Below are 57,515 nucleotides of genomic sequence, written 5' to 3'. Positions count from 1 at the left end.
GAGATATTCTTGGACGATCTCGCCGAAGCCGGCGAAGTGGCGGCGCAAGCGATCGAGCCGGCCGGCCACCGGCTCGTGAGTCCGCGGCTCGGTGATGTTGCCAAAACCATAGGTGCGTCCGTTGCCTACCGGGCAGAGCCCGAAGAAGCGACCCTCGCCCAGGAGGAACTGTAGCTGGGTGAGGCCGCACGGGCGGATCGGCGCGACGCTGCGCCAAGCCATTGCGCCGCTGTAGGCAGGTGGCGTCGTGCTTAGCGTGAGTAGTCGCACGGTCGACGAGATCCCGTCCGCGCCCACGACCAAGTCATAGACACCGGACGAGCCGTCGGCGAAAGCGACCGAAACCGCGGTCGTCATGCTCAACCAGGGCCTGGATCGACACGCCCAACCGATAGGGCATCCCCCGGATACCGGCGACCAGAATCTGCTGCAGGCGTGTTCGCTCGATCCCGATGAAGGGGCCGACATCGCCCCAGAGTGCCTCGAGATCGTTCTCTGACAGGTTCTCGCCCGCCTGGTCGCAGAAGCGCCACAGGCGAACGCGCGTCCCTTCCCGCTCCACCGTGGCGTCGAGGCCAAGCGCGCGCAACATGCGCATGCCGTTCGGTTGCACCGCGATACCACCACCCTCGGCGCGCCATTCCGTGCTACGCTCGATGAGTTCCACCGTGAAGCCTTGCTGGTGGAGCGCGCGACCGAGCGTGAGCCCGGCGATCCCGCCTCCGACGATCAGTACTGTGTCAATTTCGGCCACTTCCGTTTCCGATCGCGGCGCTTTCGTGGGCGAAGGCCTTGCGCCGCTCGCGCAAGACTAGCCGGATCGGCAAGGGCTGGCTTGGACCGGAGAGAACGACGACTTGGACCGGGAAGAACATATGCGATAATGTCCGCTGAGGCTTCACAGGCGGCCTTCCCCCGCCTGCCCTTGAAGAGGAGGGATCGGCGATGATGCCCTTCGAAGACACCTGTACCAGCTTCCGGTTTTCGACCGATGGCTTGCCCGAAGCGGCCCGCGCCAAAGCGGTGCGTGAGCTTTACGAACACACAAGCCTGCCCGGCAAAATTGAGCCGCTCGAGCCGCTGCCGGATTGTAGTGTCCGAGCCGACATCACCAAGCGCAAACTGCCGGGCCTCGGTGTCATGTCCGGCACGCTCCGCGGACTGCGCCAGGCCGCCCGACCCAGAGGGTCCGTCTCCAGCGACGAGGACGATCTCTTGCTTGCCGTCAATGTGAGCGGGCACAGTACGGCGCAGCAATGCGACCGAGAGTTGACGCTGCGGGACGGCGATGCCGTGTTGGCAACTCGCGGCTCGAACGGCTTCACCATCACGCGCCCGACGCCTGTGCGCTTCATGGGATTCCGTGTGCCGCGCGATGCAATTGCGCCACTCGTCGGCAGGCTTGATGACGCTCCGATCAGGGCTGTTCCGCGCGGAACCGAAGCGCTGAATCTGCTGGTCACCTACACGGGTGCAATTGCCGATGACATGCCCCTTCGGGCGCTCGAGGTCCAGCGGCTCGTCGTCACCCACATCCACGATCTCATCGCGGTGACTTTGGGTGCCACGCGGGACGGTTGGGCGATCGCGGAGGGGCGCGGCATCCGTGCCGCCCGACTGCGCGCGATTGTCGCGGACATAACCGCTAATCTCGGCGACTCCGGTCTGACCGTCGCCGCGATAGCGCAGCGCCAACGCGTGACGCCGCGATACGTTCACAAGCTTTTCGAAGGAGAGGGCCTAGCCTTCTCCGCATTTGTTCTCAGGCGGCGACTTGCGTACGCTTACCGGATGTTGAGCGATCCGCGCCTTGGCCACCGCAGCATCAGCTCGGTGGCGTTCGAGGTCGGATTTGGCGATCTTTCCTATTTTAATCGTGCATTCCGGCGATGCTATGGCGCGACACCGTCGGAGATCAGACAATCGGCGGAAAGGAGCGGTTCGCCTCGCTGATCGCGACCCCGACTGCAGCTTTAACGCCTTGGTATTGCAGGCGCGGTCGGACTTCCGTTCTGGCGCACGGACGCCTCCCACTTTCGCAGAAGTTCATACCGAGACACGCCAACAGCCGCACGGCATCCTTGGCTCCTCAACAATGAGGAGCCAAGAACATGTCCTATCCGACAGAAAAGAACGTGCAGCGCGACGCGATCATTATTGCCCAATATCGCGCCGAGCTGGAGCGCTTGAACTACGTCAGAGGTTCGATCAACGTCTATCTGCACTCGATCTGGAGGCTCTTCCGGCTGATGGAAGAGCAAGGTATCGCACTCGGCGATCTGACGCCGGATGACGCGGCCGATCTGGTTCGTCGAGCATCACGGCGCTGCGACCGCCAGCAATATGTGGTCTTCATCGTCAAGCGCTTCGTCGAGTATCTGGCGGCGCAGGGGATAACAAAGCCGGCAGCGTCGCCGACGCCGGCGGAGATGACTCGCGCCGCCCTGCGGCGCGATTACGAGGATTATCTTCATCGCCAGCGGGGGCTCAGCAATAAGACGATCACGAGCTGTTGGTACGTCGCCAACCGGTTCCTGACCTTCCGCTTCGGCGGTAAGGATCTCGACCTCGGTCGGATGACACCCGGTGACATCGTCGCCTTCCTTCAGAGGCAGACGGGGCGCAAGACGCCTTATCGGGACAAGACCCAGCCGACACACCTGCGCAACTTCTTCCAGTATTTGTTCAAGGAGTGACGGACCGCCACCAATCTGGCGCTATGCATCCCGAAGGTGGCACAGCGATATGCGGCGCGGCTTCCCCGTCATCTGGCGCCGGAACAGGTGGAAGCTGTTCTTGCCGCGGTGCGAAGCGATCCCCGCTTCGGACGGCGCAATCATGCGATGATTCTCCTACTCGCGCGTCTTGGTCTGCGAGCTCCGGTAGTGATTGCTATCCAGCTCGACGATATCGAATGGCGCGCGGGCGAGCTGATCATACGAGGCAAGGGACAGCGACATGATCGGGTGCCGATCCCACCCGACGTTGGCGAAGCGCTGGCCGATTATATCCGCCATGACCGCGTGTCCACGTCTCGCGCACTATTCGTCAGTACCAGGGTGCCACACGGCCCCTTCAAGGATGGGCAGGTGCTCAACGCCATTCTCAAGGATGCATTTGCCCGCTGCGGGGTGAAGCCGCCATGTCCCTATGTAGGATCGCATGTCCTGCGCCATAGCCTTGCGACCAACCTCGTGCGCCAGGCGGCATCGCTGGATGAGGTGCGTGACGTGCTGCGCCATCGCTCCCGTGCCTCCACCCTCATCTACGCCAAGGTAGATATCGAGGGCCTCCGCTCGATCGCCCAGACCTGGCCGAGCATGGGAGGCGCGGAATGAATCTCCGCCAAGAACTCGATCGCTACCTGACGATTCGCCGCAGTCTGGGCTACGATCTCCGCACGAGCGAGCGGATACTGAGACGCTTCATCGCCTTCGCCGAAAGCTACGGCGCCAATCACGTCAGCACCGACCTGTTCGTGAAGTGGCAGGATGCGTTCGGCCACGCGAGCCGACAAACCTAGGCTGCTCGGCTCTGCATTGTGCGGCTGTTCGCGCAGTGGCTGCATAATCTCGATCCGTCCCATGAGATTCCGCCGCAGGGTCTGATTCCAAACCGGTCCCGACGCCCCCGGCCGTATATCTACAGCGAAGAGGAGATTGGGAAGATCGTCGCAGCTGCAGCCGCGTTACCTTCGGTCTATGGCATGCGCGGGCTGACCTTCTCGACCCTGTTCAGCCTCATCGCGATGACTGGACTGCGGATCAGCGAGGCGCTCGGTCTCGACGTTGTGGCGAACGCGACCCTCTATCTCGCGAGCGACGCCGCCAAATTCATCACGGGGATAGAGATGCCTGTCGACGGCGGCCGCACTATCTGACGAGCGTCGGTCACGGCACTGGATCGGCCAAATGCTGGAGTGCAGGATGTATGAAATCTATGCGATCAGATATGCCACGTTGGCCGAACGCAGGTCGCACGAGAATTTCATTCAAAGAGACATGCACGATGGTCCAATGCCGTTGGACTTTTACATATGGCTCATCAAGGACGGCAACCGGAACATCCTCGTCGATACCGGCTTCAACCGATCTGCCGGGGAGCGCCGCAACCGCAAGCTGACCATTCCGCCTGAAGTCGCGCTCGAAAAAAATGGGTGGCGATCCATCGTCGATCACGGACGTGATCATCACGCATCTGCACTTTGATCACGCAGGCAATCTCGATAACTTTCCGCACGCCAGGTTTCACATTCAAGAGCGCGAGATGGCCTATGCAACAGGCCGTTGTATGTGTCATGCGTTCTTCCGGCAACCATTTGACGTTGATCCCGTGGTTGACATGGTACGGCATGTCTATGCCGGCCGCGCCGTCTTCCATTGCGGGCATTCTTCCGTGGCACCGGGCCTCGACCTGCACTGGGTGGGCGGACATTCTGATGGCCTTCAGATCGTAAGGGTTCAGACTGCGAGAGGATCTATCGTCCTCGCCTCTGATGCCGCTCATTTCTATGATAACATGCGGAAAAAGAACCCCTTTCCCCTCGTCTATAACGTCGGTGACATGATTCAGGGATGGCAGACCATCGCTGCTTTGGCGGAAGACGAAACGTGCATTGTCCCTGGTCATGATCCCGCTGTCGCAGACCTTTTCTCCAAGATGCGACCAGGCGGAGTAGAGGCGTTCCTTCTGCACGAAAGGCCGAAAGAAGAAGCATGGAAGCGCTTCGCCGCGGCATGACTCTCCCGTCGCATTTCGGCCCTGTCGGGATTGGGTCAATGTGACAGGGCGTTGAGGGAGAACGAGCATGACAACGATCATCAAGGAAGATGATGTGATCTGCAGCGTTGCTGATGCCCTGCAATTCATCTCTTACTATCACCCCGCCGACTACATCAAACATCTCGCCAAGGCTTATGAAATCGAGGAGAGTCCGGCGGCCAAGGACGCTATCGCGCAAATCCTGGTGAACTCGCGCATGTCGGCGCTGGGAAAGCGCCCGATTTGCCAGGACACCGGTATGGTGAGCGCCTTTGTCAAGGTCGGCATGAATGTTTGTTTCGAGACTTCGCGTAGCCTGTCCGACCTCATCAACGACGGCGTAAGGCACGCCTATACAAACGACAGCAACCCGTTGCGCGCTTCCATCGTTTTCGATCCACTGTTCTCGCGACAAAATACTCGCGACAATACGCCCGCGGTCGTACATGCAGAGCTCGTGCCCGGGGATCATCTCCAGATAACGCTCTGCGCCAAGGGCGGCCGATCGGAGAACAAGGCTCGTTTTGTGACGCTCAACCCGAGTGATTCAGTGGTGGATTGGGTGTTGGATACGGTGCCGAAACTGGGCGCCGGCTGGTGTCCGCCCGGCATGATGGGAATCGGCATCGGTGGCAGCTGTGAGAAGGCCATGTTGCTCGCGAAGGAGGCGCTGCTCGAGCCGATCGACATGTCGAACCTTCTGTCCCGTGGTCCGAAAACACCTGAAGAAGAAATGCGGATCGAACTTTTCGAAGAGATCAACGCGCTCGGCATCGGCGCCCAAGGACTGGGCGGCCTTACCACCGTCGTCGACGTGAAGATCAAGACTTTTCCGACCCACGCGGCCTCCATGCCCGTTGGGCTCGTACCGCAATGCGCTGCCAATCGCCACGTGCATTTCGTGCTGGATGGCAACGGCCCGGCGCACTTCGATCCGCCTGACCTCCGCGATTGGCCGCAGGTTGCGCTCGACCGCACCGCGCACGCGGCGCGGCGCGGCGCGTGGACCTGAACACCCTCACGCGCGAGGCGGTTTCAACGTGGCAGCCCGGCGAAATACTTCTGCTCTCGGGATCCCTGCTCACGGGGCACGACGTGGCACACAAACGCTTGACCGACATGATCCGGCGAGGCGAGCCGTTGCCGGTCGATTTCCGCAACCGTGTGATTTACTATGTCGGCCCCGTCAATCCTGTTCGCGAGGAAATTGTCGGATCGGCTGGTCCGACCACCGCGACGCGCATGGACAAATTCACCGAGACAATGCTGGCCGAAACGGGTCTCGTTGCCATGATCGGCAAGGGCGAGCGTGGGCCACAAGCGATTGAGGCGATCAAGAGGCATCGCGCCGCTTATCTGGTGGCGGTCGGAGGTGCCGCTTACCTTGTCGCGAAGGCGATCAAGTCGTCGCGCCTTCTCGCCTTCGGCGATCTTGGCATGGAAGCGATCTACGAATTCGAAGTTGAGGACATGCCGACAACGGTCGCAGTGGACTGCGAAGGCAACTCAATCCATCAGCTTGGCCCTGCGAGATGGCGCAGACCTCTTGGCAGCAAGTCCATCCCGGCGTGACGCCGCCAAGGATGCTCCTATTCAATTGCGGCGGGATTTACCAGACCGCAACTCCCTGGCCGGGTCTCACTGCGGAACAAGCTAGTTCGCATATCAGACGTTATGGAAATGAGCCAGTGGCCGACTTTGGCCTGCTCCTTCACTTAGGCACTGAGCTAACCTGATCCATTACGCGGCGCTGGACGGGTCCTGCCGTCGCACCCTTTACGAAGAAGCTGTATAAGAGGTGCACCATGGATCAGCTTCCGATCGTGCTTGATCTAACGGGCACCTTCGTCTTTGCGCTTAGCGGCGCATTGGCTGGGGCCAAGCGAGAGCTCGATGTGTTCGGCGTTCTGGTCCTGTCTTTCGCGGCCGGAAATTCCGGAGGCATCAGCCGCGACCTCCTGATCGGGGTCGTTCCTCCCGGGGCCGTCGAGGATTGGCGCTATCTCGGGGTGTCATTCCTCGCCGGCGCCGTGACCTTCTACTTCTCGCCCCTGATCGTGCGGATGTCGAATTCGATCCTAATTTTCGACGCGGCAGGTCTTGCGCTGTTTGCCGTTACGGGCGCGTCGAAAGCATTGGCTCATGGGCTGAACCCGGTCATGGCGATATCGCTCGGCGTGGTGACCGGGATCGGGGGCGGCATGGTGCGGGACGTGCTGCTGGCCGAGATTCCTACGGTGCTGCGCGCCGAACTCTATGCCGTTGCCGCGTTGGTCGCGGCCGCCATCGTGGTGATCGGTCACATGCTGCAGCTGCCGGTTGCTCCGGTGACGGCGGTAGCGCTGGTTTCATGCTTCTTGCTCCGCATCATGGCGATCAGACGCGGTTGGCGGCTGCCGGTCGCGAAAATCAGGGAACGAGACGATCCGAATGTCGTGAAGAAGAATTCAAAGGATATCGGACGATCTTAGATCGGGAGCGTCGAAGGGCTGGTACTGGCGTTCGGCTCAGGCTGTCTAGAGATTTGACCACCTCCACTCCCTTGCTCGCCGTCGCGGCTGCCGGGTTGAATTCGTCGGCCACGTGGGGTCTTTGCTTATTCTTAGAACCGAACTTTTTGCGTATGAAGCAGGGGCACCGGTCCACGGCGACGAATCTCCAAACTTTTGACCACCCCCTATCTGCTCCGAGCTTAGAGGCGGCTACCGTAAGGCACCAAGACATTCGGGAATTTTGGTGGCGGCGCTGGCGAGACGCCGCCGTGAACGAGCGCTCAGTTTCTTGAAACTCCGATTCTCGATTAAAATTGCAAACGTTGGTGAACCGCACAGGCATCACCGATTTTCGGGCACGCGGCTTTGCGGCCGGGATCGCGGCGCATGGCATCGGCACCGCGTGCATTCCAAATCGACGAGGTCGCTGGCGTGTTTTCCGGGATTGCTATGAGCTTAAATGCGCTGGTCACATCATTTCTCGTACTGCTCGCGGTCACCGTGCTGATGCGATAATGCGTCTGTCACAGAAGGTCAGGCCTGGCATAGGTTAAGGAAGGCTGGGGTAAGTTGGGTCAGCCGCATCCAGCTCATCGGCTCGCGCAATTGCAGCAGCCTACGACCTCACCAGCACATACGAACCAGGGGCATCCTCAATAATCGGCAATTTGCCGCCGCCGGGCTCACGGGCAGGAACACGTTCTCCGTCAAGTTGCGTCACCCATTCGTCCCAAAGCGGCCACCATGATCCTTGATGAGCCGCAGCGTGGGCGAACCACTCGTCCGGATGGGGTGGCAAGTTGTCGTTTGTCCAGTGGCCATACTTGCTGCCCGGCGCACTGATCACGCCAGCCATATGTCCCGACGCCGACAAAACGAACTTAACCGGTCCGGAATACAACCGTGTTGCGGCATATGTCGATTTCCAGGGAGCGATATGATCTTCGCGCGTAGCGAGAATGAAACTCGGCGTTGTGACTTTCGACAGATCGATCGGCGTACCGGCGAGACTTATTCCTCCGGGCTTTGACAACAGATTCTGCTGGTACATCTTACGCAGATAGAATGAATGCATGGTCGCTGGCATGCGCGTTGAGTCCGAATTCCAGAACAAGAGATCGAACGGCAGCGGTTCTTTGCCGAGCAGGTAGTTGTTGACGACGAAAGACCAGATCAGGTCATTCGCTCTCAACATGTTGAACGAAGTTGCGATGTCCTGAGCATCGAGATAGCCACGTTCGGACATCCGCTTTTCGAGTGAGGCAAGCTGCTCGTCATCGATAAAGACCGCCATGTCGCCGACGTCGGTAAAATCGACAAGCGTCACAAAATAGGTTGCACTCGCGATCCGGTCGTCGCTCTTCGCCGCCGAATAAGCGGCAGTTGAGGCGAGCAACGTGCCACCGAGGCAATATCCAATCGCATTGATGCGCCGCTCTCCGCTCGCGATTTCGATCGCATCTAGCGCTGCCAGAGGTCCCTCGAGCATGTAGTCTTCAAAGGCCTTTTTCGCGAGCTTCTCATCGGGATTCACCCAAGAGATAACGAAAACGGTATGTCCTCGATCGACGGCCCACTTGATGAAGGAATTTCTTGGCTGCAAATCGAGGACATAGAATTTGTTGATCCACGGCGGAACGATAAGCAGCGGTCGTTTTCGAACTTCGCTCGTTGTGGGGCTGTACTGGATTAGTTGCATCAATTCGTTCTGGTAGACGACCTTTCCACGAGTGGTCGCGATATTCTCGCCCAGACGGAAAGCGTTCATATCCGCCATGGTGATCGCAAGCCGACCACCGCCACGCTCCAGATCGTCAAGGAGGTTCTCCAGACCGCGGAGTAGGTTCTGTCCGCCAGACTCAAGGGTTGCGGTGAGAACTTCGGGATTAGTCGCGATGAAGTTCGAGGGCGAGATGGCATCGACAAATTGGCGCGTGTAGAAATCGACCTTGCGCGCTGATGCCTTGTCCATACCCTTTACATCGCGGACAGTCGAAAGGATCGATTTCGCGGCGACGAGATAGCTCTCCTTTACAAAGCTGAAGATCGCATTCTCGCTCCAATCGGAATGCTTGAATCGCTTATCTTTCGGCCTATCGTTCTCGTCCGCGCGGCGCATTAACATGCGCTCCGCTGTTTTCTGCCAAATCGCCAAGCCGCTATTCATGAGGTCTATCTGAGCACTCGCCACGGCAGTTGGGTCCATCATGACCTTGCTCATGAGGTCGAGAAAATCGAGACCGAGCGTTGAGGTATCTCCCATGCCGAACCTCGTCGCGTCCGTCTGATTGGATACGAAGCGCTGCATCAGCGTCTGGCTCTGTTGCGCGATTTTCTGGAATTGCGCGGCGAGGACGAGAGGATCCCACGTTGCGTGGGCCGATTTGCCAACCATGTTTCTTCCCAATCGTTAGCGGCCTCTTGACTGGAGGCTCGCGTGGTTTCCGAGGAGACTAGCACCTCATCAGGGACGACTGAAAATTGACTATTTCGATTTCACCACCGGTTCGGCCCATGGCGAAACGTGAATTGGCAAGATCGCTAGCGCGAAATGGAACTCGTCCAAGATTTATTGCGGCGCGGCTGCACGTTGTGCGTCGCGAGACGCCCCACTTGCACGATTACGACAATTGCGTCCCAATGAAAGTAGAGGGCGAGTGGAGCTCAGTCTCCGCGTTGCTCCCAAGGAGGGGCCCGGCGCGCACCACGCTCGTCGGGCTTCTTCTTGGCGGCTGAGAGGAGCAATCCTCGCCGCTCGCGAATGGTCAACGAGGCGGTCGAGCGATCTCCGATTTTGTGACGCAGACCCTCTCGTGATGTCAGCCGCTTGGTATCGCTACCTGTGCACGGATTGCACCAGCCAACCCGATGTCGCCTATCAGCGGATACGTCGCGTGCGGCGCTGACGCATCTCTTGCTCTGAAGACTCCTGCTGCGCCTTCAGGCGTTGCACGAAGATCTTGGCCGCTCTGGAAATGTGCCCCCGGCTCAGTGTCTCTGCTCTTGCGCCGTCACCGGCGATCACAGCATCGAGTATGGCGACGTGCTCGCCAAGAATGGTCTGCGGCATCTGCGAGTCATCTCGCAGCACCTCCCCCATGACGCGGCGCAGATAGGGCCAGTGAGGGGCGGTCGTCTCAGCTATCAATGCATTGCCGGAAAGCTCGTTGATGAAAGCGTGAAAGCGCATGTCGGCTTCGATCTGCTTGTTCAGCGAGCCGCTTTCGACGGCGACGCGGCCCTCTTCCAGATAGGCAGGTCCCTCAATCTTCGCCCGTTCGGGGTCTCGCTCGGCCGCCAGACGCGCGGCCAGGCCATCCAACATGGCGCGTATCTCATAGAGATTTCGAACAAAATCGACGTCGAGCGGGGCAACGATAAGGCCGCGACCGGGAGCCTCGCGGACCAATCCTCGATCGCGGAGCAGCAGGAGAGCCTGCTGGACCGGCTGGCGCGAAACCCCGTAGGCGCGGGCCAGCTCGTCCTGAATCAGGCGGGAGTTGGCCGGCAGCTCGCCCCCCACGATTTCAGAAACGATAGCATTTACAACCTGTTCCACCAGGGTCGGCTGGGTTTGAACGAGGGCCGGCATGCGAACTCCTAAGGTCTGACCAGCAAATCTCTAGCACTGCAAGGCGAAAAAAGCTATTGATCTGCATTCGAATTCAGAATATGTATTCCGTATTCGAATTCAAGCCGCGAGAGTGCGGTTTTCCATGGGAGGATGCAAATGCTCACTGTGAGCCGTCGTTCGCTTTTGAAATCTGCAGTTGGCGTCGTTGCTACTGGGGCTCTTCTGAAGAGCCCCGCGGTGTTGGCCCAAGCGCCGATCAAGCTCAAATTGGGCAACGATCTGCCGGACACTCACTCGGTGAATGTGAGGCTCAAGGAAGCGATCGAAGCCATCAACGCCGATACCAAAGGCCAGCTTGCGATCAGCCTGTTTCCAAACAACCAGCTGGGCAGTGACACCGACATGATGACCCAGTTGCGGTCGGGCGCGCTCGAACTTGCGACCATGCCGGGTACTGTCCTCTCGACGCTCATTCCGACCGCCTCGCTCACCGGCGTCGGCTTTGCATTTACTGGTTACGACAAGGTGTGGGCGGCGATGGATGGCGAGGTCGGCAAGTTCATCAGCGGCAACATCGAAAAGGTCGGGCTCGTTCCGTTTGAAGCCGTGTGGGACAACGGCTTCCGCCAGATCACCAGCAGCACCCACCCGATCAAAACGCCGGAAGATCTCGCCAACTTCAAGATTCGGGTGCCCGTCGTACCGTTGTGGGTCGCGATGTTCTCGGCGTTCGGAGCGGCCCCGGTCAGCATCCCACTCAACGAAGCCTACTCGGCCTTGCAGACGAAGATCGCCGACGGTCAGGAGAATCCGTTGGCGCTGATCGAAGCCGCGAAATTCTATGAAGTGCAGAAATACTGTTCTCTCACCAATCACGCTTGGGACGGGTTCTGGTTCCTGTCGAGCGCAAGAATCTGGAAGACCATTCCGCAGGATGCGCAGCAGGTGATGCAGAAGCATTTCAATGCCGCCGCCAAGAAGCAACGCGACGATATCGTCAAGGCGAACGTCGAATATCAGAAAGCCCTTGAATCCAAGGGCCTCACCTTCAACACGACCCAAGCCGAAGTCTTCCAGGCCGCGCTTGCCAAGACGTCATTCTACAAGGACGCGAAAGCCAAGTTCGGCGACCAGGCATGGTCGTTGCTGCAAAAATACGCTGGCAACATTGGTTGATCGCCGTGCATCTTGTCGAGGAAACCATCGTACCGCCGCTCCGGATGACCGGGGTGGCCGGAGCTCTGCAAAAGGCAGAACAGCTGCTTGGTTCAGTAGTCGCGGCGGTAGCCGCGCTGCTCGTGGTCGCGGAAATCATCGTGTTGTTCACGGGCGTTTCCGCGCGCTATTTTTTCCAGAAGCCGATTATCTGGTCGGATGAACTCGCCGGGATATTGTTCCTGTGGCTTGCGATGCTGGGCGCGGTGGTCGCTTTCCAGCGCGGCGAGCACATGAGGATGACGGCGATCGTCAGTCAAGTCGGACCACGCCGGCGAGCCTTCTTCGACGTGCTTGCGATCGCGGCACCGCTGGCGTTTCTCGTTCTCGTGATTCAACCGGCTTGCGACTTCGCCTCTGACGAATCGCTCGTCTCGACGCCGGCGCTCGACATTTCGAGCTTGTGGCGAGCCGCGGCGCTGCCGGTCGGTTTAGGTCTGATGCTGGTGATTGCCCTGCTGCGGCTCTCGGCCTTCGGCAACTTGCGGCTCGCGGCGAGCGCGGTCGGCGTCGTTGCCGCGACCGCAGCGGCACTCTACGCACTCAGCCCGGTGCTGATTCCGCTTGGCAACCTCAACCTTCTGATCTTCTTCGTCGGGCTGGTAGCAATCATGGTGTTCGCCGCGGTTCCGATCGCGTTTGCCTTTGGCCTTGCAACCTTTGCCTACATCACGCTGACAACGAGTACACCAGCGACAGTCGTGATTGGTCGCATGGACGAAGGCGTGAGCCATCTCATCCTGCTGTCGGTACCTTTGTTCGTCTTCCTCGGCCTCTTGATCGAGATGACGGGAATGGCACGTGCCATGGTCGCGTTCCTCGCAAGCCTGCTGGGCCATGTCCGCGGTGGCTTACAATATGTGCTGGTCGCGGCGATGTATTTGGTGTCCGGCATCTCAGGCGCGAAGGCGGCGGATATGGCGGCGGTTGCCCCCGTACTTTTCCCCGAAATGACCAAACGTGGCGCCAAACCCGGCGATCTGGTCGCGCTGCTATCAGCGACGGGCGCACAGACAGAAACCATCCCGCCGAGCCTTGTTCTGATCACCATTGGTTCGGTCACCGGAGTTTCAATCGCCGCACTGTTCACCGGCGGCCTGCTGCCAGGATTGGTCCTCGCGGTGATGCTATGTGCCGTGGTTTGGTACCGCTACCGCAAGGAAGACCTGTCTCACGTCAAGCGCGCCGCTTGGGGTGAGGTAGGTTCCACTTTCCTGATCGCCTTGCCTGCAATCGCTCTGCCCTTTGTCATCCGTGCGGCTGTGGTTGGCGGTGTCGCGACCGCAACTGAGGTGTCCACCATCGGCATCGTCTATTCAGCGCTCGTGGGTCTTCTCATTTATCGTAAGTTCGACTGGCGCCGCCTCTATCCGATGCTGACCGAAACCGCGGCGCTCTCCGGCGCAATTCTCCTGATCATCGGCGCCGCCACCGGCATGGCGTGGGCGCTGACGCAGTCGGGTTTTTCCACCTCGCTCGCCGCGTTTATGACCGGTCTGCCCGGTGGCGCACCGGTGTTCATGGCGGTGACGATCGTCGCCTTCATCGTGCTGGGCAGCGTGTTGGAAGGCATTCCCGCCATCGTGCTGTTCGGGCCGTTGTTGTTTCCGATCGCCAAGCAGGTCGGCGTGCATGAAGTGCACTACGCCATGGTGGTCATCCTCGCGATGGGTATCGGCCTGTTCGCTCCACCTTTCGGTGTCGGATATTACGCCGCCTGTGCGATCAGCCGCATTCATCCTGACGAAGGCATCAAGCCGATGATCGGCTACGTGCTCGCGCTTCTGATCGGCACGATTGTGATTGCTGCCGTGCCCTGGTTCTCGATTGGACTGCTGCACTGAAGCCAACTGCAATTCCGTATTCACAATTCGAGGAGCGGAACGTGAAGGACCTTTTGAATTTCGGTGAAATGCTTTCGGTGCACGCGCGCCTATCGCCTGACAAGATAGGCGCTCGCGACCTCGAACGCGCCATGACGTTTGCTCAGTGGAATGAGCGCGCGTGTCGCCTCGCCAACGCCCTGCTTGGCCTTGGGCTCGTCAAAGGCGATCGAGTCGCGATCCTTGCCTACAACTGCGTCGAATGGTGTGAGATCTTTGCCGCCACCGCCAAAGCGGGTCTTGTCGCGTTGCCCATCAACTTCCGCCTGGTAGGCAAGGAAGTGCAGTTTATCGTGGACAATGCGGATGCGTCTGCTTTCATCGTCCAGGACGAACTCGTTGGCGTGGTGGAGGAAATCCGCAACGACCTGCCGATCAAGCGGGACCGGTTCATCCATTTCGGCACACGGCCCTGCCCCGCGGGCTATCGTTCATACGAGAACTTTCTCGCGCACGGTATTGCTCGCGAACCAGATCAGCTGGTCGCGCTGTCTGATCCTTGGACGCTGATGTATACCTCCGGGACCACAGGCAATCCCAAAGGCGTTGTAAGAAGCCATCGCAGCGCGGTGTTGCTATCAATGGTCACCGAGATCGAGCTCGGGCTGCATCGAAACGACGGTGCGCTGCTGGTCATGCCGATGTGCCATGCCAATTCGCTCAATTTCTTTGGCGCTTTCGGCTACTGCGGCGGTGTCAACGCGATCTATTCTCGCAGGAGTTTCGATCCCGAGCACTGCGTCAAAACTCTCGCGGAAGGCGGCTCCACCTTCACCTCGCTGGTGCCCACCCACTATATTATGATGCTTGGACTGCCCGAAGCGATCCGCGGCAAATACAATTTTGATGCTGTTACCAAGCTGATGATCTCGTCGGCGCCTGCGCGCCCCGAGACCAAACGCGAAGTGATGGAAATGTTTCCAAAATCGGGTTTGTTCGAGCTCTACGGCGCGACCGAGACCGGGTGGGTGACGATGCTTCATCCACACGAGCAGTTCACCAAGCTTGGGTCTGTTGGTCGCGAATGCGTCGGCGCCGCGCCGATCAAGATCCTTGACGAGGCCGGCAACGAAGTTCCTGACGGCGAAGCGGGCGAACTCTACTCGTGTAACGCGCACACATTCGATTGCTACTGGCGTCTTCCGGAAAAGACCAAAGAAGCATTCCGCGGAAATTATTGCACCGTCGGAGATATGGCCCGGCGCGATGGTGACGGCTACATCCACCTCTCCGACCGCAAGAGTAACATGATCATATCCGGCGGAGAAAACATCTACCCGTCCGAGATCGAGTCTCTGGTCGGTGTTCACCCGCTGGTCAAGGACGTCGCCGTGATCGGGCTTCCCGACGAAAAATGGGGCGAGCGCGTCCACGCGGTCATCGTCTTGCATGATGGCGCGGCATTGAAGGAGAGCGACCTCATCGAATGGTCGAAGGATCGCATGGCCGGCTACAAGCGTCCGCGATCCTATTCGTTCATTGCCGAAAGCGAGATGCCACGTAACGCCACCGGCAAGGTGCTGCATCGTGAACTGAAAAAGAAGCTCACGAACTGAGTTAGCGAGCCAGCCCGAATCGCTTCGAGCCCCAAGACCATGCACGCCGTCCTGAACTCCGCCTTTCCGATCTTTGCATTGATCCTGACCGGGTTCATTTGCGGCTTCTTTGGCGTCTTCGACCGAACGGCGACCGACAACCTGAACCGCTTCGCAGTTTACCTGGCGCTACCATCGCTGATGTTCGTGGCGATGTCCAAGATTACGTTGGACCAGGTGCGCCAGTTGGGTTTTGTCGGAGCATTTTGTGGCGGCTTTGCAATATGTTTTGCAGTCGCGTTCCTAATCAGCCGCCTCCGCGGAAGACGCATTGCCAGCGCCAGCATCGAGGGACTCGACGCAGGCTACAGTAATGTTGGCTTCATGGGCATTCCCATGTGCCTGTTGGTGTTTGGGCCGGAAAGCGCGCCGGCCTCGATTATCGCCACTTTGTTTACGGCTTGCGTGCTGTTCCTGTTCGCAATTGCAGTAATCGAAATCGATTTGCGGAAGGGGAGCGATTTCTGGTCAACGGGCGCCAAGATCGCCCGCGCATTGTTCACTAGCCCTCTCCTGATCGCGCCAGTCGCCGGCCTTGCTATCGGCCTGAGTGGTCTCGCCCTGCCTGCGCCGTTGATGAGCTTTACGACGCTGCTAGGAGGGGCTGCTTCACCAGTCGCGCTGATCTGCATCGGGCTGTTCCTTGCTCAGGAGCGTGTGGTCAGTCACGACGCAGTGTCGATCGGGGTTCTGGTCTCGCTCAAGCTTATCTTGCAGCCCCTGGTGACCGCGCTTCTTGCGTTCTATGTCTTCTCAATGCCGCCATTGTGGTCGCACTCCGCCGTGATTCTGAGCGCGCTGCCGATCGGGTCCGGGCCCTTCACCATCGCAAAGCTATATGGACTAGAGGCGGGAGTAACCTCCGGCTCGATTCTGGCTTCACATGTATTTGCCGTTCTGACCGTCTCACTGCTGGTCGGATGGTTCGCCCTAACTTGACGAGTTCGAGAATTCACCAAGATGGAGTTGTCAGATGAAAGTCTCGCCGGATAGTACCGCCGACCTGATTTCCCGCCTTTTGAAGCGACGCGGCGTTACCCGCGTGTTTGCGCTGTGCGGCGGCCACATTATGCCGATCTGGATGAGGCTGGACGCCGAAGGCATTCAAATCGTCGACGTTCGCGATGAGCGCGCCGCGGTTCATATGGCGCAAGCGCATGCGGAACTCACGGGCGAGCTTGGGGTCGCGCTGGTCACGGCTGGTCCCGGCATGACCAACGCGATCACGGGTATCGCCAACGCGCATGTCTCGCGCGCACCCGTCCTGGTGCTGTCGGGCGGCAATCCGCGCCCGCAGGAAAATCGCGGTGGCCTGCAGGACATGGATCATACGCAGTTGGTCCGATCGATCACGCGTTATGCGCGGACGGTCCGCGAGCCGTCTCTGGTGCTGCAGGAGCTTGACGAGGCCATTGCGCGCGCCTTGGGCGATGGCGGCGAGCCCGGGCCGGCCTTCATCGATTTCCCGACCGACACGCTGCGCGGCCTGGTACCGAAGGCCTTGCAGCTCGAAGAGCATCTCTGCGCCAAGCCGCGCGCCGTGACGCGACCCGATCCGGCGCAGATCGAGAAGGCTGTCGACCTGCTGTGGTCGGCTCGACGCGTGCTCGTGATCTCTGGCCGCGGTGCCCGTGGCGCTGGCCCGGAATTGATCTCGTTGCTCGATCGATTGGGGGCTGTCTACCTCGATACCGGAGAAAGCCGCGGCCTTGTGCCGGACAGTCATCCGTCGGTCGTAGGTGCCATGCGCGGCGCCGTGATGGGCGATGCCGACGTGGTTCTCACTATCGGTCGCAGGCTCGACTTTCAGCTCGCCTATGGCTCGCCGGCTGTATTCCAATCCGCCAAATTCGTGCGCATCAGCGACACGCCGGCCGAGGTGCGGGATAATCGCCGCGGTGCCGTGGAAATCCTGGCCTCTTCCGCAGAGACGTTGCGTGCGATGGTCGAGCACGCCGGCAACCGGGTCTCTGCGGTGGACCGACAATGGGCGGCGAAGCTGCGCGCCGGCCACGAAGAGCGGGCTAGGAAGCTGCAGCAAAGCATGTCGGCAGCGCCGAACGGCTCTGACGGCAGGCTGCATCCGAACAAGGTGCTTTCGGCCCTTCAACAAGCAATCGGCAACGATTCCGTGATCATCACGGATGGCGGCGATTTTCTGTCCTTTGCGCGTGTTGGGCTCAATGCCCCGATGATGCTCGATCCCGGCCCGTTCGGCTGTATCGGCATCGGCGTACCCTATGGAATCGCAGCAAGCCTCGCCTTCCCGGACAAGCCCGTGGTGGTCGCGACTGGTGATGGCGCATTTGGTTTCAACGCCATCGAAGTCGATACTGCTGTGCGCCACAAAGCGCCGGTCCTGATCGTGGTCGCCAACAACGGCGCCTGGCAAATCGAGGTTCATGACCAGACCGTCACCCATGGCAAGGTTATCGGCACGAGGCTGCAATTCGCCGACTACGCTGCAATGGCCCGCTCGTTCGGGATGCATGCCGAGCGCGTCGAGACCGAGGAGCAACTCATGCCCGCGATCGAAAGGGCGCTCGCAAACCGCCCTGCCCTGCTCGACATGGTGGTGACCCCCGAAGCGATTTCCTCGGACGGCAAGACCGGTCTTGCCTGGGTGCCGGACCTGCAGCCATTGGCTGCCTGGGATGAGGCTGAGCGCAAATGGAGAGCTGCTTGATGCAACCTGGCTCGCCTGGAACCGAATTTTAGGAGGTGCCCGTGTTCGAAATTAACGATCAGCATATCCTGGTGACCGGAGGCTCCAGCGGCTTCGGCCGCCATTTTGCACGCTTTCTCGCGAGCAATGGCGCCAAGGTCACGCTTGCGGCCCGCCGTGCCGAGGCCCTGGCATCGGCAATCGCTGAAATCAACGCGGCCGGCGACACGACGCAAAGCGTGGTGCTTGATGTTAAACTCGCCGACAGCATCGACCGCGCGATGGAACAGGCGGAATCGACATTCGGCCCGATCCATGCCGTCGTCAACAATGCGGGTGTCACCACAACGAAACCAGCGCTCGATCAGGACGAGCGCGCCTGGGACAGTGTCGTGGACACCAACCTAAAGGGCGTTTGGCTGGTCGCGCAGGCGGTGGCGAAACGGATGATCGCAAACAAGGTGAGAGGCTCGATTGTGAACATCGCATCGATCCTTGGGCTGCGTGTCGCTGGCGCGGTCGCCCCTTATGCAATCTCAAAGGCCGGCGTCATCCAAATGACCAAGGCGCTCGCGCTGGAATGGGCGCGCTACGACATCCGAGTCAATGCGCTGGCACCAGGTTACTTTGCTACTGAACTGAATGACGATTTCTTCGAAAGCGAGCCCGGCCAGGCCCTCATCAAGCGCGTGCCACAACGACGCCTCGGCCAGCTCAGTGAACTCGACGGTCCGCTGTTGCTCCTGGTTTCGAACGCCGGATCGTTCATGACCGGAAGCGTCGTGGTGGTCGATGGCGGACATTTGGTTTCGGGGCTTTGAGGACAGAAGTCAGATGGTCCCGCGTTTTGCCAAAGTGAACGGCGTGCGCATTGCCTATCGCGTTCAGGGTGACGGGCCGCCCCTTGTTCTGTTGATGGGCTATCGGCTCAATTCGGCTGCGTGGCCGCCGACTTTCATCAAGCAACTGGCGCGTCGGTTCACGGTGATCACGCTGGACAACCGAGGCACCGGACTAAGCGACAAGCCCGTAAAGGGGTATGCGATCGCGAACATGGCACGGGATGTTTGCGGCCTGCTCGACGAACTCAAGATAGCGCATGTCCATATGCTCGGCTATTCGATGGGTGGTGCGATCGCGCAGGAGTTCGTGCGACAATTCCCGGATCGCGTGTTGAGCCTGATCCTGTGTGCAACGACGGCCGGCGGTTCACGGGCGAAGTATGCCACGTCCTCTGTGGTGGCCGTGATGCGTGACCTGGACGGCCTCTCGCCGGAACAGGCTGCGCGCCGTATCTGGAAGGTTACTTACCCGCCCGGCTATCTCGAACAGCATCCGGATCTTGCCGAGGCGCAGATGCGACGCGAAGTCGCCCTGCCGACGCCGCTGCACGCGGCCGACCTCCAGTTTCAGGCATTCGCCGAATTCGACGGCTCGAAAGCACTCGCCAACATTCGTTGTCCTACGTTGGTCTTGACGGGCGATCTCGACGAACTGATTCCGCCCCAAAATGCTTTGATGATGGCGAAGGTTATTCCGGCTGCGGAGCTGGTTGTCATTCCTGGCTGCGGGCATCGTGTTTTATGGGAGGCTACCCCGAGGTGCATCGATCTAATCACCGAATTCCTCGATTCGGCTCGCGGCGCGTCGGTCGCCATGCCGCACGCTGAAGGCAATCATGAGCACGCGCCGGCAGCATCGGATGCTCTGACGTCCGCGATCAATTTACTGGCAACATGGCCATTCTCGCTGGCGAGAGCCAGTTTCGAATCCATGGCTCTCGCGCAACAGTTGATGATGGTCGGAAGCGCCTCCCGTTTTGGAGACGGGAAGCCCATCATTCTCGTACCACGGTTTCTCGGTAGCGATCTTGCATTGTTTCCACTTTCGATATGGCTCAAAGCACTTGGCTATCGGCCTGTAACGACAGGTCTCTCGCTGAACCTACAACAGTCGTCCAGCGAGGGTTCCCTTTCTCAAGTGATCAAAAGCACTGCACAGCGCATCGGACGGAAAGCAGTTCTGATTACACACGCTTTCAGCATGAGGCGAGCGCTTCGTACTGCAGACTTGCACAAGCAATGGATATCCGACGTTGTTATCATCGGAGCAGCCTACCGATTTGAAACGGAGGGCGTTCGCACCCACGTTGTGTCTGCATGGTCTGCGTTACATGCCTTGACGGAGTTGCTGCGGGTGTTGCGAAGCATCGATCTGCAATTGATCCAAACGTCCGATTTGCAAAGTCTTGAGAGTAGGTTTTTCGCGGGGTCTGGCCAAACGATAGACGTCGAAAACCTTGCTGGTTCGGAGGACGGCGATGGCTGAAACTGATCCGCTCGCGCTGTGGCAAGAGATGATTGGAGAAGTGGAAAAGGGCTTTAACGCCTTTGCCAATCAGGCAATGACCTCGCCGGAATTTTCCAAGCTCATCCATCGGGCTGGCGGATTTGCGGCCAGCTCACAGAAGCAGCTCGGCGATTTAATTGAGAAATACCTGCTGGTGATGAATCTGCCCAGCCGCGCGCAGGTGGTCGGCATCGCCGAGCGGCTGTTGAGCATCGAAGCCCAGCTCAACAACATGAAGGAGCTGCTGCAGCAAATACAAAAGAGCTCGGGCGCTCCGCAAACATCCCCATCTGGTCCAGCTCGGCCGCCGCGTACGAGGCGCCCGCCGGCGTCCCCCGAAGAGCAAACATGAGTGCGTCATCCTCCCTCGACGTCGAATCGGTGCAGAAACGGATCCAATGCGAGGTCCAGCGGGCAATCCAGCGGAGCATCAAGGGCGTCGAATATTTTGCCTCGTCTGGTCCCGTCCTCGGCTCGACGCCCAAGGACATTCTATCCGTCAGGGGTACCATGCGTCTCTATCGTTACCGGCCGCTCGCGGAGGAAGTCTACCGCGTGCCGGTCCTGATTGTGATGGCAACGACAAATCGAGGCTACATCCTCGACTTGATACCCGGTCAGAGCTTTATCGAATTTCTTTTGAAACGCGGCTACGACGTCTACATGCTGGACTGGACCGCTCCAACACCAGAAGAAAAATCGCTGCGATTGGAGGACTACGTCCTCGATTTCATCCCGCATTGTGTTCGGCAGGTGCAGGAGGAATCTGGTGAGAACGCACTATCGATGATCGGTTATTGCTTCGGCGGGGTGCTGGCACTGCTGTACGGCTCGATCTTTGCCGATGGACCAATGAAAAACCTGATTTGCTTCACGACGCCAGTCGATTTTCGCGAACTGAAACTGTTCGCCAATTTTGCGGACCGTCGCTACTTCGACGTGGACCGTTTGATAGACAATGTCGGAAACATGCCCCCCCGAGTTGATCTTCTCCTCCTTTGAGATGCTGCGTCCGGCTTCTCGTGTGGTGGGCCAGGTGCAGCTCTGGGACAAAATTTGGAACGACGAGTACGTCAAGTCCTATCGGATGTTCGATCGCTGGGCCAACGACATTCTGCCCCTCGCCGGCGAATATTTCCGTGCCATCACCAAGGATCTCATGTGGGATAACAACCTCCTCAACGGCACAATGTCGGTCGGCGGACAGCCTGCACATCTGTCAAACATCAAGGTACCGATCCTGCACGCAGTCGCTGCGCACGATCATATCGTGCCGTATGAAGCGTCGAAACATCTAATCGGAATGGTGGGGTCGAGTGACAAGGAAGAAGTGGTGCTCAAGGGCGGTCATGTCAGTCTGATTGCCGGCAACAATGCGACTAAGCGCCTGTGGCCAAAACTGGACTCCTGGCTTTGCGGACGATCGACATGAGCGAACAACGTTCCTTTCCTCGCCACGTCAAAACAGATGCGGGCGAAATCGAGATCCGTCTCATGACGCGTGCGGACGAGGCCGTCGTGCTGGACTTCGCGCGAAAGCTGCCGACCCATGATCTGCTGTTCTTGCCTCGCAATATCAGCGAACCCAAAGTGTTGTTGGCGTGGATCGGCGAGATCGAACGCGGCGCTTTCACGAGCCTTTTGGCCATCAACAACGGCCAGGTGGTCGGCTGCGGCACCCTTGTGCGCGACCCGCACTCCTGGTCGCCGCACGTCGGAGAAATTCGTATGGTCGTTTCGCTTGATGTTCGTGGGCAGGGCGTTGGGCGCGCACTATCGCAAGAGACATTTGCGCTCGCCGTGGGCGCGGGTCTGGAAAAACTCTCGGTTCAGATGACTGTGGACCAGCAGGCGGCGATCGCTTTGTTCGAGAGCCTTGGCTTTAAGGCCGAGGCGCTGCTGCGCGACCATGTTTGTGACGTCGACGGCAGGAAGCACGATATTGTTGTGCTCGGGCACAACGTCGCGCAGTTTGGGGCGCAGCTCGAGGCTTACGGCCTGACGGGGGCTGTTCAGCAGTAGAGCAAGCAAGCCGGTACAGGGTCCGGACTCGTCAAATCCACCAGACCCCCGGGTCATCAACCTCCGGGGCAGCGCACCAGTTTCGCACCAGAAACGGCGTGAACGAAACGCGATGAACGCGATAGGATCCGAACGAAAACGCAAGAAAATTAACGAACGCGTCCTTTCTCCCGTCGCTCATAACGGCCTGGTTGCCGGTTCGCGTCCTGCCGCACATATCGGGAGATTGCCCGCGCTAGATTTTTGACTAGCTAGTCTCCTTCACCAGGCGGCTCTGAAAGCGCCATTACTTCGCACGCTGAATGCCGCGATTGCTCGCCACTGGTGGGCCTCTTTTCTGCTCAATTTCCAGGAGGTTCTTTTAGCTATCCGCCAATTGCGGCTTCTCAGCTGAAGTCATAACGAGCGCTCAACAACTTCGTTGCGACGACAGCGACGAGAACGCAGATGAATTGCAACAATGTTCTGGTCGAGAAAACTCTATTGAAGAGCGTCATGATGCCGCCTTCTAGCGCTGGTGACCGAGCGGGATTCCAAGCTTGAGCGCCTTTTGGCGGAGTGAGCCTTCTGAGCGCTTTGTGAGCTTCGCAATTTTTGCAACCGGAGTCTTCGCTTTCGAATGAGCGCGCAGCTCCTTCACGTCAGCCTTTGTGTATTCGCGACGCACGGGTTTCTTCTTCGTAGCCGCCTTCTTTACCTTCTTCGCCACTTTTGGGTCCTCGATTCGGGAGTGGGCGTACTAGCACAGCCGCGTTGAGGCGCAACTCTCCATCAGTTGGCTCTATATGCTGGTCCGATCTGTGTGCCTCTCTCAGCAGATGCGGTCGATTTACCAATGCCGCCGAATTCTGACAGGAACACGATGATGTCGCGGTGGGAGGACGAGTTCGACCGACTGAGGGAGCGCTGTCGCGTCACAAAAATGAGCGCCTGAGGAAAAGCGCGTTTAAAGTTGGGTTGCTCCCTGAAGTCGGACGTCCATTGGTTGGGCAGGTTAGTGTCAAGGAGCGCCAAAAGTGAGCGCACCACTATTAGTCGCCGACGTCCGATCGTCGTGGCGATACGCTCAGCTCCTATCAACTCGTAGAGCTTGGTGCGTCCCAAGCCGGTCACTTCGCATGCATTGTCGTCGTGCAGGTGAACCGCTGGGCGAATGGCATCGTGCTCGGTTCTGCGGCTTTCGGACCGGATAGACTGACTTGTGACTGTTGTTCCTAATTTTCTCTCGTCGATTGTATCTCACGTAGCTCTCCTGTTCGCACAAAGCTCGACAGGACGAGAATTGATCCTGCGACAAGCAACGTCAATGCGAACTCCCGAGAGCGCTCGCGTACAACACCGCACGTCAGCGGTGATTTGAATGTTTCCGGACACCAAGGGACTAGGAAATTTTTCGGGAATGCGGCAGCCACAGTGGGGCATCGCGCCGAGGCTAGTCTGCTAATGTCGGCAGCAAATTCCCCACGCGTTCGCCGCGGTTCGCCAGCGTCTTATTCAACCGTGATTCAACGAACGCGGGCTGATGGCGACCTAAGTGCCTGAGTTTGCTGGCGCTCCCAAGGGAAATCGAGCCCCTGTTTCAGCTTTGAGAGGACGACGGCAACCGGAGCGAGCCATGGTAGCCGGTATCAAGATTGGGGTTCGACTGTCCGAAGCCTACTCCATGCTAGCCGATCGTCGTACCCAGCCGAGGTTCCCCTTCCGAAAAGGAAGTCTGGTCGTGATGCTGCAAAGAGGGCCAACTCAACCCGAGAAGTCCCTGCCTCGCCAACGTCAATTGGTAAAGTATGCGTAGTCGTCACGCCGACAAACTCAGCCGCGCGAAAGCTCGTCCGGATCCGGCCCAGTGGGGCGAGGATGAGGTGATGACGCTCATCGAGGCTGTTACAGTTTTTTTCCCCGACGGTCCGCTGACGTTGTCGTCGCTGAGGACGGCTATAGCTGCCGGGACTCTTGAAATCGCCAAAGTTGCAGGCAAAAATCTGACAACGCCTCGCGCAATCCGCAAACTGGTAACGCCATCATGCCTGGCCGCAAAGCCAAGCCGCCACGACTCTGGTTCCGAGAAGACGAAGGATGCTGGGTCATCCTCGATCGGGCGGGCGGAAAGCGACGGCAGATCCGCACAGGCTGCGGCCGCGACGATGTTGACCGCGCAGCGAAGGCGCTCGAAAAGTACATCGGATCACTGCACACAACCACTATCGGGGCAACCGACCCTCGTTCCCTCGCAGTGGCCGACGTCCTCACTTTCTATGAGGGATTGAAGCGGCCGAAATCCGACGATCCTGGCGCGCTGGCGCAACATGACCTGCTGCTCATCCGGCTGCTGGACCTCAATGTGTTTTTCGGCAGCTCGATGGTGGCCGACATCAAGGCGCAGCTCTGTCGCGACTTTGTTGACTGGTCCACCGGCACGCCGAACGAAAACAACAAGAGAAAAGGCATCGCGGCTCGCGCAAGCGCCGTGTCCGACCAAACGGCGCGCCGTCGGCTCGAAGATTTGCGTGCCGCCCTCAACGCCTACCATGCCGAATACGTCCTGTCGGTCGTGCCGAAGATTACGCTGCCGACGAAAAGCGAGGGGCGGCACCGCTGGCTGACTCGTAACGAGGCCGCACGACTGCTTGGCGCGGCACTCGGCTATGTTTGGGACGGGGCCCCTGAACGACGAACCTGGAAGCGGCGCGAGGACGGCACGCTGTTGCGGCGCGAACGCTGGATCATCAGACGGCGACAACCGGCGGCGCGCTTCATCCTGATCGGCCTCTACAGCGCCAGGCGCGAGGAAACTATCCGCCGGACGCAGTGGGTGGCGACGACCACGCATCCATGGATGAACCTGGAAGGAATGGTTTATCTCGGCCGCGGCGCCGCGGAGGCGCGCACCAAAAAGCGGCGGCCGCCGGCGAAGATCGCCACGCGGCTGCGGCCGCACCTCCTGCGTTGGCGGGGACTGGACGTGAAGCGCTCGGCTGAGCTGCGCAGGACTGGCCTGATGGAGGACGGCGAGCAAATTCGCTTTATCGTCCACCGCACGCATGACGGCCAGCCGCTGGCCGGCAAGATACGCTCGGCGTGGGAAGGCATCCTGGAGGATGCAGGGCTTGACGAGGATGTCGTCCGCCACACCCTGCGTCACACGGCGGCGACCTGGCTGATGCAGCAGGGTACCGACCTGTGGGAGGCCGCGGGCTGGCTCGGCATGACGGTCGAACAACTTGAGGAAAACTACGGCCACCACCACCCCGACTTCCAGAACGAAGCCGCGCAGGCATTTGGCGGCCGGCGCTAACACTACTTTGGCAGATTTTTAGCAACGCGGGGATTCCCAAATCAGTTTTTCTGTGACTCATGGGTTGTCGGCTGTTGGAGGGCCGACCATGGGGAAGGCGACATCGGATTGGGGAAACGAACTCGAGCATTGGCTGAAGCCGTTCCTGGATCGGTTGGGTCACAAGACCCGGCAGCGGATGTGTCCGCTTTATGTTGCGGGGTTGATCGGCCCTGGTGAGCGGAAAAGCGTTCAGCCGATGGCGGAACGCTTTGCAGTGACCAACTACGATCAGCTGCACCATTTCATTGCCGATGGCGTCTGGGACGCGACTGCGCTGGAGACAGAACTGTTCATTCAGGCCGACCGGCTTGTCGGCGGCAAGGATGCGGTGCTGGTCATCGATGACACCGCGATGCCGAAGAAGGGCGAACGCTCGGTTGGTGTCGCTGCGCAATATGCCTCGGCTCTTGGCAAAACAGCAAATTGCCAAACCTTGGTATCACTGACGCTTGCGCGCCGTGAGGTGCCGGTGATGATCGCATTGCGTCTCTTCCTACCAGAGAGTTGGACAAGCGATGCCGCACGTTTGAAGCGAGCAGGCGTGCCGGTCGAATACCGAACGCCACGATCCAAGCCTGAGATCGCTTTGGCCGAGATTGATCGCGCGATAGCAGCCGGCGTGCGCTTCGGTTGTGTGTTGGCGGATGCAGGATACGGCCTCAGCGCGCCGTTTCGACAAGGGCTCACGGCACGCGGGCTGGCCTGGGCCGTTGGTATCCCTCGCCACCAGAAGGTGTACCCGGTCGACGTCAAGCTGATCTGGCCGGTTGCTGCGCGAGGTCGCCCCCGTAAGCGGTTCATTCCAGACATCCTGTCGAAGCCAGCCGAAGACATGCTCGCCGGTTCAAAGTGGCAAACTGTGAGCTGGCGAGACGGGACCAAAGGCCGATTGAAAGCTCGTTTTGCCGCAATTCGGGTTCGGATCGCCGATGGACCACCGCAGCGGATCAAGGACAAAGGCCAGCAGCATCTTCCCGGCGAGGAGGCTTGGCTGATCGGCGAACACAGGACGTCGGGGGAAAAGAAATACTATCTCGCGAACCTGCCCGCTGCCGCAGATCTGCGCACATTAGCTGCCACCATCAAGTCACGATGGATTTGCGAGCAGGCTCATCAGCAGGCGAAAGAAGAACTCGGGCTTGATCACTTTGAGGGGCGATCCTGGCAAGGTCTTCATCGTCACGCGCTGATGACCATGATTGCCTACGCCTTCTTGCAACAGCGTCGCCTCGCACAAGCGGGGCGGAAAAAAAAGAATCAACGGACCTCCGCCTCAGCCGAGCTTGCCGGCCGTGCGCCACGCCATCGTCAATCTCATTCTTCGTCCGCAAACTCAGCGATGCCCTTACTGCACGAGACAAATCCGTGACAACCCGCACCGAAAATAAAATCTGCCAAAGTAGTGCTAATCTGGCGGTGCCTTCGCCGAGTAGCGCCAACCTAAAAGAGTTGATCCCTTGTGCTGAGAGATGGTGAGTTCGAGGATGTCCTCGTCGACGCCCTTACACCCCTCGCACCAAAACTTGATCGACAGGCCATCCCGCCTGCTGCTCGGATTGCCGCTCCCCTCCGAGGGAACCGCGTCGATTTTTGCCGAGCCGCCCTCTACCACCGAGCGAATGACCAACTCGGCATCTTCGCCCCCGATCATAGGAGGTTACCCCCTGATGATGAAGGGATTCGCCGCCACAACGCGGACACAGCAAAATCGTCTCGCCGCGATCGGCCGTCGGAATGCGTTTTTCGACGATCAAGGCCACGCGGACTACCCTATTTCGTTGCGCATTTCGTTGCGCGCGAAAAACATCGAAAGTATAAGCACTTGAAATAATGGTCGGAGTGGTAGGATTTGAACCTACGACCCCTGCGTCCCGAACGCAGTGCTCTACCGGGCTGAGCCACACTCCGACTGAGACCGCGGCTTATAGCCTTGGGTTTCGCGCACCGCAAGAAGCCGATTGAAGGAGTTTTTGAGCCCGTGACCGTGGCCCTCAACACCCTGATTTTGCCCGCCGGCGAGGACGCCGTGGCGGAGGCCGCGCGCGCGCTCCGCGCGGGCGGCCTGGTCGCGTTCCCGACTGAGACGGTCTATGGCCTCGGGGCCGATGCGACCAACGCCAGGGCCGTTGCGCGGATTTATCAGGCTAAGGGCCGGCCCGCCTTCAACCCGCTGATCTCCCACGTCGCTGAGCTACGGGCCGCCCAACGGATCGGACGCTTCGACGACACTGCGCTCACGCTCGCTCACGCGCTCTGGCCGGGCCCGCTGACACTGGTGCTGCCGAAATCGCGCGACTGCGCCGTGGCGGAGCTCGCGACCGCGGGGCTGGACACCATCGCGATCCGGATTCCGTCGCATCCGCTCGCACGTGCGATCCTCGCCGCCTTCGGCAAACCCGTGGTGGCGCCGTCGGCGAATATGTCCGGCCATGTCTCGCCGACGACCGCCGCGCATGTGAGAGCCGACCTCGACGGCCGCATCGATCTCATCGTCGACGGTGGGCCGGTCGACGTCGGCGTCGAATCCACCATCGTCGGCTGCTTCGAGACGCCGATGCTGCTCCGCCCCGGCGGCCTGCCGCGCGAGGCGATCGAGCGCGTGCTCGGCCGCGCGCTGATCGAGCCGCTGGTGGATGCCGAGAGCGACAGCGCGCAGCCGCTGGCGCCTGGCATGCTCACTTCACACTATGCGCCACGCACGCGCGTGCGGCTCAATGCAACAAGCATCGCGCCGGGCGAGGCGCTGCTCGCATTCGGAGCGCCAGTTGCGGATACAGAGAGCGCCAGTTTCGTCATGAATCTGTCGGCGCAGGGTGATCTGAGTGAGGCCGCCGCCAATCTTTTCGGCTATCTTCGCGCCCTCGATGCGAAAGAAGCGACAGCGATCGCGGTGATGCCGATCCCGAACCACGGGCTCGGCGAAGCCATCAACGACCGGCTGCGCCGCGCAGCCGTTGGGCGGGAATGACCGGGAATAAGAGATGAACATCGTGCAATCCAAGACATCGCAGTCCTCGCTCTCCCCCGAGTTGATCGCGAAATTCCGCAACATCGTCGGCGACAAATATGCGATGACCGATCCCGCCGATATCGCCCCCTACACCACCGAGGAGCGCGATCTGTTCCACGGCCATTCGCCGCTGGTGCTGCGCCCGGGCTCGACCGCGGAAGTCGCCGCCATCTGCAAGCTCGCGAGCGAGCACAGGATCGCGCTGGTGCCGCAAGGCGGCAACACCGGCCTCGTCGGCGGCCAGACGCCGCACAATGGCGAGGTCGTAATCTCGATGCGGCGCATGGACAAGATCCGCGACGTCGACACCGCCTCCAACACCATGACCTGCGAGGCCGGCGTGATCCTGCAGGTCGCGCAACAGCGCGCCGCCGAGGTCGATCGCCTGTTTCCGCTGTCGCTCGGGGCGGAAGGAAGCTGCACCATCGGCGGCAATCTCTCGACCAATGCCGGCGGCACCACGGCGCTGGCCTATGGCGTCGCGCGCGAGATGGCGCTCGGCCTCGAGGTCGTGCTCGCCGACGGGCGCGTGCTGAACGGGCTTTCGAAGCTGAAAAAGGACAACACAGGCTACGATTTGCGCAACCTCTTCATCGGTGCGGAAGGCACGCTCGGCATCATCACCGCGGCGACGTTGAAACTGTTTCCGAAGCCCCGCGCGATCGAGACCGCCTATGTCGGGCTGAAATCGCCGGCGGACGCGTTGAAGCTGCTGTCGCTGTCGCAGAACGAGGCCGCCGGCACGCTGACGAGCTTCGAACTGCTCTCGGAGATCTCGGTCGATTTCTCGATCCGCCACGGCATCGACGTGCGTGATCCGCTGGAGAGTAAGCACCGCTGGTATGTGCTGATGGAGCTTTCTTCCCCGCGTGACGACGCCCGCGCCACGCTGGAAGCGATTTTGGCCAAGGGCCTGGAGGATGGCATTGTCGATGACGCCGTCATTGCCGCGAATCTGAGCCAGCGCCAGGCCTTCTGGAAGCTGCGCGACGAGATGTCGGCCGCGCAAAAGCCGGAGGGCGGCTCGATCAAGCACGACATCTCCGTTCCCGTCGCGGCCGTGCCCGACTTCATCGCGGAAGCCGACGCGGCCGTCATCAAGCAGATCCCGGGCTCGCGGCCGGTGTCGTTCGGCCATCTCGGCGACGGCAACATTCATTACAATGTCAGCCAACCGATCGGCGGCAATACCGCCGACTTCATGAACCGCTGGCACGAGGTCAACAAGGTCGTGTTCGACATCGTGCTCCGGCTCGGCGGCTCGATCTCGGCCGAGCACGGCATCGGCGTGCTCAAGCGCGACGAGCTGCCCGACGTGAAGGACAAGACCGCCATCGCGCTGATGCGCGCCTTCAAGGCGATGCTCGATCCCCTCGGCATCATGAATCCGGGCAAGGTGTTGTGAGTACGCCAGCAAGCGGTCAGAAGCTGACCATTTCGTCCATGGAAGATCCTGACATTCCCGAGGTCATCCGCCTCTGGAAGCGCGCCGGTCTGGTCCGCGAGTGGAACGATCCATCCGGCGACATCGCACTGGCGCGGCAGGAGCGCAACGCGACCATCCTGCTCGGCCGTCACGACGGCGCGCTGGTAGCCTCCGTGCTGGTCGGCCATGACGGCCACCGCGGCTGGGTCTACTACGTCAGCGTCGATCCCGATCACCGCTTCAAGAACTATGGCCGCGATATCATGGCAGCAGCGGAGGACTGGCTCCGCGCCCGCGGCATCAAGAAGCTCCAGCTCATGGTGCGCGGCGACAACGCCAAGGTCCATGCGTTCTATCAGTCGCTCGGCTATTACGACCAGCAACGGGTGACCTTTGCCAAATGGCTCGACGGCCGCGAGCCGACGCCGTAACTCACCCTGGAAGCAGCGCATGAGCATTTCCGACCGCATCCGCGTCAAGGACGTCCGCGTGCTGTCCAGCAATTACGCGACTGTGAAGAACACGACCTTCGAGTGGCGGCGCGCCGATGGCGAATGGCAGACACAACAGCGCGAGACTTTCGACCGCGGCAATGCCGCAACGGTGCTGCCCTATGATCTCGCGCGCCGCACCGTCGTGCTGGTGAAGCAGTTCCGCTACCCGGCCTATATCAACGGCTACGACGAGCTCATGATCGAGGCGGCTGCCGGCCTGCTCGATGACGCGGAGCCTGAAGTGCGGATCCGCCTCGAAGCCGAAGAGGAAATCGGCTACCGCCTGCACGACGTGAAGGAGATTTTCGAGGCCTTCATGAGCCCTGGCGCGGTGACCGAGAAGCTGCATTTCTTCGTGGCCGAGTACGAGCCCGAGATGAAGATCGGCGACGGCGGCGGGTTGGCTCACGAGGGCGAGGACATCGAGGTGCTGGAGCTTCCTGTTGACGAGGCACTCGCCATGATCACCGACGGCCGCATCTGCGATGCCAAGACCATCATGCTCTTGCAATATGCGGCGCTGCATATTTTCAGATGAGCTTCCGCAAACAATCAAGCGTTGTAGGGTGGGCAAAGCCAACGGGTCCGCGCGAAGCGCGGCCCGATGACAGGCTCCGCGTGCCCACCACCTTCAGCGCAGCGAATGTTGGTGGGCACGGCGCTATCGCGCCTTTGCCCACCCTACGGACTTTCGCGGGGACGACGACGAAGTCAAAACAACGAGCCCTGCCCATCGTCGACCGGTGGCGGCGCCGCCTTGCGCGGCGCTGCCCGCTTCGCGGGCTTCGGCGTCTCCTCCGCTGCGCGCTGCTCGTCGGTGATCGGGAGCAGCAGTTGCGCGTCGTCATTGTCGGCGTGGTTGACCCGCGTCGACACCTCGTGCCAGGTGAACTCGCCTTCACGCGGGCCCTTCAACAGCGCCATCACGGGCGCGGCGTCATCGTCGCTGCAATCGAGCCAGCGCGCGAAATCATCGGGCGTGAGCGTCACCGGCACGCGGGTGTGCAGCGTTGCGAGGTCTTCGCTTGCGGGGGCCGTAACGATCGCAACCGTCTCGAGCTCCTCGCCATTCGGGCCCATCCAGTTCTCCGCGAGTGCGGCCAGGCCGAACAGGCTGCCGTCGCGGCGATGGATGAAGAAGGGCCGCTTGCGGCCGCCCAAAACCTGCCATTCGTAATAGCCGTCGGCCGGGATCAGGCAGCGCCGGCGCCGCATCGCGTTCTTGAACGCAGGCTTCTCGTTGATGCCTTCCGAGCGCGCATTGATCATCAGCGTAATTTTACGGGGGTCCTTGACCCAGGATGGCACAAGCCCCCAGCGCATCAGCCGAAAATGCCGCGCGCCGTTTTCGACGATCACGACAGGTACAGGTTGCGTCGGCGCGATATTATGCCTCGGCGGGAAATTTGGCTGCTCGACATAGCCAAAAACCTGCCGAATCGCCGCCGGAGGCGAGGTAATGACAAAGCGTCCGCACATTCTGGTGCCTAAATGGTCATCCGTTCAGCACCTTTTAACCCCAAACCGGAACACTGCCACCGATGAGCGCTACGGCCCAACCATCCGCGCGAGACGATCGCACGACACCCCAATCGACGGGCCTCGATCCAGCGGCGCGCGCGGCTGAACTCAAGGCCGCCAATATCAATCCGCAGACCGGGCTCGCCACCGACTACCTCAACCATTTCAACGAAGCGATCATGCTGCTCGAGATGATTCCGGACATGCCGGAATGCGCGGAAGACTTCTTGCAGTGGGCTCCCCTCTCCTACGCCGAGCACTTCACGGCCTCCAACTTCAAGGCGCGTGATCTTGCGATTGCGGCCTATGAGTCCGCCGATCCCGACATCCGCGCCGAGTTCGATCAGATGACGGACACCATGACCTCGATCCTCAACGAGGTCTCCGCCGCCATGCGCGGAGCCGTGCAGGACACGACCAAGGCCAAGCTCGCCGAGGAGGCCATCGGCTGGCTGAAGCCGCTGGTCGCTGCCGCCGGCGGCGTCATCAATGGCGGTTACGGGGCCGACGTCGAGACCATCCTGGCGGCCTGATCGCCGGAGTTCACGACATGCCGCCCGACCCCGCTTTAAGGCCCCAGCTCGCGGTGAGTGCCGCAATCTTCCGCGACGGCAAGGTGCTGCTGCTGCGCCGCGCCCGCTCGCCCGGAAAAGGCTTTTACTCGCTGCCCGGCGGGCGGGTCGAGTTCGGGGAAAGCCTGCATGAAGCGCTCAAGCGCGAGGTCCATGAGGAAACCGGGCTGAAGATCGACATTGTCGGGCTCGCCGGCTGGCGCGAGGTGCTGCCCGGCAATTCCGGCGGCGGACATTACATGATCATGTCGTTCGCGGCGCGCTGGGTTTCCCAGGAACCCGTGCTGAACGACGAGCATGACGATTTCAAATGGCTCACGCCCGGTGATTTCGGCGATCTCAGGCTCACCGGGGGACTTCTGGAGGTCGTGGAAGCCGCCCGGCAACTGGTCCGGGGTTAACCTTCGCGCCTTGCTTCCAGCGCATTTTAAAGGCTATCACCCGGATGCTTTCCGGACCATATGATGCCCAAGCGTTTCTTCGCCATTCTCCTCGTTTCCGCCTGTCTTTGCGCGCCCGTGCGCGCACAGGATGCGCCCGCCCCGTTCGACGGCGACCTGCAGCGGCTCGCCGAGATCCTGGGCTCGCTGCATTATCTCAGGGGCATCTGTGGCAGCAACGAAGGCGGCAAGTGGCGCAACGAGATGCAGGCGCTGATCGACGCCGAAACGCCGTCCGGCGACCGCCGTGCCCGCATGATCGCGGGCTTCAACCGCGGCTACAACGGCTTCCAGCAGACCTACCGGACCTGCACGCCGGCCGCGATGGTCGCGATCCGCCGCTATATCGACGAAGGCACGAAGATCTCGCGCGACCTGACGGCACGCTATGCCAACTGAGCTCGGCTTTTCGATCTCGACGGCATGCCGATCCGAAGCCCGGCATCACCGGCTCGATCCAATACGCGCTTGAGGAGCTTGACCGCCTAGTTCCCCGCGCGGTCCCGGACTTGGTCCGGCAAATATCGCGAGCGCCGTTAACCCTTCTTAAAGAAGTGTCTAGGCGGGAGGAGCGGGCGTGCTACACCAGTTCCGTCCACGCGCGCCGTACCGGCAAGCGCGACAGCTTCGTCTGTTGGTTTCATGCGTCCGTTCAATTCCGCTTTCGTCCGCGACCCCATGCCCGATAAGGAGCAGAAGCAGGCCGCGCTCAGCTATCTCAACGAGGCCTGGGCGGACGCGCGCCATGACGGCGTCGACGGCGACTGCCTCGCGCAGGCGAGCCTGTTCGCCGCGCTGGCCGAGCTGGTCGGCACCTATGGCGAGGACGCGGTCGCGAAATTTGTCGAAGGTATCCCGACGCGCGTCCGCAACGGCGAGTTCTCGATCTCGCTGGCGAAGCAGTAAGCCTTGACACGTCCCTGACCGGGGCCGGATTTCAGAACGGCACCAAGCGCTTGTGGCATCAGCTGGCAGCGTCATTTCAGGGGGAACTGAGCCGTGCGGGCCTTGTTCCCGGCAAGCTCACGACTTAACTTGTCGTGTGAAATCCGCGTCATAGCGTCTCCACAAGAACTTCAAGAGAAACTGCGAAATGAAGGCAGCGTTTCTTCCCGACCGCGGCGTGGTCAAGGTTTCCGGCGAGGACGCACGCAACTTTCTCAATGGCTTGGTCACGACGGATGTGACCGAGCTTGCGCCGGGACAGGGTCGGTTCGGCGCGCTGCTCACGCCGCAGGGCAAGATTACCGTCGACTTTCTGATCACCGAGGCGCCGGCCGGCCATGGCGGTGGCTTCCTGATCGACTGCCCACGCCCGCTCTCGCAGCCGCTCACCGACAAGCTCGGCTTCTACAAGCTGCGCGCCAAGGTGGCGGTGGAAAACCTCTCGGACAATCTCGGCGTGATCGCGGCTTGGGACGGCGAGCCCACTGTCAAACCCGAGCTCGCCTTCGCCGATCCGCGCGACGCAGCGCTCGGCTGGCGCATTCTTGCCCCGCAGGAACTCGCACAGAAGGTCGCCGATCTGATCGGCGCCGATCTCGTCGACAGCGCCACCTATGAGGGCCATCGCATCTCCATCGGCGTGCCGCGCGGCGGGCTCGACTTCATCTATGGCGATGCCTTTCCGCACGAGACCAACATGGACCGCCTGCATGGCGTCGACTTCGACAAGGGCTGCTATGTCGGACAGGAGGTGGTTTCGCGGATGCAGCATCGTGGCACCGCCCGCACTCGGACGGTGCGCGTGACGCTGGACGGCGCGCCGCCCGAAGCCGGCACGGCCGTGCTGGCCGGCGACAAGACGGTCGGCACCATGGGCTCGACGTCGGGCCAGAACGGGCTCGCACTGATTCGCACCGACCGCGTCGCCGACGCGCTGGAGGCCGGCGCGAAGTTGACCGCCGGCGGGCTCGGCATCCGCCTCACTGACCCCGCTTCGATCCGCGCCGCAGCCAGGCAGACCGTTGCATGAGCCGCACCGCCCGCCTGCATCCCGACGGCAAGACGCGCTGCCCCTGGCCGGGGGAAGATCCGTTTTACATCGCCTATCACGACACCGAATGGGGCGTTCCGGAATATGACGACCGCGCGCTCTATGAGAAGCTGATCCTGGACGGCTTCCAGGCCGGGCTGTCCTGGATCACCATTTTGCGGAAGCGCGACAACTTCCGCCGCGCCTTCGATGATTTCCAGCCCGAGAAGATCGCTCGCTACAACGCGAAGAAGGTTCACGCGCTGATGAACGATGTCGGCATCGTCCGCAACCGCGCCAAGGTCGAGGGCACGATCGAAAGCGCGAAGTCCTATCTGAAAATCATGGAAGAAGGCCCGGGCTTCTCGAAGCTTTTGTGGAATTTCGTCGACGGCAAGCCGAAGGTGAATCAGTTCAAGTCCACCGCGAGCGTGCCGGCTTCGACGCCGATCTCGATCAAGATATCGAAGGAACTTGCCGGGCGCGGCTTTAAGTTCGTTGGCCCCACTATCGTCTACGCTTTCATGCAGGCGACCGGCATGGTCAACGACCATCTCGTCACCTGCTTCTGCCACGGAACCTGCGGCGCACACCACCGCAAGCCGCGCCTCAAGGCCAAATGACGGCAACGAAACGAGCCGCCGCCGACACGCGCGTCTGGCAGCGGATGCTGTCGGGGCGGCGGCTGGACCTGATCGACCCTTCCCCACTCGACATCGAGATCGCCGACATCGCCCATGGACTTGCGCGCGTCGCACGCTGGAACGGCCAGACCAGCGGCGCCCATATCTTCTCGGTTGCCCAGCACACGTTGCTGGTGGAAGCCGTGATGCGCGCGCAGACGCCCCGCCTCGATGAAAAGCTCCGCCTGGCGGCGCTGCTGCATGATGCACCGGAATATGTAATCGGCGACATGATCTCGCCGTTCAAGGCGGTGCTCGGCGGCGATTACAAAGTGGTTGAACAGCGACTGCTTGCCGCGATCCACATCCGCTTCGGATTGCCGGCCCAGCTCAACGCCAACGTCACGGCGCAGATCAAGAATGCCGACCGTGGCGCAGCCTATCTCGAAGCGACGCTGCTCGCAGGATTCTCCGAGGCCGAGGCCAGGCGCCTGTTCGGCCGCGATCCCTGCCTTCCCGACAGCGTGCGCCATGACTATCTGACGCCGTGGAGCGCAGCCAAGGCCGAGAAGCGATTCCTCGCGAGATTCAAATCGTTACAGGCTTGAATGCAGGTCCTGAACCTGCTTTCACGGCGGCACTCCCAAGCCTATAGTTCCGCCGAAAAAGGACCGACATGATTCACGTCTGCTCGCTCGCTGCACTGCCCGAAATCGTCCGCATGACCGGCGCCAGCCATGTGCTGACGGTGATGGGCAATGTCGACCAGGTGCTGCGGCCGGCTTCCGTGCATCCCACGAACCACCTTAAGGTCTCGATGGACGACATCACCGAGCCGATGGAGGGCTACATCACGCCCTCGGAGGCGCATGTCGAGCAAGTGCTGAACTTCGTGCGCGGCTGGGACCGCAAGGCGCCGATGGTGATCCACTGCTTCGCCGGTGTCAGCCGCTCCACCGCGAGCGCCTTTGCCGCAGCCTGCCTGCTCAACCCGCATCGCGACGAGATGGAGATCGCGAAGAAAATCCGCGCCGCCTCTCCGATCGCCTCGCCCAACCGGCTGATCGTAAGTCTCGCGGACAAGGCGCTCGGCCGCGATGGCCGCATGGTCCGCGCGCTCGAACAAATCGGTCCGGCTACCATGATGGTTGAAGGCAAGCCGTTCCGCGTCGAGCTGGAATGATCCAATGATTGCCGCCAGATGAGCGACAAGCTTCTCACGCCGATCGAGATCGGTCTCACGGCGGCGATCGTCGCATTCGAAGACAATGAGCCGCTGATCCTCACAGCTTCCAGTACCGACGGCGACAAGCTCACCGGTCTCCCCTTCGGCCCGTTCGATGCGGTTGCGCACCGCACCTTCGAGATGGGCCTGCGCGATTGGGTCGAAGCGCAGACCGGACTGCGGCTCGGCTATGTCGAGCAGCTCTACACCTTCGGCGACCGTGGCCGGCACGCCCAGCCTGGCGACACCGAGGTCCATATCGCTTCCGTCGGCTATCTCGCGCTGACACGCACGATCGCCTCCAACGGCGCGCGCGCGCCGGGCGCGAGTTTCGAGCCCTGGTACCGATTCTTCCCCTGGGAAGACTGGCGCCAGGACCGGCCGGAGATCATCCAGCGCTATATCCTGCCCGAGCTGGCCAAATGGGCCGCGCAGGGCGAGGCGCCGGAGACCACACGCGCGCTGCCTCGCAAGGACCGGGTCCGCTTCTACTTCGGCACCGAAGGCGCCCATTGGGACGAGGAGCGCGTGCTCGACCGCTACGAGCTGCTCTATGAGGCGGGCTTGGTCGAGGAAGCGCGCCGCGATGGGCGACCCGCGGCGCTCCAGCGCCCAACGCTCCCCCCGCTCGGCGTCTCCATGCGTTTCGATCACCGGCGGATTCTCGCAACCGCGATCGCGCGGCTGCGCGGCAAATTGAAATATCGTCCCGTGGTGTTTGAACTTTTGCCGGGCGAATTCACACTTACGGAATTGCAGCGAACCGTCGAAGCGATTTCGGGCAGGCATCTGCACAAGCAGAATTTCCGCAGGCTCGTGGAAACCGGCGCGCTGGTCGAACCCACCGGCGTGATGTCGACACAAACCGGCGGGCGACCTGCCGCGCTGTTTCGCTTCCGCCGTGAAGTGCTGCAGGAGCGGCCCGCGCCCGGCTTGCGCGTTCGCGCTCGACACTAGATGATTGATCTGGCGGGCCCAGAACTTCGGGCTTGAGGCCTGGAGACTTCATGTTCGACTCGCCGTTCGATTTTCTCTCCCTGATTGTCGCAATCGCTGCCCTCATCGTGGCGCGCAATGCGTTCAGCCGCATCGGCGAGTTGCGCGCCCGGCTCGACGCGATGCAGGCCGCTGCAGCCGCGGAAGCGCGAGCAACGCCGCCGCCTGTTCCGTCACTCGCCGAGCCTGAGCATGCCCCGCCCCTGGTCTCCGAACCGGGGCCTTCAGTAAGCGAGACCAGCGCGCCTGCTGCAGAAACACCGCCCTCCGACGCCCTCACGGCGGAGAGCACGTCACCGCCGCTACCCCCACCACCGCCGGCCGATCCCGGCTTCGAGGAACAGCTCGGCACCCGCTGGGTGGTCTGGATCGGCGGCCTCGCGCTGGCGCTCGGCGGCTTTTTCCTGGTGCGCTATTCGATCGAGGCGGGGCTGATCGGTCCGCGCGTGCGCATTGTCTGCGGCGGCCTGTTCGCGCTGGCGTTGCTCGTGGCCGGCGAATGGACAAGGCGGAAGGAAAGCATCTCCGATATCGCAGCCCTCCCGATCGCCAACATACCGGCTATCCTGACCGCCGCCGGCACCGCGGTCGCCTTCGCGACCGTCTACGCCGCCTATGCGCTCTATGGCTTCCTCGCGCCCGCCAGCGCCTTCATCCTGCTTGCCCTGGTGGCGCTCGGCACACTCGCAGCGGCGCTGCTGCATGGCCCCGCACTCGCGGGCCTCGGCGTGGTCGGCGCCTTCGCGACACCGATGCTGGTCGCCTCGGATCAGCCGGACTATTGGGCGCTTTACATCTACCTCGCCATTGTCACCGCCGCCGCGTTCGCCCTCGCGCGCATCCGGCTATGGGGCTGGCTCGCGGTGACGACCATCGCATTTTCCTTGTTCTGGCTCCTGCCCTGCATCGATTGCGGCCTGTCGATGGTCGCATCGCATGTATTCCACGTCATCGTAGGATTTATCCTCGCTGCGATGCTGGTGGTCTGCGGCTTGTTGTTCGGACCCGATATCGAGGAAGGCAAGATTGAGCCCGTTTCATCCGGCTCGCTCGCCGCCTATCTCCTCGGAGCCACCGCCATCGTGCTCGCGAGCGCACATGCCGACACGGCACTGATCGCTTTTGCGGTCATGGTCGCCGCTACCATTCTCATCGCCTGGCGTGCATCGGCGGCAACCGGCGCCATCGGCGCCGCCGCCTTCTTCGTGTTTGTCGTGTTCGCCGAATGGGCGGTGCGCGGCAATCCGGACTTGCTGGTGCTGCCCGGCGGTGCCGTTCCCGGCATCGGCCCGAGCCCCATCGGTGAATCCGTCACGCTGCATCTGGTCGCGGCGGCGATCTTCGCCGGCGGATTTGGCATCTCCGGATTCCTGGCGCAGGGCCGCTTCGCGAGCGCCATCATCCCCGTCGTGTGGTCGGCAGCGGCGACCTTCGTGCCGCTCGCGCTATTGATCGCGCTGTATGCGCGCATCGCGCATCTCGACCGCTCGATTCCGTTCGCGATCCTGGCCGTGATCCTTGCCGCCCTATTCGGCGGCGTGACCGAGACGCTTACTCGGCGCGAGAGCCGGCCGGGACTGATGATCTCGACCGCGTTGTTTGCAACAGGAACGCTCGGCGCACTGGCGCTGGCACTCACCTTCGCACTGGAAAAGGGCTGGCTCACGATTGCGCTTGCGCTGACGTCGATGGGCACCGCCTGGATCTCGATGCAGCGTCCGATCCCCTTCCTGCGCAGCCTCGCCGCAATCCTCGCCGGCATCGTGGTGCTTCGGATCGCCTATGAGCCGCGCATCGCAGGCGATGCTGTCGGCGCCGCGCCGATCTTCAATTGGCTGCTGTGGGGCTATGGCATTCCCGCTGCGTCATTCTGGATCGGCAGCCACTTCCTGCGCCGCCGCGCCGACGACGCCCCGCTGCGCACAGTGGAGGCCGCGGCCATCCTGTTCACCGTGCTGCTGGTGTTCCTGGAGATCCGCCACGCGATCTATGGCGGCGACATCTATCGTATCGTGCCGTCGCTTGCGGAGTTCGCGCTGGAGGTCTCTGCCGCGCTCGCCATGGCAATCGGGCTCGAGCGGCTGCGGCTGCGCACAGGCAGCATCGTGCACAACGTCAGCGCGGCGCTGCTCACCGTCGTTGCCGGGCTCACGGCCGTGTTCGGGCTGTTGCTGTTTGAGAACCCCATCCTGACGACCGTCCAGCTCGACGGCAGCTTCATCAATCTGTTGCTGCTCGCCTATGCGCTGCCGGCAGTGCTGATGCTGCTGTTGTCCTATGCGGTCGCGGCCCAGCGCGGCTCGGCTTACGCCAACACGATAGCCGCCGGCGCGCTGATCTTTGCACTGACCTACGTGACGCTGGAAATCCGCAGGCTCTATCACGGTCCGACCATCAATGTCGGGGCCATAACCGGCGCGGAGCAGTATACCTATTCGATCGCCTGGCTGGCATTCGGCGTGGTGCTGCTCGGAATCGGCATTCTCGTCAATTCCGAGCGTGCGCGGCTGGCGTCCGCCGCCGTGATCGCGCTGACGATCGTGAAGGCGTTCCTGATCGATATGTCGACGCTGACCGGCGTCTACCGCGCGCTGTCGTTCATCTGCCTCGGCCTCGTGCTGGTCGCGATCGGCTGGCTCTACCAGCGCATCCTGTTCCGGCGACGGCCGAGAGCGCCGCCGGCCGTCCCGTCGCAACCGTCGTGATCAGCCCGCTCGCACGGCCGGTCACGATCGCGGCGGGTGTGCCGCCGTGGTTTCAGTCCAGCGTCTCACCCATCAGGCGGATGCGAAAGACCGGCTTCCTGGTTTCGTCCAGGAGTTCCATGTGCCAGTGCGCGTCTTGCTTGAGAGTGCGCGCAATACCGCCCAGCAAGTTGGCGCAGACCGACTTCATTTCGGTCCAGGCAGCGTCGCGGTCGGCGAATTCCGACGGATGATCGGAGACGCCGGAATAGCGCCCGTGGCTGATGCGGAAGAAGTAAAGCGGCATTCCTTTGGCCTGTGCGTTGCGCCCACCCTTTTTCCGCAGATTGGATCGCGGGTTGCTACCAACGCATAAAGAGATGCCACCGTAAGACTACGGCGACGCGCGCGCTTCATAAGAACTTCAGAAACCTGGTAACGCGGCGTTCACTCGGTCGAGCGGCGCAGTTCCGGCGCACTCTCGGATTTGGTGGCTTCCGGCTTCGGCTCGGACTTGACAGGCTCGGACTTGATGGGATCGAGCTTGGCGCTGTCGACCCGCGGCGTCTCCACGCGCGCGGTGACCTCGGCGTGGGACTGCCCGATCGAGCCGGTCTGCTCGCTCCGGTGCGAGCGCGGTCGCGCGATGGCGCGCGCCATCAACATCTGCGTCGCACCTTGATGGTGGAAATCGCAATAGGCGAAGCCCATGCCCGAGACCGAGCCGCGGAAGCTCACCTCGGAAGTCTTGTCCAGATTGAAGCAGGGCTCGAACGGCAGGCCCCGCAGCGATGCGCAAACCGATTGGCCGCGAATCTGCAGCGTGTTGCCGGGCAGACGAATGTGCCGGATCGGCCCCGTGCCGGAGAACTGCACCGCGCCCGCCGCGCCCATGTCGTCAAGGATGCGGCCCGCTCCACGGGTGCCGTCGAAGCAGATGAAAGTGAACACCTTGCCGGCGACGAACTTGCGCGCCTCGTCCGCGGTCATCATGCCTGCCATGGCCGGCATGATCACGGCTCCAGCCGCGACCGTCCCCAACACAAAACGCGCAAGCATTGCTTTACTCCGACTTGACCCAAGCCGCGGGTGACGCCTGATCCCTTTACCCGCTGCTTACCATACTAACCGTGGCAACATTGGAGCAGCTTGGTTGGTAAAGTCTGAACGTCATTACACAATTTTCACCACGATTCGACCGCGGATCTGGCCGGCGAGGATATTGGAGGCTGTCTCGATGACCTGGCCAAGCGTAATTTCATGAGTGATTTCAGATAGTTTCGATCGATCCAGGTCGCGCGCGAGGCGTTCCCAGGCTGCCTTTCGCGGCGCCATCGGACACATCACGGAGTCGATGCCCAGAAGGCACACTCCGCGCAAAATAAACGGCGCGACCGACGCTGGCAGATCCATGCCGGCGGCCAGCCCACAGGCGGCGATCGCCCCGCCGTATTTCGTCATCGCGAGCAAATTGGCGAGCGTAGTCGAGCCCACGCTGTCGACGCCGCCGGCCCAGCGTTCTTTCGCCAGCGGCTTGGCGGGGCCGGAGAGCTCGTTGCGGTCGATCACCTCGGCCGCGCCAAGGCTCTTCAGATAGGGTGCTTCGGACAGGCGTCCGGTCGAGGCGATGACGTGATAGCCGAGCTTGCCGAGCACGGCGGTCGCAACCGAGCCGACGCCGCCGGCTGCACCCGTGACGACGATCGGCCCGCTCTTCGGCGACAAGCCCTGCTTCTCGAGCGCCAGCACGGCAAGCATCGCCGTGAAGCCGGCGGTGCCGATCGCCATCGCATCGCGCGCCGATAAGCCGTCGGGCAGGCGCACCAGCCAGTCGCCCTTGACGCGTGCCTTCTCGGCATAGGCGCCAAGATGGGTTTCGCCCAAGCCCCAGCCGGTGCAGACGACCTTGTCGCCGGCCTTCCATGCGGGATGCGAGGATTGCTCCACTGTACCGGCGAAGTCGATGCCGGCGATCATCGGGAAGCGCCGCACCACCGGCGCCTTGCCGGTGACGGCAAGACCGTCCTTATAATTGAGCGTCGACCATTCGACGGCAACCGTAACGTCGCCTTCCATCAAGTCGGCTTCGTCGAATTGCGCGAGCGCGGCGGTGGTGCCTTTTTCCGCCTTGTCGATCCTGATGGCCTTGAACGTTCCCAAGGTAAGCTCCCCTGAATTTTTACTTCAGGGGTTTTATCGCATCAGGCCGGCTGTGCAACGGCGCGTTCGACCGGCTTTTCGACGATCGGCAGGTTGACCAGCGCCGAGAGCACGCCGAACAGGATCGAGAGCCACCAGATCGGCGTGTAGGAGCCGAATTTCTCGAACACGACACCACCGAGCCAGACGCCGAGGAAGCCGCCGACCTGGTGGCTGACAAAGGCAAAACCATAGAGCGTCGCGAACCAGCGCGTGCCGAACATCAGCGAGACGAGCGCCGAGGTCGGCGGCACCGTCGACAGCCAAAGGAAGCCCGAGACCGCGCCGAATGCGATCGCGGTCAACGGCGTGACCGGGAACGAGATGAAGGCGACGGTGGCCAGCGCGCGGGCGAAATAGATCACCGACAGAATGTAGCGCTTGGGCAGGTGATTCTGCAGCCAGCCGACGCTGAGCGAGCCGATCATGTTGCAGAGGCCGATCGACGCCATCACCCACCCGCCGATATGCGCGGGAATGCCGCGATCGACGAGGAACGCCGGCAGATGCACGGTGACAAACGCGAGCTGAAAGCCGCAGGTGAAGAAGCCGAGCACAAGCAGCACATAGGAGCGGTGGCCGAAAGCTTCTGCAAGCGCGGTCACGAACGATTGCTGCTGTGTTACCGGCGCGTTCGTCGCGGTTGCTGGCGGCGTCGAGAGCGCGAGCGACAGCGGCACGATTACGAGCATCAGCGCGGCAAACACGGTCAGCGCCGACTGCCAGCCGAAATTGTCGATCAGCGCCACACCGAACGGCGCGAATACGAATTGCCCGAACGATCCGGCCGCGGTTCCGGCGCCAAGCGCCAGGCCGCGCCGGTCCGGCGGCAACAGTTTCGAGAAAGCCGACAGCACCAGGTTGAAAGAACAGCCGGACAACCCGAAACCAACGAGCACGCCGGCGGCGAGATTGAGCGACAGGGGCGACGCCGAATAGCGCATCATCAGAAGGCCAGCCGCATAGAGCAGCGCGCCGACGCATATCACGCGAAGGCTGCCAAAGCGGTCGGCGATGGCGCCGGCAACCGGCTGGCCAAGTCCCCACAACAGGTTCTGCACGGCGAACGCCAGACCGAACACATCGCGGCCCCACGAAAATTCGCGGCCCATCGGCTGGATGAAAAAGCCCAGCGCCGATCGCGGGCCAAAGCCCAACAGCGCAATCGCGCAGCCGCAGCTGATGATGACAAGCGGCGTGCGCCAGCTTGTGGGATTCGAAGCCGGACGAACGTCGTCCGCAGTTGTTGCCATGGAGTGCCCCTACGTGCTCGCGGCTCCGAGAGAATCGGCTGCGTTGATTACCAAGAGTTAATGCAGCTGCATGCAAATCCAAGACCTCGTCCAAAAAATTCCTATCGCATCGCAGCGATGCAAATTCCTCCGAGCAGACACGACGACTTGATGGCCGCCGCGCCTAGCGAACCCCGAGACGTCGTGCTAATTTAGATTTGCTCAGAATGAGGATAATGTCTTCACTCTGAGCTGCCGGCCTCGAGAGGGGCCGGATTTCTAACGTTCAATATATGCTCATCTTGAGCATAATTTTCTATGGAGGCGCAACATGCCGATCGCTGCAATCTACGGTCCCGAGGATTTCGACAGATCGCGGCCTCCCGTCGCTCCTGTCCGGGGCAAAGCCTACTCCGACGCGCGCGCGACCGCCCTGCCGATGCCCTCGCTGGAATGGACGGCGGAAGTCGAGCGCGCCACCGCGCATCTCTATGCGCGAGTCCAGCACGTGATTCCACCGATCGAATGGCCTCTGATGGCGCCCATGATCAAGGCCATCAACGAGCTGAAGCTCATGCGCGACGCGGTCATCCTCGCCCATAACTATCAGACGCCGGAAATCTTCCACTGCGTCGCCGACATCAGGGGCGACTCGCTGCAGCTCGCCGTCGAAGCCACCAAGGTGAAAGCTTCCACCATCGTGCAGTGCGGCGTGCACTTCATGGCGGAGACGTCAAAGATCCTGAACCCCGAGAAGCGGGTCCTGATCCCGGATTCGCGCGCGGGCTGCTCCCTCGCCTCCTCCATCACCGGGGCTGATGTGCGGGTGTTGCGCGAGCGCTTCCCCGGCGTGCCGGTGGTCGCCTATGTCAACACGTCGGCCGATGTGAAGGCGGAAGTCGACATCTGCTGCACCTCGTCGAACGCGGTTGCAGTTGTCGAGAGCCTGAATGCGCCGGAGGTGATCTTCCTGCCCGACCAATATCTCGCCAAATATGTCGCCTCGAAAACCGGCGTTAAGATCATCGCCTGGAAGGGCGCGTGTGAAGTGCATGAGCGCTTCACCGGCGACGAGCTGCGCGCCTGTCGCGAGGCCGATCCCACGGTGCAGATCATCGCGCATCCGGAATGCCCGCCCGACGTGCTGGCGGAAGCCGACTTCACCGGCTCGACTGCGCACATGATCAACTGGGTTCGGCAAAACCAGACGAAGCGGATCGTGATGATCACCGAATGCTCGATGGCCGACAATGTGCAGGCCGAGCTGCCCGATGTGGAGATGGTGAAGCCATGCAATCTGTGCCCGCACATGAAGCGGATCACGCTGGCGAAGATCCTGGACAGCCTGCTTCATCTGCGTGAGGAAGTCACGATCGATCCCGAGATTGCCGTCAAGGCCCGGCGCTCGGTCGAGCGGATGATCAACCTCAAAAACTAATACGGATGTCGTCCCGGCCAAGCGAAGCGCGAGCCGGGACCCATAACCCCAGGCTGGAGTGCGGGCGAAGAACGATCACCAACGGCCTCGCCACACACGACTGCCTGTGGTTATGGGTCCCCGCCTTCGCGAGGACGACGAGAGGAGACAGCATGCCAACCAATATCCACTACCTCACCCGCAAGACCGACGACGTCGTCATCGTCGGCGGCGGGCTTGCCGGATTGTTCTGCGCGCTCAAACTCTCGCCGCGTCCGGTCACCCTGATTTCAGCGGCCCCGCTTGGCGAAGGCGCGTCAAGCGCATGGGCGCAAGGAGGCATCGCCGCGGCCGTCGCCGAAGGCGACAGCGCGGAAGCGCATGCCGCCGACACGATCGCGGTCGGCGGCGGCATCGTCGACGCGGACGTCGCGCTCTCGCTTGCGCGCGAAGCCCGGGCGCGCATCGAAGATCTGCTCCGCTACGGCGTGCCCTTCGATCGCGACCTCGAAGGCCGGCTCGCGGTCGGACGCGAGGCCGCGCATTCGGCGCGGCGCATCGTGCATGTGCGCGGCGACATGGCGGGCAAGGCGATCATCGCCACATTGACGGACGCCGTGCGCCGAACGGCTTCGATCCGAGTGATCGAAGGATTTTGTGCCGAGGCGCTGCTGACCGAGGACGGTTCGATCACCGGACTACAGCTGCGCAAAGCGCACGATGCGACGGCACGGCCCGTGACCATCGCCTCCCGAACCATCGTGCTTGCGACCGGCGGCATCGGCCATCTCTATGCCGTGACGACCAATCCGCGCGAAGCGAGCGGCCTTGGGCTTGCGATGGCCGCGCGCGCCGGCGCCGTCATCGCCGATCCGGAATTCGTCCAGTTCCATCCGACCGCCATTATGGTCGGCCGCGATCCCGCTCCGCTCGCAACCGAAGCGCTGCGCGGCGAAGGCGCAACGCTCATCAACGATCGTGGCGAACGCTTCATGGCGGCCATTCATCCGCTCGCCGAGCTCGCCCCGCGCGACATCGTTGCGCGCGGCGTGTTCGCGGAAATTGCAGCGGGTCGCGGCGCTTTTCTCGACGCCCGCGAGTCGCTCGGCACGCGCTTCTCGGAAAAATTCCCGACCGTTTACGCAAGCTGTCTGGCAGCCGGCCTCGATCCGGCGAAACGGCCGATCCCGGTCGCACCCGCCGCGCACTATCACATGGGCGGCATCGCCGTGGATGCACGCGGCCGCACTTCGCTCAAAGGACTCTGGGCCGGTGGCGAAGTCTCTTCGACGGGCGCGCATGGCGCAAACCGTCTCGCCTCGAACTCGCTGCTCGAGGCGGTGGTCTACGCTGCACGCATTGCGGAGGATATCGCAGGTCAGGAGATCGCAGTGGCCACGCGCCTTGCGTCCGCGCTGGTTGTCCCACGGAATGGCGACATGCCGCAGGTGGCGGAGAAAAAGTTGCGCGCCGTGATGAGCTCGCAGGTCGGCGTGATCAGGGACGACGATGGGTTGGCCGAAGCGGTCCGCACCTTCGCCGCGCTGGAGCGCGACGCCGGCAACACCCGGCTGCGCAACATGGCGACCGCGGCGCTGTTGGTCGCAGCCTCCGCCTGGAGCCGTCGCGAGAGCCGCGGCGCACATTGCCGCGCCGACCATCCGGCCGAGCGGCCTGAACTCGCTCATCGCACCATGACGACGCTCGCGGCAGCGCGCGAGGTCGCGCTGAAGCTTGAAATGTCGGCGCCGCACGGTGCGCAGCCGATGATAGCCTGAGGAAAATCTCATGATCGTTCCTGCTTCGCTCCTGAGCCCCGAAGCGTTCCTGTCGCCGCTTGCAATAGACGAGGCGATCGTCCGCGCGCTGGACGAGGACCTCGGCCGCGCCGGCGACGTCACCTCGATTGCGACCATTCCGGAAGCCGCCCCGGCCCGCGCGCTGATGGTCGCACGTGAGGAAGGCGTGATCGCCGGCCTGCCGCTGGCGATCGCGACGTTCGAGAGGCTGTCGCCCGACATCGGAATCGAAGCGCATCTCCGCGACGGCGCGACAGTGGCGAAAGGCGCGCGCGTGCTGACGATCTCCGGCCCCGCGCGCGCCGTGCTGTCGGGCGAGCGCACCGCGCTGAATTTCGTCGGCCGGTTATCGGGGATTGCGACGCTGACCGCCAAATATGTGCATCGTACGGCGGGCACGAACACGCGCATCTGCTGCACGCGCAAGACCACGCCGGGCTTGAGGGCGCTGGAGAAGTATGCGGTGCGCTGCGGCGGCGGCTTCAATCATCGCTTCGGGCTCGACGACGCGATCCTGATCAAGGACAACCATATCGCGGTCGCCGGCGGCATCACATCAGTGCTGCAACGCGCTCGCAGCGTGGCCGGCCTTCTCGTCAAGATCGAGATCGAGGTCGATACGATTGACCAGCTTCGCGAGGTGCTCGATACCGGCCTCGCCGACGTCGTGCTGCTTGACAACATGGATATTCCAACGCTGACGGAGGCGGTAAAGCTCGCAAGCGGCCGCGTCGTGCTGGAAGCGTCCGGCGGTGTCACGCTGGGCTCGATTGCCGCCATCGCCGCAACCGGCGTCGATTACATCTCCTCCGGCACGCTGACGCATTCGGCGCCGAATTTCGATGCGGCGCTGGATATTGAAGTATGAGTCGTCATTGCCGGGCTTGACCCGGCAATCTATCTCAAAGGAAAGAGATTTCTCTTGACGGATGCGCGGGTCAAGCCCGCGCATGACGAGCGGAAGATACAACCGCATCAGCGCCTGATCGAATTCGGGTACATCTCCGCTTCGCTCTTGGCTTCCGCCGCGAGCTCCTTGGAGATCGCCGCGGTCTGCTGCGGCGTCCCCCAGCGCGGCTCGTCGCTGCCGTCGCCCCACGCCTTCGGCCGATAGAAGGTATGCACCCCGAACTTCCAGAGCTTGGTCATCTCGTGGACCCAGGACGGATGCACATAATAGGCGTGGTAGTGGGTCGACTTGCCGACTTCCGGCAGCCAGATCAGGCCGTCAAGCATCGCCTTCGCAATCTTCTTGGCGCGGTCCCACATGTCCGGCTCGCGGATCACGTCGGCATAGTTGTCGCAGGCGAAGGTGAACTGACAGGCCATGTGCCGGTGCTTGTTCTGGTAGACCACGCCGCAGACATCGTTCGGGTATTTGCCGGAAAACACGCGGTTCATCACCACCTGGGCGACCGCGATCTGGCCGCGGACGGCTTCGCCGCGAGCCTCGAAATAAACCGCTTCCGCCAGACACTTTTCGGCCTTCGCGCGCGACTTCTCGTCGGTGAGGCCGAGCCGCTGGGCCGGAGAGATCGAGAGCTGATTGTCGCTGTTGACTTCGCCCTTCGGCGCGATGCTCTCGCCGCTCTCGGTCTCATTCACCTCATCGGAGGGAGAATGCAGCGACGCCGTCACCTTCATGTCGGGGTCGGGCGTCACGATGGTCGGCTCCTCGCCCGGCTCCCAACGCTCCATGCCCTCGAACGCACCGCCCAGTGAGCCGCTGCCGAAATAGAGGCTGGCGGTCTGGATATTGAAGCCGTCGCGTGACGGACCCGGCTCGATCGGGGTTGAGTCCGTGTCGGGATTATCCCTCAGATCGTCAAACGGGTGGGCCTCCAGTGACAGCGAGATGTCGTACTGCGGCAACGAGAGCGGGGAGGAATTGTATTCCGTCAGCGGCGGTGCGTTCATCGCCGCCTGCAATTCGGGATCGAGCGGCGCGGGTTTGGGCGGGGGCACCGCTGCGGTCTTCGCGCCCATCACCGAGCTGTTGGACGTCGTGGGATCTTCATGCGGCGGCGGCTCTTCGTCGGGACGGCCGGTCTCGGGCTCAATCGCGGGAGACGGCGCGACCACGAGCCGGTCGCCCTTCAGCGTGCGGTCGACCTTGGGGAAATCGGAGGGCTGGTAACGCGGCGGCGATTGCAGCACCGAATTGCGCGGCAGCGAGCCCGTGACGTCAGGCGCAAAACCCTCGAGGCTTGCGAGCCGATAGGTCGCGCTCTCCGGCGCGGACGTGCCGATCGGACGGCCGAAGCTATAGGTCGCGAGCTGGATCGTAGCGGCCGCGCCGGTGACGCGCTTTTGCCAGCGTTCACCGACGCCGGGCTGACGCGCGAGCAGCGAGGCGATGTCCTGATAGCCGGTCTCGCTCGGCATCAGAGCGAAGATACAAAGCGCGAAACCGAAGGACGCGAAACGTGCGCCCTTCGGCCGCTTACGCTTGACTGGTATCAACGCACTCACGCAACGCTACACTCTGTGAGCTCGAATGCAGTACTTCCGTGCAATTCGATCTTTTCCGGTGTTATCTAATTTAGGTTGCCGGGGCGTTAATCCGCGTTGCGCGCATGACACAGGCAAGCCATCGCAGCGCGTGCCGAGATGGCTTCGAAAACGTTGGTAAATGGCGCTTGAGTGGAAGTGGTAAAGATCCGGTCAACAAAAGCGGGATGAAGAATTTTTGCTGACACCCGTTTCATCGCGGGACAGTCGATTGGCGCACTCTCTATCCACTTGTCAATCCGGGATGCGCCGCAAGGCGCAGGCCCGGAATGACGAAGAGAGTCACGCCTGGCTCGCGACTGCCTTGCCGATCGCGGCCTGTGCGCCGGCGAGGCGGGCGATCGGCACGCGATAGGGCGAGCATGAGACGTAGTTGAGACCGACCTCGTGGCAGAAAGCCACGGAGGCTGGATCGCCGCCGTGCTCGCCGCAAATGCCGACCTTCAGATCCGGCCGCGTCTTGCGCCCGCGCTGCACGCCGATCTTGACGAGCTCGCCGACACCATCCTGATCGAGTGCGATGAAGGGATCGATCTCGAGGATGCCCTTGGTGACGTAGGCGCCGAGGAAGCTCGCCGCGTCGTCGCGGCTGATGCCGTAGGTGGTCTGCGTCAGGTCGTTGGTGCCGAACGAGAAGAATTCGGCGCTTTTCGCCACATCGCCCGCAACCAGACAGGCGCGCGGCAGCTCGATCATGGTGCCGACCTGATAGGCGAGCTTCGTGCCGGTCTCCTTCATCACCGCCTGCGCGGTCGCGTCGATGCGCGCCTTGACGAGATCAAGCTCGGCCTTGGTCGCGATCAGCGGCACCATCACCTCGAGCCCGACAGCCTTGCCGGTGCGCTTCTGCGCTTCGACCGCGGCCTCGAAGATCGCGCGCGCCTGCATCTCGGCGATCTCCGGATAGGCGATCGCGATGCGGCAGCCGCGGAAGCCGAGCATCGGGTTGAACTCCGACAATTCGCGGGCGCGGTCGGCGAGGCGCCGCGGATCGGTGTTCATCGCCCGCGCGACCTCCTCGATCTCGGCGTGGGTGTGCGGCAGGAACTCATGCAGCGGCGGATCGAGCAGGCGGATCGTGACCGGCAGCCCCTTCATGATCTCGAACAGCTCGACGAAATCCGCGCGCTGCATCGGAAGCAGCTTTGACAGCGCGGCGCGGCGGGCCTGCTCGTCTTCGGCGAGGATCATTTCCCGCACGGTGCGGATACGCGTTTCCTCGAAGAACATGTGCTCGGTGCGGCAAAGCCCGATGCCCTCGGCGCCGAACTTGATCGCGGTGCGCGCATCATCCGGCGTATCGGCGTTGACGCGTACGCCGATCTTGCGGGCCTCATCGGCCCAGCTCATCAGCGTGCCGAACTCGCCCGACAATTCCGGCTCGATCATGGGCATGCGGCCGGCCAGCACCTGGCCGAGCGAGCCGTCGATGGTGATGACGTCGCCGGTCTTGAACGTGCGCGAGCCGATGCTCATCGTGCCGCGGCCATAATCGACGCGGATGTTGCCGCAGCCGGAGACGCAGGGCTTGCCCATGCCGCGCGCGACCACCGCGGCGTGCGAGGTCATGCCGCCGCGTGTGGTCAGGATGCCTTCGGCGGCGTGCATGCCGTGGATGTCCTCCGGCGAGGTCTCGATGCGGACCAGGATGACCTTGCGGCCATCGGCCTGGAGCTTTGCCGCCTCATCGGAGGAGAACACGATCTCGCCCGCGGCCGCACCGGGAGAAGCCGGCAGGCCCGTTGCGATCACGTCGCGCTTGGCGTCAGGATCGATGGTCGGGTGCAGGAGTTGATCGAGTGAAGCGGGGTCGATGCGCGACACCGCCTCCTTCCTGGAGATCAGGCCCTCATTGGCGAGCTCGACGGCGATCCTCAGCGCCGCCTTGGCGGTGCGCTTGCCGCCGCGGGTCTGCAGCATCCACAACTTGCCGCGCTCGACCGTGAACTCCATGTCCTGCATGTCGCGGTAATGCTTCTCCAGCATCGTGTAGATCCGCGTCAGCTCCTTGAACGCCTCGGGCATCGCGATTTCCATCGAGGCCTTATCGGAGCCGGACTCCTGCCGCGCATACTCGGTAATGTCCTGCGGCGTGCGGATGCCGGCAACGACGTCCTCGCCCTGCGCATTGATCAGGAACTCGCCATAGAGCCGGCTCTCGCCGGTCGAGGGATTGCGGGTGAAGGCAACGCCGGTCGCCGACGTGTCGCCCATGTTGCCGAACACCATGGCCTGCACGTTGACTGCGGTGCCCCACGATTCCGGAATGTCATGCAGCTTGCGGTAGGTCACCGCGCGCGCATTCATCCAGGAAGAAAACACGGCGCCAATCGCGCCCCACAACTGGTCGTGCGGGTCCTGCGGGAATTCCTTGCCGGTCTCGCGCGCGACCGCGTCCTTGTACTTGCCGACAACCTCGACCCAGTCTTCGGCCGTGAGGTCGGTGTCGAGGGAATAACCCTGGCCGTCCTTCAAGGTATCGAGGATGTCCTCGAAATGATGATGCTCGAAGCCGAGCACGACATCCGAATACATCGTGATGAAGCGGCGATAGCTGTCATAGGCGAAGCGGCGGTCGCCGGAGAGCTCGGCGAGCGCCTCCACCGTCTGGTCGTTGAGGCCGAGATTGAGCACGGTGTCCATCATGCCCGGCATCGAGGCGCGCGCTCCCGAGCGCACCGAGACCAGAAGCGGGTTCGTCGAATCGCCGAACATCTTGCCGGCGAGCTTGCCGACATGCTCGAGTGCCTTCTCGACCTGCGCCTTCAATTCCTTCGGATAGGTTTTGTCGTGGGCGTAGAAATAGGTGCAGACCGACGTCGGGATGGTGAAGCCGGGCGGCACCGGCAGGCCGAGATTGGCCATCTCGGCGAGGTTGGCGCCCTTGCCGCCCAGGAGATCGCGCAGGCCTGCTTTGCCCTCGGCCTTGCCGTCGCCGAAGGTATAGACCCATTTGCCGGCCTTGACCGCCTCCGTGGCCGGCGCTTTCGCAGCCTGTTTGGCCACCGGCTTGGCCGGGGCTTTCTTCAGCGCCTTACGCGCCGCAGCCACAGGGGCGGGCTTCGCCCGGCCTGCCGTCGATGGCTTTGATTTCGCTGAGATTTTCTTCGACTTCGCAACGGCTTTGGCCATGGCTCTCTGAACATCCGGTGAGGGGGTGAGTTTTTCGCGCCTTACACCATTTTGGGCGGTTCCGCGCAAGCCGCGAAACCGCCTTTCCAGACTTAAGCTACAGATGGAGCCAGCGGAGCAGGCCCAACCCGATCAATCCGTTGATGATCAGGAAGAGCGCCACGATGAAATTGAGCAACCTCGGCATGATCAGGATCAACGCGCCGGCAAGAAGGGACAACAGTGGCGAAATATGCGCAGTCGTGATGACCATAGATACTCCTGTGATGCGGGGGGAATCGATTCAAGGTCGGCATAGTAGCTTCGCGGGTTCCGGAATAGGAGACGCGCCAGCCGCTGCGCGGTTCCGCTCACCAGGAAAATTGCCCGAAAATGCCGCCGAGAAGATCGACTGTTCCTCGGAACGATGTCAGGCGCGATGCATTGGGCTGCCGTGCCGCAAGCAGGCGCAAATCGCCTGTCTGCATCATGACGAGAGGAGCAGCCTATGCAGCACAAGATACTTGCCATCGCAGCGATCGCCACGGCGATCGGCGCACCGGCCGCGACGCTTGCGCAGACGGTCGGCGTGGCGCGTCCGGGCGTCGTCGTGACCGACGAGCCGACCATCGCGGTGGAGCAGCAGCCGGCATTTCGTGACTATGTGATCCGTGAGCGCGTGCCGACCTACACCATTCCGGATCGCGTCGTGGTCGGCGGTGTGCTGCCGGAAGCCGGCGTAACCTATTACGACGTGCCGCAGACATTCGGCGCAACGACCTATCGCTACACCGTGGTGAATGGCGAGACCGTGCTGGTCGAGCCGCACACGCGCCGCATCGTGCAGATCATCGACTAGCACGATCGCACATCGTTAGCCGCTGAGAACTGAATGTCTGGCTGCCGCAGCAGTAGCAGACATCCCCCGCCCGGTATTCCCCCGCCGGGCGGGGATTTTTTGTGTACCCGCCGACGTCATTCCGGGGCGCACGACGTGCGAACCCGGAATCTCGAGATTCCGGGTCTGGTCCTTCGGACCATCCCGGAATGACAGGCCCATTATCAACCCTCGATCTTCGAAAAATCCGCGACCGCGCGCGTGGCGCTGCGGATTTCGTTGAGCAGCTTCAGGCGATTCTCGCGCACCTTCGGATCGTCGTCGTTGACCTTGACATGATCGAAGAACGCGTCGACCGCGGGACGGAGCATCGCCATGAAGCTCATGGCGCTGGCGAAATCCTCGTTCATCACGGCGACGCTGGCCTCCACTTTCGCGAGGTCGATCGCATCCGCAAGCGCCTTTTCTTCCGGAAGGCTATAGAGCGCCGGGTTCGGTGCGCCGTCGAAGGTCCGCTTGTCCCGCTTCTCCTCGATGGCAAGGATGTTGTTCGCGCGCTTGGTGCCGGCAAGCAGGTTCTTACCGTCGTCGCTATCGAGAAATTGACCGAGCGCCTCGACGCGGCGGACGACAAGCAGAAGATCATCCTGGCCGCCGAGTGAGAACACGGCGTCGACAAGATCGTGGCGTGCTCCCTGCTCGCGGAGCTGGACTTTGAGGCGGTCGGCGAAGAAGTCTTGAAGACCCGACGCACCCAATCCTTTCGAAACTCGCTCCAAGGTATCGCGGACACTTTCGCGTGCCTCGTCAGCTTTCTTTATCCAAGCGTCGATTCCAGCCGTCACGTTAGCATTGCCGCTCTGGCGATAGATCACCGTAGCACGCGAAAAGGCATCCCACAGGTGTATGCGAAGTTCGCTTGAGATCAGAATCCTTATCATTCCAAGCGCCGCGCGACGCAACGCATAGGGGTCCTTCGATCCCGTCGGCTTCTCGTCGATCGCCCAGAAGCCGACCAGTGTATCGATCTTGTCGGCGAGTGCGACTGCGACCGAGACCGGATCGGTCGGCACGCGATCGGCGGGGCCCTGTGGCTTGTAATGCTCTTCGCAGCTAGCTGCGACAGACGCATCCTCGCCTTGAGCCAGCGCGTAGTATTTCCCCATCAAGCCTTGCAGCTCGGGAAATTCGCCGACCACTTCGGTGAGCAGATCGGCTTTTGCCAGATGCGCAGCGCGCCTAGCCTTCTCGACGTCAGCACCGACCAGCGGCGCGAGCTCCGTGGCCAGCCGCTCGATGCGCTTGATCCGCTCGCCCTGCGTACCCAGCTTCTCGTGAAACACGATGGAATCGAATTTCGGCAGACGATCCTCAAGTTTCGTCTTCAGGTCCGTCTCATAGAAAAACTTCGCATCGCTCAGCCGCGCACGGATCACACGCTCGTTGCCGGCGATGATGGTCTTGCCGCCGTCGGCTGCCTCGATATTGGCCGTGACGATGAACTTGTTGGCGAGTTTTCCGGTCCTGGAATCGCGCACCACGAAACATTTCTGGTTGTTGCGGATGGTGGCGCGGATGACCTCGTCAGGCGTCGACAGAAATTCCTTGTCGAAGGAGCCCATCAGCACGACCGGCCATTCGACGAGGCCCGCGACTTCATCCAGCAGCCCCTGATCCTCGACCAGCTCAAAGCCTTGCGCGAACGCTAGCTGCTTGGCGTCGGTGAGGATCGTGTCCTTGCGCCGCTCGGCATCGAGCACGACCTTCGCATCAAGGAGCTTCGCCTCGTAATCCTCGAAGCGGCGCACGTTGATGGCGGCGGGCGCCATGAAGCGGTGGCCGTAGGTGGTCTGGCCGGCCTCGATGCCGTCGATCGCGAATTTCACGACATCGGGCTCTTCGGTCTCGAGCCCGAAGGTCGCGGTGATCGCGTGCAGCGGCCGCACCCAGTTGAGCGAGCCGGGCTTGGCCGAGCGCGCGCCCCAGCGCATCGATTTCGGCCAGGGGAAGGTGCGCACGATGACCGGCAGCACTTCGGCGAGCACATCGATCGTGGCGCGGCCCGTCTTCTCGATCAGCGCGATGTAGAAATCGCCCTTCTTGTCCGGCTGGATTTTTGCTTCGCTGATCGACGACAGCCCGGTTGCTTTCAAAAATCCCTGGATCGCGGCATCAGGCCCGCCGACGCGCGGGCCGCGGCGCTCTTCCTTCAAGTCCGGCTGCCGCGCCGGCACGCCGTGCACGGTCAGCGCCAGCCGCCGCGGCGTCGCAAAGGCTTTCGCGCCCTCATAGACCAGGCCTTCGGCGACGAGCCTGTCGGTCACCATGCGGCGCAAATCGTCCGCCGCCTTCGCCTGCATGCGCGCGGGGATTTCCTCGGAGAACAACTCGAGCAGGAGATCGGGCATTAAACTGGAAGCTCTTTATGCGAGCCGTCGCACAGCGGCGCGTTCTTGCTGCGCTTGCAGGTGCAGAAGAACACGCGCCTGGTTTCCGGCGCCACGTATTCCATCGGTGAGAATTCGGTGTCTTCGTGACTACCGTCGCAGAACGGCTGGCTTGACGACATGCCGCAGGCGCACCACAAAAGCTCCTCGCCCGCCTTCACTTCAACGGGGATCAGCGTCCTGCCGCCAATGGCACGTTCGCTCATGTCGCCCTCCCCGCTTCGGTGTGCACCCAGGCTTCGCCGCAGGCTTTCGCCAGCTCGCGCACGCGCAAGATATAGCTCTGTCGTTCCGTCACCGAGATCACGCCGCGCGCATCGAGCAGATTGAACACGTGGCTTGCCTTGATGCACTGATCGTAGGCGGGCAGCGCCATCAGGTGGCGCGAGCGGTCGCCTTTCGCCCACCCGGCGTCGAGGTATTTGCGGCAGGCGCCCTCCGCCATGCGGAACTGTTCGAACAGCATGTCGGTGTCGGAGAATTCGAAATTGTGGCGCGAATACTCCTGCTCGGCCTGCAAGAACACGTCGCGGTACATGACCTTCTGATTGTCGGTGCGGCCGTTGAAGTTGAGGTCCATGATGGCGTCGACACCCTGCAGGTAGCAGGCGAGCCGCTCGAGGCCGTATGTCAATTCGCCCGCGACCGGCGAGCACTCGAAGCCCGCGACCTGCTGGAAGTAGGTGAACTGCGACACCTCCATGCCGTCGCACCAGCACTCCCAGCCGAGCCCCCAGGCGCCGAGCGTCGGGCTTTCCCAGTCGTCCTCGACAAAGCGGATGTCGTGCAGGCTGGAATCGATGCCGATCGCGGTCAGCGATTTCAGGTAGAGCTCCTGAATGTCCGGCGGCGACGGTTTGAGGATCACCTGGAACTGGTAGTAGTGCTGCAGGCGGTTGGGATTTTCGCCGTAGCGGCCGTCCTTCGGACGCCGCGACGGCTGCACATAGGCCGCGTTCCAGCGCTTCGGCCCGAGCGCGCGCAGGGTCGTCGCGGGATGAAAGGTGCCGGCGCCCATCTCCATGTCGTAGGGCTGCAGGATCACGCAGCCCTGCTCGGCCCAGAATCGCTGGAGCGCAAGGATAAATCCCTGGAACGAGCG

General features: G+C 61.9%; 51 protein-coding genes, 1 tRNA gene and 5 pseudogenes (1 of these 57 running past the window's edge). 39 read left to right on the top strand and 18 right to left on the bottom strand.

Annotated features, from left to right (window positions below):
• Both VKR55_RS17250 and VKR55_RS17245 read right to left on the bottom strand, forming a co-directional pair.
• Positions 1–357, bottom strand: partial view of an FAD-dependent monooxygenase gene (locus VKR55_RS17250; protein ID WP_324405149.1) — the start only. It extends 375 nt beyond the left edge of the window; the window shows 357 of its 732 coding nt (coding positions 1–357); the start codon lies at positions 355–357; the stop codon falls past the left edge of the window.
• Positions 305–754 carry an FAD-dependent monooxygenase gene (locus tag VKR55_RS17245; protein ID WP_324405139.1) on the bottom strand — a complete coding sequence of 150 codons (450 nt, stop codon included), beginning with the start codon at positions 752–754 and terminating at the stop codon, positions 305–307. The genes VKR55_RS17250 and VKR55_RS17245 overlap by 53 nt, the downstream gene beginning before the upstream one ends.
• Before the next feature lie 191 nt (positions 755–945).
• On the opposite strand from VKR55_RS17245, the gene VKR55_RS17240 reads away from it, so the two are divergent.
• The 9 genes and pseudogenes from VKR55_RS17240 to VKR55_RS17195 all read left to right on the top strand — a co-directional run.
• Positions 946–1,953, top strand: coding sequence for a helix-turn-helix transcriptional regulator (locus VKR55_RS17240; protein ID WP_324405137.1), 1,008 nt, complete (start codon positions 946–948; stop codon positions 1,951–1,953).
• Between the two features lie 182 nt (positions 1,954–2,135).
• A complete protein-coding gene (locus VKR55_RS17235) occupies positions 2,136–2,696 on the top strand; it encodes a hypothetical protein (RefSeq protein WP_324405135.1) in 561 nt (186 codons plus the stop codon).
• A 36-nt stretch (positions 2,697–2,732) separates the two neighbouring features.
• A complete protein-coding gene (locus VKR55_RS17230) occupies positions 2,733–3,338 on the top strand; it encodes a tyrosine-type recombinase/integrase (RefSeq protein WP_324405134.1) in 606 nt (201 codons plus the stop codon).
• Entirely contained in the window at positions 3,335–3,523 is a 189-nt protein-coding gene (locus tag VKR55_RS17225; protein WP_324405133.1) for a hypothetical protein, read from the top strand. Before VKR55_RS17230 ends, VKR55_RS17225 begins: the two co-directional genes overlap by 4 nt.
• Positions 3,524–3,784: 261 nt before the next feature.
• A pseudogene (locus VKR55_RS17220) lies at positions 3,785–3,880 on the top strand (SDR family oxidoreductase); the annotation flags it as partial.
• 46 nt (positions 3,881–3,926) lie between these two features.
• Positions 3,927–4,740, top strand: a pseudogene (locus VKR55_RS17210) (N-acyl homoserine lactonase family protein).
• 67 nt (positions 4,741–4,807) lie between these two features.
• Positions 4,808–6,333 (top strand): annotated as a pseudogene (locus VKR55_RS17205) (fumarate hydratase).
• Positions 6,334–6,566: 233 nt separating this feature from the next.
• Complete coding sequence (locus VKR55_RS17200) at positions 6,567–7,232, top strand: trimeric intracellular cation channel family protein (RefSeq protein WP_324405128.1); 666 nt, start codon at positions 6,567–6,569, stop codon at positions 7,230–7,232.
• 344 nt (positions 7,233–7,576) lie between these two features.
• Positions 7,577–7,769: pseudogene (locus VKR55_RS17195) on the top strand (LrgB family protein); the annotation flags it as partial.
• A gap of 100 nt (positions 7,770–7,869) precedes the next feature.
• Here the strand turns inward: VKR55_RS17195 and VKR55_RS17190 are convergent.
• Complete coding sequence (locus VKR55_RS17190; protein WP_324405127.1) at positions 7,870–9,648, bottom strand: PHA/PHB synthase family protein; 1,779 nt, start codon at positions 9,646–9,648, stop codon at positions 7,870–7,872.
• A 483-nt stretch (positions 9,649–10,131) separates the two neighbouring features.
• On the bottom strand, positions 10,132–10,845 hold the full coding sequence (locus tag VKR55_RS17185) for a GntR family transcriptional regulator (RefSeq protein WP_324405126.1): 714 nt from the start codon (positions 10,843–10,845) through the stop codon (positions 10,132–10,134).
• 138 nt (positions 10,846–10,983) lie between these two features.
• Here VKR55_RS17185 and VKR55_RS17180 point away from each other — a divergent pair, with 138 nt between their 5' ends.
• The 10 genes and pseudogenes from VKR55_RS17180 to VKR55_RS17135 all read left to right on the top strand — a co-directional run bounded on the left by VKR55_RS17180 (position 10,984) and on the right by VKR55_RS17135 (position 22,556).
• Positions 10,984–12,003, top strand: coding sequence for a TRAP transporter substrate-binding protein (locus VKR55_RS17180; protein ID WP_324405124.1), 1,020 nt, complete (start codon positions 10,984–10,986; stop codon positions 12,001–12,003).
• Between the two features lie 44 nt (positions 12,004–12,047).
• Positions 12,048–13,886, top strand: a complete 1,839-nt coding sequence (locus VKR55_RS17175; protein ID WP_324405148.1) for a TRAP transporter large permease — start codon at positions 12,048–12,050, stop codon at positions 13,884–13,886.
• Positions 13,887–13,927: 41 nt separating this feature from the next.
• Positions 13,928–15,481 carry a class I adenylate-forming enzyme family protein gene (locus VKR55_RS17170; protein ID WP_324405122.1) on the top strand — a complete coding sequence of 518 codons (1,554 nt, stop codon included), beginning with the start codon at positions 13,928–13,930 and terminating at the stop codon, positions 15,479–15,481.
• Between the two features lie 39 nt (positions 15,482–15,520).
• The gene (locus VKR55_RS17165) at positions 15,521–16,459 is read left to right on the top strand and encodes an AEC family transporter (RefSeq protein ID WP_324405121.1); all 939 of its coding nucleotides are present in this window, start codon (positions 15,521–15,523) and stop codon (positions 16,457–16,459) included.
• A 34-nt stretch (positions 16,460–16,493) separates the two neighbouring features.
• A complete protein-coding gene (locus tag VKR55_RS17160; RefSeq protein WP_324405120.1) occupies positions 16,494–18,206 on the top strand; it encodes a thiamine pyrophosphate-binding protein in 1,713 nt (570 codons plus the stop codon).
• 41 nt (positions 18,207–18,247) lie between these two features.
• Positions 18,248–19,006: an SDR family NAD(P)-dependent oxidoreductase gene (locus tag VKR55_RS17155; RefSeq protein ID WP_324405119.1), complete on the top strand. Its 759-nt coding sequence runs from the start codon at positions 18,248–18,250 to the stop codon at positions 19,004–19,006.
• Entirely contained in the window at positions 18,978–20,513 is a 1,536-nt protein-coding gene (locus VKR55_RS17150; protein WP_324405117.1) for an alpha/beta hydrolase, read from the top strand. The genes VKR55_RS17155 and VKR55_RS17150 overlap by 29 nt, the downstream gene beginning before the upstream one ends.
• A complete protein-coding gene (locus VKR55_RS17145; RefSeq protein WP_324405116.1) occupies positions 20,506–20,886 on the top strand; it encodes a hypothetical protein in 381 nt (126 codons plus the stop codon). Before VKR55_RS17150 ends, VKR55_RS17145 begins: the two co-directional genes overlap by 8 nt.
• A pseudogene (locus VKR55_RS17140) lies at positions 20,883–21,966 on the top strand (alpha/beta fold hydrolase). Before VKR55_RS17145 ends, VKR55_RS17140 begins: the two are co-directional and overlap by 4 nt.
• Positions 21,963–22,556 carry a GNAT family N-acetyltransferase gene (locus VKR55_RS17135; protein ID WP_324405115.1) on the top strand — a complete coding sequence of 198 codons (594 nt, stop codon included), beginning with the start codon at positions 21,963–21,965 and terminating at the stop codon, positions 22,554–22,556. The pseudogene VKR55_RS17140 and the gene VKR55_RS17135 overlap by 4 nt, the downstream one beginning before the upstream one ends.
• A gap of 508 nt (positions 22,557–23,064) precedes the next feature.
• On the opposite strand, the gene VKR55_RS17130 is transcribed toward VKR55_RS17135, so the two are convergent.
• Complete coding sequence (locus VKR55_RS17130) at positions 23,065–23,265, bottom strand: hypothetical protein (RefSeq protein WP_324405114.1); 201 nt, start codon at positions 23,263–23,265, stop codon at positions 23,065–23,067.
• 1,524 nt (positions 23,266–24,789) lie between these two features.
• On the opposite strand from VKR55_RS17130, the gene VKR55_RS17125 reads away from it, so the two are divergent.
• Together VKR55_RS17125 and VKR55_RS17120 are read left to right on the top strand one after the other, a co-directional pair.
• Complete coding sequence (locus VKR55_RS17125; RefSeq protein ID WP_324405113.1) at positions 24,790–25,851, top strand: tyrosine-type recombinase/integrase; 1,062 nt, start codon at positions 24,790–24,792, stop codon at positions 25,849–25,851.
• 88 nt (positions 25,852–25,939) lie between these two features.
• Entirely contained in the window at positions 25,940–27,262 is a 1,323-nt protein-coding gene (locus VKR55_RS17120; RefSeq protein ID WP_324405112.1) for an IS701 family transposase, read from the top strand.
• 36 nt (positions 27,263–27,298) lie between these two features.
• On the opposite strand, the gene VKR55_RS17115 is transcribed toward VKR55_RS17120, so the two are convergent.
• Together VKR55_RS17115 and VKR55_RS17110 are read right to left on the bottom strand one after the other, a co-directional pair.
• Positions 27,299–27,544, bottom strand: coding sequence for a hypothetical protein (locus tag VKR55_RS17115; protein ID WP_324405111.1), 246 nt, complete (start codon positions 27,542–27,544; stop codon positions 27,299–27,301).
• A gap of 180 nt (positions 27,545–27,724) precedes the next feature.
• Positions 27,725–27,801: transfer RNA gene (locus VKR55_RS17110), tRNA-Pro, on the bottom strand.
• Positions 27,802–27,871: 70 nt separating this feature from the next.
• On the opposite strand from VKR55_RS17110, the gene VKR55_RS17105 reads away from it, so the two are divergent.
• From VKR55_RS17105 to VKR55_RS17090, 4 genes are read left to right on the top strand one after another with little or no spacing between them, the layout of a single operon-like run.
• Positions 27,872–28,861 (top strand): L-threonylcarbamoyladenylate synthase, encoded by a 990-nt coding sequence (locus tag VKR55_RS17105; RefSeq protein WP_324405110.1) that lies wholly within the window; start codon positions 27,872–27,874, stop codon positions 28,859–28,861.
• A gap of 13 nt (positions 28,862–28,874) precedes the next feature.
• Positions 28,875–30,308 (top strand): FAD-binding oxidoreductase, encoded by a 1,434-nt coding sequence (locus VKR55_RS17100; RefSeq protein ID WP_324405109.1) that lies wholly within the window; start codon positions 28,875–28,877, stop codon positions 30,306–30,308.
• Complete coding sequence (locus VKR55_RS17095; RefSeq protein WP_324405108.1) at positions 30,305–30,760, top strand: GNAT family acetyltransferase; 456 nt, start codon at positions 30,305–30,307, stop codon at positions 30,758–30,760. Before VKR55_RS17100 ends, VKR55_RS17095 begins: the two co-directional genes overlap by 4 nt.
• Before the next feature lie 19 nt (positions 30,761–30,779).
• Entirely contained in the window at positions 30,780–31,361 is a 582-nt protein-coding gene (locus VKR55_RS17090) for an NUDIX hydrolase (RefSeq protein ID WP_324405106.1), read from the top strand.
• 173 nt (positions 31,362–31,534) lie between these two features.
• Here VKR55_RS17090 and VKR55_RS17085 read toward each other — a convergent pair whose 3' ends face one another.
• The gene (locus VKR55_RS17085; RefSeq protein WP_324405105.1) at positions 31,535–32,302 is read right to left on the bottom strand and encodes an SOS response-associated peptidase; all 768 of its coding nucleotides are present in this window, start codon (positions 32,300–32,302) and stop codon (positions 31,535–31,537) included.
• Between the two features lie 62 nt (positions 32,303–32,364).
• Here VKR55_RS17085 and VKR55_RS17080 point away from each other — a divergent pair, with 62 nt between their 5' ends.
• From VKR55_RS17080 to VKR55_RS17035, 10 genes are all read left to right on the top strand, one after another.
• The gene (locus VKR55_RS17080) at positions 32,365–32,877 is read left to right on the top strand and encodes a hypothetical protein (RefSeq protein ID WP_324405104.1); all 513 of its coding nucleotides are present in this window, start codon (positions 32,365–32,367) and stop codon (positions 32,875–32,877) included.
• Between the two features lie 17 nt (positions 32,878–32,894).
• On the top strand, positions 32,895–33,317 hold the full coding sequence (locus VKR55_RS17075) for an NUDIX hydrolase (protein WP_324405103.1): 423 nt from the start codon (positions 32,895–32,897) through the stop codon (positions 33,315–33,317).
• A 63-nt stretch (positions 33,318–33,380) separates the two neighbouring features.
• On the top strand, positions 33,381–33,755 hold the full coding sequence (locus VKR55_RS17070; protein ID WP_324405102.1) for a TIGR02301 family protein: 375 nt from the start codon (positions 33,381–33,383) through the stop codon (positions 33,753–33,755).
• 243 nt (positions 33,756–33,998) lie between these two features.
• Positions 33,999–34,262: a hypothetical protein gene (locus VKR55_RS17065; RefSeq protein WP_324405101.1), complete on the top strand. Its 264-nt coding sequence runs from the start codon at positions 33,999–34,001 to the stop codon at positions 34,260–34,262.
• 187 nt (positions 34,263–34,449) lie between these two features.
• The gene (gene ygfZ / locus VKR55_RS17060) at positions 34,450–35,331 is read left to right on the top strand and encodes a CAF17-like 4Fe-4S cluster assembly/insertion protein YgfZ (protein WP_324405100.1); all 882 of its coding nucleotides are present in this window, start codon (positions 34,450–34,452) and stop codon (positions 35,329–35,331) included.
• Positions 35,328–35,954: a DNA-3-methyladenine glycosylase I gene (locus VKR55_RS17055; protein WP_324405099.1), complete on the top strand. Its 627-nt coding sequence runs from the start codon at positions 35,328–35,330 to the stop codon at positions 35,952–35,954. The genes ygfZ and VKR55_RS17055 overlap by 4 nt, the downstream gene beginning before the upstream one ends.
• Positions 35,951–36,562 carry an HD family hydrolase gene (locus VKR55_RS17050; protein WP_324405098.1) on the top strand — a complete coding sequence of 204 codons (612 nt, stop codon included), beginning with the start codon at positions 35,951–35,953 and terminating at the stop codon, positions 36,560–36,562. Before VKR55_RS17055 ends, VKR55_RS17050 begins: the two co-directional genes overlap by 4 nt.
• Before the next feature lie 68 nt (positions 36,563–36,630).
• Positions 36,631–37,137 (top strand): tyrosine phosphatase family protein, encoded by a 507-nt coding sequence (locus VKR55_RS17045; protein ID WP_324405096.1) that lies wholly within the window; start codon positions 36,631–36,633, stop codon positions 37,135–37,137.
• 18 nt (positions 37,138–37,155) lie between these two features.
• Positions 37,156–38,136, top strand: a complete 981-nt coding sequence (locus tag VKR55_RS17040) for an NUDIX hydrolase (protein WP_324405094.1) — start codon at positions 37,156–37,158, stop codon at positions 38,134–38,136.
• Positions 38,137–38,186: 50 nt separating this feature from the next.
• A complete protein-coding gene (locus VKR55_RS17035) occupies positions 38,187–40,880 on the top strand; it encodes a DUF2339 domain-containing protein (RefSeq protein ID WP_324405092.1) in 2,694 nt (897 codons plus the stop codon).
• A 52-nt stretch (positions 40,881–40,932) separates the two neighbouring features.
• On the opposite strand, the gene VKR55_RS17030 is transcribed toward VKR55_RS17035, so the two are convergent.
• The 4 genes from VKR55_RS17030 to VKR55_RS17015 form a co-directional block, all read right to left on the bottom strand.
• Entirely contained in the window at positions 40,933–41,166 is a 234-nt protein-coding gene (locus VKR55_RS17030; protein ID WP_324405091.1) for a DUF6894 family protein, read from the bottom strand.
• Between the two features lie 140 nt (positions 41,167–41,306).
• Positions 41,307–41,918 carry a hypothetical protein gene (locus VKR55_RS17025; RefSeq protein ID WP_324405089.1) on the bottom strand — a complete coding sequence of 204 codons (612 nt, stop codon included), beginning with the start codon at positions 41,916–41,918 and terminating at the stop codon, positions 41,307–41,309.
• 114 nt (positions 41,919–42,032) lie between these two features.
• Positions 42,033–43,019 carry an acrylyl-CoA reductase (NADPH) gene (gene acuI / locus VKR55_RS17020; RefSeq protein ID WP_324405088.1) on the bottom strand — a complete coding sequence of 329 codons (987 nt, stop codon included), beginning with the start codon at positions 43,017–43,019 and terminating at the stop codon, positions 42,033–42,035.
• Positions 43,020–43,060: 41 nt separating this feature from the next.
• Positions 43,061–44,311 (bottom strand): MFS transporter, encoded by a 1,251-nt coding sequence (locus VKR55_RS17015; protein ID WP_324405086.1) that lies wholly within the window; start codon positions 44,309–44,311, stop codon positions 43,061–43,063.
• Positions 44,312–44,621: 310 nt separating this feature from the next.
• Between VKR55_RS17015 and nadA the strand changes: the two genes are divergently transcribed.
• The 3 genes from nadA to nadC all read left to right on the top strand — a co-directional run bounded on the left by nadA (position 44,622) and on the right by nadC (position 48,374).
• Complete coding sequence (nadA, locus tag VKR55_RS17010) at positions 44,622–45,728, top strand: quinolinate synthase NadA (RefSeq protein ID WP_324405084.1); 1,107 nt, start codon at positions 44,622–44,624, stop codon at positions 45,726–45,728.
• 152 nt (positions 45,729–45,880) lie between these two features.
• On the top strand, positions 45,881–47,485 hold the full coding sequence (locus tag VKR55_RS17005) for an L-aspartate oxidase (protein ID WP_324405083.1): 1,605 nt from the start codon (positions 45,881–45,883) through the stop codon (positions 47,483–47,485).
• Positions 47,486–47,495: 10 nt separating this feature from the next.
• Entirely contained in the window at positions 47,496–48,374 is an 879-nt protein-coding gene (gene nadC, locus VKR55_RS17000; RefSeq protein WP_324405082.1) for a carboxylating nicotinate-nucleotide diphosphorylase, read from the top strand.
• Between the two features lie 107 nt (positions 48,375–48,481).
• Here the strand turns inward: nadC and VKR55_RS16995 are convergent, their stop codons facing one another.
• From VKR55_RS16995 to VKR55_RS16985, 3 genes are all read right to left on the bottom strand, one after another.
• Positions 48,482–49,891 carry a cell wall hydrolase gene (locus tag VKR55_RS16995; protein ID WP_324405080.1) on the bottom strand — a complete coding sequence of 470 codons (1,410 nt, stop codon included), beginning with the start codon at positions 49,889–49,891 and terminating at the stop codon, positions 48,482–48,484.
• 408 nt (positions 49,892–50,299) lie between these two features.
• The gene (gene ppdK / locus VKR55_RS16990) at positions 50,300–53,149 is read right to left on the bottom strand and encodes a pyruvate, phosphate dikinase (RefSeq protein ID WP_324405078.1); all 2,850 of its coding nucleotides are present in this window, start codon (positions 53,147–53,149) and stop codon (positions 50,300–50,302) included.
• Positions 53,150–53,246: 97 nt separating this feature from the next.
• Positions 53,247–53,402: a DUF3096 domain-containing protein gene (locus tag VKR55_RS16985; RefSeq protein ID WP_324405076.1), complete on the bottom strand. Its 156-nt coding sequence runs from the start codon at positions 53,400–53,402 to the stop codon at positions 53,247–53,249.
• A gap of 234 nt (positions 53,403–53,636) precedes the next feature.
• On the opposite strand from VKR55_RS16985, the gene VKR55_RS16980 reads away from it, so the two are divergent.
• Entirely contained in the window at positions 53,637–53,987 is a 351-nt protein-coding gene (locus VKR55_RS16980; protein ID WP_324405075.1) for a DUF1236 domain-containing protein, read from the top strand.
• Positions 53,988–54,190: 203 nt separating this feature from the next.
• On the opposite strand, the gene glyS is transcribed toward VKR55_RS16980, so the two are convergent.
• The 3 genes from glyS to VKR55_RS16965 all read right to left on the bottom strand — a co-directional run.
• Positions 54,191–56,374 (bottom strand): glycine--tRNA ligase subunit beta, encoded by a 2,184-nt coding sequence (gene glyS, locus VKR55_RS16975; RefSeq protein ID WP_324405074.1) that lies wholly within the window; start codon positions 56,372–56,374, stop codon positions 54,191–54,193.
• Positions 56,374–56,619: a CDGSH iron-sulfur domain-containing protein gene (locus VKR55_RS16970; protein ID WP_324405073.1), complete on the bottom strand. Its 246-nt coding sequence runs from the start codon at positions 56,617–56,619 to the stop codon at positions 56,374–56,376. The genes glyS and VKR55_RS16970 overlap by 1 nt, the downstream gene beginning before the upstream one ends.
• The coding region (locus VKR55_RS16965) for a glycine--tRNA ligase subunit alpha (protein ID WP_324405071.1) at positions 56,616–57,515 on the bottom strand (900 nt) is incomplete at its 5' end. The genes VKR55_RS16965 and VKR55_RS16970, both read right to left, overlap by 4 nt.

The organism is Bradyrhizobium sp., from assembly GCF_035309285.1.
Classification (GTDB): domain Bacteria; phylum Pseudomonadota; class Alphaproteobacteria; order Rhizobiales; family Xanthobacteraceae; genus Bradyrhizobium.
Note: the sequence above shows the minus strand (reverse complement) of the source record. Positions and strands in the feature narration are given on the sequence as shown.

What these genes read in the sequence shown, in the direction of transcription:
- VKR55_RS17240 (WP_324405137.1), top strand. Translation starts at nt 946, where the DNA reads ATGATGCCCTTCGAAGACACCTGTACCAGCTTCCGGTTTTCGACCGAT.
- VKR55_RS17225 (WP_324405133.1), top strand. Translation starts at nt 3,335, where the DNA reads ATGAATCTCCGCCAAGAACTCGATCGCTACCTGACGATTCGCCGCAGT.
- VKR55_RS17200 (WP_324405128.1), top strand. Translation starts at nt 6,567, where the DNA reads ATGGATCAGCTTCCGATCGTGCTTGATCTAACGGGCACCTTCGTCTTT.
- VKR55_RS17190 (WP_324405127.1), bottom strand. Translation starts at nt 9,648, where the DNA reads ATGGTTGGCAAATCGGCCCACGCAACGTGGGATCCTCTCGTCCTCGCC.
- VKR55_RS17185 (WP_324405126.1), bottom strand. Translation starts at nt 10,845, where the DNA reads ATGCCGGCCCTCGTTCAAACCCAGCCGACCCTGGTGGAACAGGTTGTA.
- VKR55_RS17180 (WP_324405124.1), top strand. Translation starts at nt 10,984, where the DNA reads ATGCTCACTGTGAGCCGTCGTTCGCTTTTGAAATCTGCAGTTGGCGTC.
- VKR55_RS17175 (WP_324405148.1), top strand. Translation starts at nt 12,048, where the DNA reads ATGACCGGGGTGGCCGGAGCTCTGCAAAAGGCAGAACAGCTGCTTGGT.
- VKR55_RS17165 (WP_324405121.1), top strand. Translation starts at nt 15,521, where the DNA reads ATGCACGCCGTCCTGAACTCCGCCTTTCCGATCTTTGCATTGATCCTG.
- VKR55_RS17160 (WP_324405120.1), top strand. Translation starts at nt 16,494, where the DNA reads ATGAAAGTCTCGCCGGATAGTACCGCCGACCTGATTTCCCGCCTTTTG.
- VKR55_RS17150 (WP_324405117.1), top strand. Translation starts at nt 18,978, where the DNA reads ATGGCGGACATTTGGTTTCGGGGCTTTGAGGACAGAAGTCAGATGGTC.
- VKR55_RS17145 (WP_324405116.1), top strand. Translation starts at nt 20,506, where the DNA reads ATGGCTGAAACTGATCCGCTCGCGCTGTGGCAAGAGATGATTGGAGAA.
- VKR55_RS17135 (WP_324405115.1), top strand. Translation starts at nt 21,963, where the DNA reads ATGAGCGAACAACGTTCCTTTCCTCGCCACGTCAAAACAGATGCGGGC.
- VKR55_RS17120 (WP_324405112.1), top strand. Translation starts at nt 25,940, where the DNA reads ATGGGGAAGGCGACATCGGATTGGGGAAACGAACTCGAGCATTGGCTG.
- VKR55_RS17115 (WP_324405111.1), bottom strand. Translation starts at nt 27,544, where the DNA reads ATGATCGGGGGCGAAGATGCCGAGTTGGTCATTCGCTCGGTGGTAGAG.
- VKR55_RS17100 (WP_324405109.1), top strand. Translation starts at nt 28,875, where the DNA reads ATGAACATCGTGCAATCCAAGACATCGCAGTCCTCGCTCTCCCCCGAG.
- VKR55_RS17090 (WP_324405106.1), top strand. Translation starts at nt 30,780, where the DNA reads ATGAGCATTTCCGACCGCATCCGCGTCAAGGACGTCCGCGTGCTGTCC.
- VKR55_RS17085 (WP_324405105.1), bottom strand. Translation starts at nt 32,302, where the DNA reads ATGTGCGGACGCTTTGTCATTACCTCGCCTCCGGCGGCGATTCGGCAG.
- VKR55_RS17080 (WP_324405104.1), top strand. Translation starts at nt 32,365, where the DNA reads ATGAGCGCTACGGCCCAACCATCCGCGCGAGACGATCGCACGACACCC.
- VKR55_RS17075 (WP_324405103.1), top strand. Translation starts at nt 32,895, where the DNA reads ATGCCGCCCGACCCCGCTTTAAGGCCCCAGCTCGCGGTGAGTGCCGCA.
- VKR55_RS17070 (WP_324405102.1), top strand. Translation starts at nt 33,381, where the DNA reads ATGCCCAAGCGTTTCTTCGCCATTCTCCTCGTTTCCGCCTGTCTTTGC.
- VKR55_RS17065 (WP_324405101.1), top strand. Translation starts at nt 33,999, where the DNA reads ATGCGTCCGTTCAATTCCGCTTTCGTCCGCGACCCCATGCCCGATAAG.
- ygfZ (WP_324405100.1), top strand. Translation starts at nt 34,450, where the DNA reads ATGAAGGCAGCGTTTCTTCCCGACCGCGGCGTGGTCAAGGTTTCCGGC.
- VKR55_RS17055 (WP_324405099.1), top strand. Translation starts at nt 35,328, where the DNA reads ATGAGCCGCACCGCCCGCCTGCATCCCGACGGCAAGACGCGCTGCCCC.
- VKR55_RS17050 (WP_324405098.1), top strand. Translation starts at nt 35,951, where the DNA reads ATGACGGCAACGAAACGAGCCGCCGCCGACACGCGCGTCTGGCAGCGG.
- VKR55_RS17045 (WP_324405096.1), top strand. Translation starts at nt 36,631, where the DNA reads ATGATTCACGTCTGCTCGCTCGCTGCACTGCCCGAAATCGTCCGCATG.
- VKR55_RS17040 (WP_324405094.1), top strand. Translation starts at nt 37,156, where the DNA reads ATGAGCGACAAGCTTCTCACGCCGATCGAGATCGGTCTCACGGCGGCG.
- VKR55_RS17035 (WP_324405092.1), top strand. Translation starts at nt 38,187, where the DNA reads ATGTTCGACTCGCCGTTCGATTTTCTCTCCCTGATTGTCGCAATCGCT.
- VKR55_RS17030 (WP_324405091.1), bottom strand. Translation starts at nt 41,166, where the DNA reads ATGCCGCTTTACTTCTTCCGCATCAGCCACGGGCGCTATTCCGGCGTC.
- VKR55_RS17025 (WP_324405089.1), bottom strand. Translation starts at nt 41,918, where the DNA reads ATGCTTGCGCGTTTTGTGTTGGGGACGGTCGCGGCTGGAGCCGTGATC.
- VKR55_RS17015 (WP_324405086.1), bottom strand. Translation starts at nt 44,311, where the DNA reads ATGGCAACAACTGCGGACGACGTTCGTCCGGCTTCGAATCCCACAAGC.
- nadA (WP_324405084.1), top strand. Translation starts at nt 44,622, where the DNA reads ATGCCGATCGCTGCAATCTACGGTCCCGAGGATTTCGACAGATCGCGG.
- VKR55_RS17005 (WP_324405083.1), top strand. Translation starts at nt 45,881, where the DNA reads ATGCCAACCAATATCCACTACCTCACCCGCAAGACCGACGACGTCGTC.
- nadC (WP_324405082.1), top strand. Translation starts at nt 47,496, where the DNA reads ATGATCGTTCCTGCTTCGCTCCTGAGCCCCGAAGCGTTCCTGTCGCCG.
- VKR55_RS16995 (WP_324405080.1), bottom strand. Translation starts at nt 49,891, where the DNA reads ATGCCGAGCGAGACCGGCTATCAGGACATCGCCTCGCTGCTCGCGCGT.
- ppdK (WP_324405078.1), bottom strand. Translation starts at nt 53,149, where the DNA reads ATGGCCAAAGCCGTTGCGAAGTCGAAGAAAATCTCAGCGAAATCAAAG.
- VKR55_RS16985 (WP_324405076.1), bottom strand. Translation starts at nt 53,402, where the DNA reads ATGGTCATCACGACTGCGCATATTTCGCCACTGTTGTCCCTTCTTGCC.
- VKR55_RS16980 (WP_324405075.1), top strand. Translation starts at nt 53,637, where the DNA reads ATGCAGCACAAGATACTTGCCATCGCAGCGATCGCCACGGCGATCGGC.
- glyS (WP_324405074.1), bottom strand. Translation starts at nt 56,374, where the DNA reads ATGCCCGATCTCCTGCTCGAGTTGTTCTCCGAGGAAATCCCCGCGCGC.
- VKR55_RS16970 (WP_324405073.1), bottom strand. Translation starts at nt 56,619, where the DNA reads ATGAGCGAACGTGCCATTGGCGGCAGGACGCTGATCCCCGTTGAAGTG.